Source organism: Mesorhizobium sp. J428 (assembly GCF_024699925.1).
Taxonomy (GTDB): domain Bacteria; phylum Pseudomonadota; class Alphaproteobacteria; order Rhizobiales; family Rhizobiaceae; genus Mesorhizobium_A.
The window spans coordinates 3,014,198-3,070,740 of the sequence record NZ_JAJOMX010000001.1; the positions used below are offsets into that span (position 1 = coordinate 3,014,198).

Genomic DNA, 56,543 nt, shown 5'->3' on the forward strand with positions numbered 1-56,543 from the left:
CGGGAGCCCTGCTGTCGGCGGCTGGATGGTCCGCCGTCAACCTCGTCGTCCTTCCCGTGGTCACGCTGGCCGCGCTCGTCATCCTCGTTGGCCGCCGCTTCGATGCCAAGAGTTCATTGTCCACCTGAGAGAGCATACCCATGATCACCGTTCACGGCCGTCCAAACTCCTCCAACGTCGCCAAGGTGATGTGGACCCTCGCCGAACTCGGCATCGAGCATCGGCGTCTCGATGTCGGCGGTCCGTTCGGCGGCAACAAGGATGCGGCCTACCTCGCCATGAACCCCAACGGCCTCATCCCCTTGTTGATCGACGGACCGTCACGGATCTGGGAATCCAACGCCATCGTCCGCTATCTCGGCGCGACATACGGAGCCGGCACGTTCTGGCCCGGCGATGCGGCTGCGCGGTCGTTGTCGGACCGCTGGATGGATTGGGGAACGATCTATCTTTATCCGAAGGTGATCGCGCTCATGGCGGCGAAGGCGCCGGAAGCGCTCGACAAGGCGATCGCCGACGTAGCCGCTCCCTGCGCCATCCTCGACGGTGCGCTGGCCGATAGCCGCTTTCTTGCCGGCGATGAGCTCACCATCGGCGATATCCCCGTCGCCATCCATCTGGGCCGCCTGTTCCGGCTCGCCGCCGGATATCTGCCCTATCCAAATCTCGAGCGCTATTTCCAGGAATTGAACGTGCGGCCCGCTTATCGGATGCACTGCCTCGAGGCGCTGGCCTGAATTCGGTCTGATTTCGCCAACAATGGAATTGGCTGAATTTCAGTAAGGCTGGCGCTTTGGTTCCCCGCGGCGTTGCCGCTGGGCTGCGCAAGTAGCGTTGCGATCAGAAGCCGCTTCACGGGTGCACCGTTGACCGAGATCGTGACGTTCTGATCTGGAGCACCGTTAGGTGCGCCGGCGAGTAGGGGATGTTTCGCTCCATCTATATGGCCCGGCCGATGGCCACTCCCTCGGTGCATACGCCATGCAGGACCAGATCGTATGATGAGTGACAGGCGATCGGCGACGAAGGCGGCGACGGTGGAATCGTGAAGGTAGAAGCCATCTATGCCGAACCGGGCATGGCATCGCCTGTGTCCTTTTGAGGATTCCACAATGAACCGGCCGGCGTCGTCGGGCGGACGCCAGACGTTCGACGTCCATCGGCTCCATCACGACCTGGCGGGTCACGTCCAAGCGGATCGTGGTGACCCGCCAGGATGCGCCGGACACAATATCGGCCGCATGCGGATATTCGATGATGTCGGCCTCCGCCACAGGCGAAGCATTGCCGTTGCACCCGGCCGGACCGAACGCACTGCCCATGATGACGACTTCCTCCACTAGATCGGCGATCGTCGTCGCCAGATTGGTCAGCCTGTCCATGGCAAGGATCGTCGCCTCGTGCCTGTGCCGCGGGACCTTGTCGGGCTAGGACATGACATAGCGACAATTTTACCCTGTAACCTAGTCGATGACATCGACATGGCAGTGCTGTCTCCGACAGACGCATGAGGCCGACCATCTGGCCGTGGGGATTGCTCACGCAGTGTGCCGTCGGCGTAGATTTGACACAGCCACTCCCGCGGCTGCGGCGCGGCACTGACGATCGCATTCCCGGCTGCATGCCGACGGCGCAAAGGCGCGACGTCCGGCGGCTTCGGCAGATCATCCGAGTCCCCTTGCAACATCGAGATCCGGCTGCCGCCGCAACAGGCAGCCCACTCGCCTGCCTTCAAACCAAGCAAAACCGTCTTGACAGACGCCACTCCGCAAGGCTGTATTATATATAGCAATAGCGTTGCTGTATATGGGAAAAAATGAGCTCACTCGAAAATGCTCTCAAGATCGTGTCGTTGCTGGATCGCACCCGGCCGGTGTTGCGCGTCGGCGAGGTCTGCCGTGAGATCGGCATCCCGAAGAGCTCGGTGTCGCGGCTGATGAAGACGCTCGGCGACTACGGGATTCTCGAGCGCGAGGCGGGGGAGGGGGTCGGCTACGTCGCGGGACCGCGCTCGCTCCTGCTTGCCGATCTCTACTCGGCGCAGCATTCGCTGAAGGATCAGGTCGAGGTCGCGTTGGAGCGGCTCACCGAGGAGTTCGGCTTTGCCGGCTACGTCTCGGTCATCAACGGGGCCGACATCATCATCCTGTCGGTCCGCCACGGCTCCTATCCGCTGCGGCTGGTACGCGAGATTGGCCAGCCGATGCCCGCCTTCACCACGTCGGTCGGGAGGGCGCTGATGTCCTATCTGGAGGACGGCGAGATCATCCGGCTTGCCCGCGTCTATATGGGCGACCGCTATTCGGACGAGGAGATCCTCGCCCGCGTCGAGATGGGCATGGAAATACGGCGTCGCCTGGGGGCAGAGCGCCATCATCCCGGGCATCGCCGCGCTGGCGGCCGCCGTCTGGGACCAGCGCCGCGGCGATGGTATCGGGCTGTCCATCTCCTATCCCACCGCCGCCGTCGACCGGGCCCTGCGCATGCGCATGTTCGAACGTCTGCGCGAGGAGGCGGCCGCCATCGGGCGCCGGGCACGAGATCCGATCTGGGAGGCGCGCTCCGTCGTGGAAGCACCAGTGCCTGACTTCGAGGCCCAAGAACTCGTCGAGTGAGTTTCGGCTGAAATCCTGAACACAACAAGGGGAACCAATGATGACCAGTAACGACCGCTTCTCAATATCCCGCCGTTCGCTGCTGAAGGCCGGCGGCGCGCTTGCAGGTGCCGCGGCATTCGGTGGCCTCGGCGCCTCCGGGGCCCATGCCGCCGGCGGCCTGAACATCCTCATGGCCGGCGGCTCCTGGAAGGAATGGGTCGACCAGACCTTCGTCGCGCCCTTCGCCCAGGCGAACGACGTCGACGTGGCCTGGAAGCTCGGCCTTGGCCAGGAGCCGCTGGTGATGGCGCAGAAGGCGCGCCCGCAATGGGACCTGATCCATACCGGACAGATGCGCGCCGGCCAGCTCGGCGCCATGGGGCTCTACAAGCCGCTGAGCGAGGAGAGCCTACCGAACCTCAAGCAGATCCATCCGTCGTTCCGCTATGAATTCCTCGCCGGAAAGTGCCACACGCCGTACGGGCTCTGCGTCAACACCAAGCGCATCACGCGCCCGATCACGTCTTGGAATGATCTCTGGGATCCGGAATTCAAGGGACGCGTCGCCTTCCCCGCCTGGGGCTGGATCGGCGACGAGGTGTTCTATTCGCTGAACCAGGCATTCGGCGGCACCTCCGAAGACATCGGTCCCGGCATCGAGAAGCTGAAGACGCTCTTTACCGATAATGGCGCGATCGTCGCGAACAATGTCGAGCACACCCGCCAGCTGATCGACTCCGAAGAAATCTGGCTCGTCCCCTTCTTCGGCGGCCGTATCGCGCAGGCAGCCGCAGCGGGCACGCCGGTTGAGTTCGTCATTCCGGAAGAGGGTGGTCTGTCCTGGGTCTGGAACATGGCGATCATCGCCAACCGTCCGGAGCAGTTCACGGCGAATGCTGAGGCGCTCATCAACGAAACCTATGACGCGGAGAAGCAGATCGCCTTCGCCAAGCTGACCGGCTACCCGCCGACTAACATGGAAGCGATGAAGAACCTGCCGCCGCAGCTGAAGAAGATCGAGCTGTCGGACGCGCAGGTCGAGCTCCTCGGCAAGCTGCAGAGCAAGGTCGATCCGATGGTCATTTTCGCCTATCGCGACCAGTACGCCGAGCGCTGGAATAAGGAAGTCATTGGCGCCTGACGCCGCTGACGGCGCCGCCTCTGCAAGGGGCGGCGCCCGTTCAATCCAGATCAGACATGAACGGCTGTCCGCCCGCGCCGCTGCGCGCCGGACTCCACGTGAAGGACTTTGCCTTGGATCACGCCCTCAAACTGGAGAAGATCGTCAAGCGCTATGCGACGGCGACTGCTCTCGGCCCTGTCGATATCGACGTGCAGAAGGGCGAACTGTTGACGCTGCTCGGGCCGTCGGGATGCGGCAAGACGACGACCCTTCACATCATCGCCGGGCTCACGACACCGACCGAGGGTCGTCTGGTGCTGGGCGGTAGCGACATCACTAACCTCGCGCCTCCTTACCGCGATATTGGCCTGGTCTTCCAGAACTACGCCCTCTTCCCGCACCGCACGATCGCCCAGAACGTCGCCTTCGGGCTCAGGATGCGGAAGGTGTCCAAAGCGGAGATCACCGACAGGGTCCGGCGTATGCTCGAGGTCGTCGGCCTGCCGAATGTGGAAGAGCGCTACCCGTCGCAGCTCTCGGGCGGGCAGCGGCAGCGCGTGGCACTTGCCCGCGCACTCGTGATCGAGCCTTCTATCCTGCTTCTTGACGAGCCACTGTCCAATCTGGACGCGCTGCTGCGCAAGAAGATGCGGCTGGAACTGCGCGATATCCAGCAGCGTCTCGGCATCACCACCGTCTTCGTCACACACGACCAGGACGAGGCCTTCGAAATGTCCGACCGCGTCGTGCTGATGAACGGCGGGCATGTCGAGCAGGTCGGTTCGCCTGAGACGCTCTACGACAAGCCGCAGACGCGCTTCGCGGCGACCTTCATCGGCGAGGCGAGTCTGATCTCGTGCCGGATCGCAGAGGCGACGGGCGAGGACCTGCTGGTCGAACTAGAAAAGGGCTACAAGGTTCGTGCGAAGTCCGTTCGTGGTGCTCCGGCCGCGGGCTCGGAAGCCCTGCTGATGACGCGTCCGGAACGCGTGTCGCTCGCCGCTCCAAATGCGCCCGAGGCAGTACCCGCCACGATCTCGAAGCGTGTCTTCCAGGGCGAGCGGATTCTGTTCGAGCTGGAGACGCCAGCCGGACACGCGATCCAGTGCTCGGTGCCGAGCCTCGAGAACTACCGGGCGATGCAGCCCGGTGAAAAGGTCGGCGCGATCCTGCGCGAATGCCGTGTGATCCCGGGAGCCTGACATGACCCGCGAACACGGCAAGGGCGGGGATGTGTTCGGCTACGGCGCTGATGGCGCCGATCGGCATCCTCTACATGTTCTTCCTGATCATCCCGATCGGCTTCTTCCTGTCGCTCAGCTTCCTGACTTACTCGGTCGCGGACATGAGCGTCGCGCAGCCGACGCTCGAGAACTACGGCCGCCTCGTCCTCGACGGTTACTATCGCGGCATCATCTTCGACACGATCAGGGTCTCTCTGACCGTCACGGTGATCACGCTCCTCCTCGGCTATGTGCTCGCGCTGTTTCTTTCGAGGATGAAGAGCGCCTGGCGCGGGATCATGATGTTCCTGATCATTGCCCCGCTGATGACCGGCGTGATCGTGCGCACCTACGGCTGGATCGTCCTGCTCGGCACCGACGGGCTGGTGAACATGCTGCTTGTGGGAAGCGGCGTCGTCGAGCGGCCGCTTCAGATGCTGAACAACGAGCGCACGGCAATCGTGGCGCTCGTCCACATCATGCTGCCCTACATGGTCTTTCCGATCTTCTCGTCGCTGGTGGCGCAAGATCCGCATCTGGTGCCGGCCGCCGGAACGCTTGGTGCCAGGCCGCTGCGTACCTTCCTCGAGATCACCCTGCCGCTCAGCAGGCCGGGCATCGTCATGGCCTCGGTCATTGTCTTCACGATGACGTCGGGCTCGATCGTGACCGTCGATCTGCTCGCCGGGCGCGACCTGACGATCATGGGGCAGGTGATCTACCAGCTCATCATGTCGACCTTCAACTGGCCGCTGGCGGCCGCGGTCGCGGCACTGCTTGTGCTCTGCCAATTCGCCCTGATCTCCTATTATTTCCGGAAGACGCGCCGTGGATACTGAGAGCAACACGAGCGCCGCAGTGGCGCGCCCCGGGCAGCCGATCACGGCGCCTCCCGTCGACCTGACTGCTTTCAGCCGGTTGATGTTCGGACTGCTGGTGACGGCGATCTACGTCTTCCTGCTGGCACCAATCCTGATCGTGATCTTCACCTCGTTCAGCCCGGACATGCGCAACACCTACAGCCTTTCGCAGGCTTCGCTGCACTGGTACCGCGAGTTCCTGAACAGTTCGAGCTTCATGAGTTCGTTCAAGTTCAGCCTTGTTCTGGCCGTGCTGGCGTCGATCTTCTCCACGGTCATCGGGCTTCTGACCTCGTACGCACTGGTCCGGTTCTTGGGTAAGGCGCGGACGATCGGGCAGTCGATCGCGATGCTGCCGATGATGATCCCGCACATCCTCATCAGCCTCTCGCTGCTTCTGCTTCTGACGCAGCTGCCGATCCCTGAAATGGCGGTGCTGGTGATCGGCCATGTGCTGATCTGCCTGCCTTTCACCATTGCCGGTATCACGGCGAGCCTTGAGGGCGTCGATCCGGACGTGGAGGCTGCGGCCTACACGCTCGGCGCCAGCAGGCTTCGCGTGCTCTGGGAGGTGACCGTGCCGCTGGTGGCGCCGGGCGTGCTGTCGTCGGCGATCTTTGCGCTGATCATCTCCTTCGGCGACGTACATCGCCCTGTTCATCTCCGGACCTGGCGCAACGACACTGCCGGTCGAGATCTTCTCCTATGTCCAGTGGGAGAGCTCGCCGATCGTCGCGGCGATCACCACCGTCCAGATCATCATGATCATCCTGTTCGGCCTCTTCATCGAGCGGCTCGTCGGATTGCGCTCCGTCATGCGCATCTGACCTGCAGCCAAAGCCAGACTGTTTTTCAAGGAAAGGAACTGACCCATGCAGACAATAGAGGTTGGCACCGCGCGTGCGGACGGCCCCGGCCGTTTCGACGGCGCCCTCAAGGTCGCGGAGAATCCGGACGGCACGGCGGTCGAGATTCCCGTGATCATCGTTCGCGGCGCCAAGGATGGCCCGGTGCTGTGGATGCATGCCTGCGTCCATGGCGACGAATATTGCGGCACGTTCAACGTGCAGTCCTTCGCTCGGTCCCTCGTGCCTTCGGAGATGAGCGGCACGGTGATCGCGCTGCCGATCCTGAACATCACGGCCTTCCGTGCCTATCACCGCATGAGCCCGTTCGAGGGCTTCAACAACGGTGACATGAACCGATGCTTCCCCGGCAATCCGAACGGCGGCTTCACCGAGCAGATGGCCTATGTCATCTACGAGAACCTCAAGAAGCACGCGACGCATCTGGTCGATTTCCACACGGCCTATACCCGCGACACGCGCTGGGCGCTCTATGCAGACCATGGCGGCGAGGTGAGCCGCGTTGGACGCCAGATGGCGGAAGCCTTCGGCTATGCGCACACGCTGCCGACGCCTGCCGGCACGCTGGTCGGGTCGTCGATGATGACGGCCGGCGGGGATGGCATCCCTGCCTATATCATCGAGGCGGGCGGGCTCGGCTCCTCATTCGACATGGAGATTGTCGCCGACGTCACCGAGCGCCTGCGCAATCTCGCGCGCTCGATCGGCATCCTGCCGGGCGAGGTCACCGACTACGGCCCACTGACCACTTTCTCGAATTTCCACTGGGCGAACGCGCCCCGCGGCGGCCTGTTCCGGCCCTGCGTGAAGGGCGGCGACTTGGTGAAGGAAGGCGACGTGGTCGGCACCTATTACAACCTGCATGGCGATGCGAGCGGGGACGTGACCGCGCCGGCATCCGGCGTCGTGCTTGCCTACCATCCCGGCCCGATCATTCCCCAGGGCGACGTGCTGGTTCATATCGGCCTCAATCCCCAGACTGCGTGAGACGGAACATGACCAAGGAAATCATAGTCGGAACTGCCCGCTCTACCGCGCCGGGCGTCACCAAGGGCAACCTGAAGATCGGCGAGACGCCGGCTGGGCGTTCGATCGACGCGCCGGTCGTGATCGTGCAGGGCGAGAAGGAGGGGCCGGTCGTCTGGATGCACGCCTGTGTCCACGGCAACGAATATTGCGGCACCTTCATCATCCACGAGTTCCTGAACTCGCTGGACCCGAAGACGCTTAAAGGAACTGTGGTCGCGATCCCGGTGCTGAACGTCACCGCCTTCGAAAAGAAGCTGCGCATGAGCCCGTTCGAGGGCTTCAACGGCGGCGACATGAACCGCCAGTTCCCGGGCAACCCGGGCGGCACCCTCACCCAGCAGATGGCCTACGCACTCTATGAGCCGCTGAAGACCTATGCCGACGTGCTGATCGACTTCCATACCGCGCTTACGCCGGATGTTCGCTGGGCGCTGTTCCCGAAGAACGGCAAGGCGGCGGCAACGTCTGAAAAGGTCGCCAAGGCATTCGGCTACCGCGACACTCTGCCGGTGCCGGACGAACTGCTGGCCGGCTCGGCCATGATGACGGCCGCCAAGGACGGTATCGCAAGCTACATCGTCGAGTGCGGCGGCAAGCTGCGCTCCTTTACCGACGAGTCGGTGACGGATGCCGTGGAGCGGCTGACCAACGTTCTGCGCGCATTGGAGATGCTGGAAGGCGACGTCGTCGACTACGGCAAGATGAACTACTTCTCGAGCTTCGAATGGGTCACGGCGAAGCAGGGCGGGCTGTTCGAGCGCTTCGTCAAGTGCGGCGACACGGTCGAGGAGGGCACCGAGATCGGCCGCTACTTCGACATGCACGGCAACGAGCGCGGCAAGGCGCTGGCCCCGAAGGCTGGCATCGTGCTCGCGATCCATTCAGGGCCGATCATGGCCTCGGGCGAGACGCTGATCCATATCGGCCTCGACCCCAAGGAAGTCCGCGCCTGACCATGGGCACAATGGAAGCCGCCGTGCAGGCGGCTTCCTTTCCTCTGCGCGATACCGAGATCGGAAGAACGATGGGCTCGACCAATCGCGCCACAACCGGCCGCGTGCTGGTGATGGTTGCCGTGTTCATGATGGCTGCCGGCAAGGTGGCCTACGGCACCTTGCTGACCGCCGTGCCGTCACAGGTCTATGTGCTGTTCTGCTTCGGCGTGATGCCGCTCCTCTTCTGGCCGCGCTACGGCCGGCGTGTCGGGACCGTGGCCTGGCGCCACGTCCTGATGCTCAACCTTAGCACCGCCTTGTGCTTCCTGTTCTTCTTCTACGCGCTCAAGCTGATCGAACCGGCCGTCGCCGGCGCGGTGCAGTTCGGCGTCGGACCGGGCCTGTCGATCCTGATCCTTTTCCTCGTGTCAGGGATCATTCCGGGCCGTGCCCGCGTCATCGTCTGCCTCGGCCTTCTCGCCGGCTGCTCGATCCTGGCGGTATCCGCGGTGCAGGGCTCCGGCTTCGCGGTCGGAACGTCCGGCGGCTGGACGGGGCTGGTCGCGATCCTGCTCTCGGCGATGGGATCGGTGCTGATCACCTTCGCCTCCAAGGCGCTCAGCGACCGCGGCTGGCCGTCGGGCGCGATCCTGGCGCATCGCTGCTACCTCATCGTCCCGATCGCCGTCGTGCTGACCGTGCTCGACGACAAGACCTGGCTTGTCGACTGGACACCCAGGCTTATGCTGATCCTTGCCGCGGTCGGCCTCCTGGGAACGGTCATCCCGATGGTGTTCCTGCAGATGGGCATCGAGCGGTCCGATCCGCACACGGTCCTGGTGATGATGGCTGCCATGCCGATCTTTACCTTTGCGCTGGAGGGCTTCTCACCCCTCTACGTCTGGTCGCCGCTGACCGCCGCCGGCCTGTGCGTGATCGCGTTGTTCATCGCTTTCGATGCAATCTCCGCTCGGCGCCACACCGCAGTCAGGCTGACTTCTGCCAAAGAGGTTTAGGCCCGAAGGATCAGGCCAACGGTCTGTGGTGTAACTCGGGGCGCCTCCTACTCCGCGAGCGGTCATGCATTCGCAACCGAGCGAATGATCTGCTGCCGCGTGGGAATCTCTCAAGAATCACCAATAACGCACTGCGCCGGGAACTTAAGCTTAGCACACATCAGGTCCGATCGCGAAACGAGGCGGTGCGGGCATGACATCTGCTCATGGGCGAAGTGGTCTGGTCGATGCGGTTCTCCGAGGTCTTCTCCTATAGCCACATGCTGATCTCGGGGCTGATCGTCAGCATATGGGTGTGCATCGTCTCGGCCGGAATCGGTTTTGCCCTCGCGCTTGTGTGCGCAGAAGCCAGGTCTTCAAGCCGTCTCATGATCCGCGCGCCCGTCGTTTGGTATGTCGAAACCATCCGGAATACGCCGTTCATCGTGCAATTGTTCTTCATCTACTTCGGGATTGCGGCACTGGGTCTGAGACTCAATCCCAGCGCGGCCGCGATTGCCGCCTTGTCGCTCAATATTGGAGCTTACTTCACCGAGATCGTTCGCGGCGGGCTTGAGAACTCGAGAAGGGGAATTTCGGAGGCTGCCCGAGCACAGGGCATGACGCCCCTTCAGGTTTACTGGCGCATTCTGCTGCCTCCCGCCCTTGCCAAGGTTGACCGCCTGCTCGTCGGCCAATTCGTGCTCGTCTTCCTTGGCTCGGCCGTGATTTCGCAAATAGCCGTCGAAGATCTCACCTATGCCGGCCAGTTCATCCAGACGCGGACTTTCCGCGCGTTCGAGAGCTATCTGGTCATCACGGTCATGTACGCTGCGGCCGGCATCGCTTTCGCCACGGTCTACGCCCTGATCCGCCCGTTCCTCTTTCCCTGGGAGAGGGATGTGCGCAGATGAGCGGTTCGTTCAGCAATCTGGCGATTGTTCAGACACTTATCGGAAAAGTCCCGTGGACATTGGCGCTCTCGTTCATCGCTTTCGTCGGCGGAGCGACCGTCGCGTCCCTGTTCACCGTGATCTCTGTTCTTGGCGGAAGGTATGTCTGGGGCATCGTGTCATTTATCACGGTGATCATCCAGAGCACGCCGCTGCTTATGGTAATCTTCCTGTGCTTCTTTGGACTTCCGCTCCTCGGCATCGACGTCTCGCCCTGGCTCGCATCCTCCCTTGCGCTGATCGCCTTTTCGGGGGCTTTCCTGACCGAGATCTGGCGATCGGCGGTACCGCGCAGTACCGGTCGGTCAATGGGAGGCATCTGAGGCGTCCGGTCTCTCGCGGCTGCAGGCGCTCTGGCACATCGTGCTTCCGCAGTCTGTCCAGATCGCGATACCGCCGACGGTCGGTTTCAGCGTTCAGATTGTCAAAGCCACTGCGCTGACGTCGATCGTCGGCTTCGTCGAAGTGACGCGGGCCGGTTACGTACTGAACAACGTCACCTTCAAGCCGTTCTTCATCTTCTTCGTCGTCGGCCTGATCTACATGGCCATCAACCTGCCGCTTTCCATCGCGGCCAGAAAACTGGAGCGACGCTTCACGCCGAAATGACCAAGAAGACAATGCGAACTTCGCAATAATTCCGTCAACAACAATGGGGAACAAAAATGCTGAAGCGACTCTCTTCTTTCTTTGTTTCGATCGCCGCAACCTTGCTTGTAATGCAGAGCGGCGCGCATTCCGGAACGCTCGACGAAATTCTCCAGCGAGGCACCGTCCGCATTGCGGTCATGCAGGACTTTGCGCCTTTCGGAGCTCTCAATGCGAAACTGGAACCGGAAGGCTATGACATCGATGTCGCCAAACGCATCGCCGAAAACCTGGGCGTGAAGCTCGAACTGGTCGTCACGACAGGTGCAAATCGCATTCCTTATCTTCAGACCGACAAGGCTGACATCGTCGTTGCGGCGCTCGGTGCAAATCCGGAACGGGCCAAGTCGATCTGGTTCTCCAGTGCCTACGCTCCCTTCTATTCGGGGGTATTTTCCTCCAGTAAGGTCGACATAAAAAGTTACGCGGATCTCGCCGGCAAGACGGTGGGCGTGACGCGAGGCAATCTCGAGGACCTGGAGATTTCGCGGCTCGCTCCCCCCGAAGCAAACATTATGCGTTTCGAGGACAATGCAACGACAACGTCGGCATGGCTCACGGGCCAGGTCGAAGTGCTGGTGAGCGGAAACACCGCAGCCGCGGTCATCGCCGCAAACAATCCCGGACTCGATATCGAAAGCAAGATCGTTATCAAGAACTCGCCCGCTTTCCTGGGCGTCACGCGCGGCAACGAGGATCTGCTTCGTTGGCTGAACGTCTTCATCCTCCACCAGCGACTGGCGGGCGGTCTCGATGAGCTCTCCGAAAAGTGGTTTGGCGAGCCGCTGCCGGCAACGTTGCCTTCCCTTTGACCAACGGCCGGGGGACGTCGCATTCAGCGCCGCCCCTCGGTCTGGCCAGACCCTTCTAGAAGGTGGAAAACACGATGAGCCACGTGCCGGCTGTGGAATTTCGACGGGTATCAAAGCGATATGGCTCGTACGAGGTCCTCAAGAACATCGACCTCTCCATCGGGATCGGCGAGCGGGTCGTCATATGCGGTCCGTCGGGATCCGGAAAGTCGACGCTGATCCGATGCATCAACCAGCTTGAGACGCATCACGCCGGTGAAATTCTTGTCCACGGCCAGAGGGTCGATGGGGCCCCCTCGGATATAAGGCGGGTGCGTCAGATGGTTGGAATGGTATTCCAACAGTTCAACCTTTACCCGCATCTGACGGCTCTCGAAAACTGCACGATTGCTCCGATCCTGGTTCGCCGTATCCCGAAGAAGGAGGCGCAGGAGATCGCGATGCGGCATCTCGATCGCGTAAGGATTGCCGATCAGGCAGGTAAGTATCCGCATCAGCTCTCCGGCGGGCAACAGCAGCGCGTCGCGATAGCGCGCGCCCTTTGCATGGAGAGCAAGGTCATGCTCTTCGACGAGCCGACATCCGCTCTCGACCCTGAAATGATCGCCGAGGTCCTCGACGTGATGGTCCGTCTCGCCGAATCGGGTCTGACCATGATCTGCGTCACCCATGAGATGGGATTTGCGCGTCAAGTTGCAGATCGCATTGCGTTCATGGACAAGGGGCAAATCGTCGAGGTGGCGTCCCCTACGACGTTCTTCACCGATCAGAGCAACGAGCGGACGCGGGCCTTTCTCTCGCAGATTCTGCACTGAACGCCGGCAGCAATTCGTTTGAACCGAACGCGGCACGGATGATACAAGAAACCTGGACGACTTTTGCGGGCAGCGCGTCTGGAGGAACGCATTGCCTGAAGCCTATGGAGGGCTTGCGGGCGTGCCTCGAATAGACACACGCAACAGCGCGCGCTACTGGCGCGATCCCCGGATCCATGGCTTGAGCTGCCTGGCCGCCGATTTTACGACGCACGAATATGCCCCGCACAGCCACGATGCCCTGGTCATCGCGGTCACCGAGACGGGTGGCTCGGAGTTCAGAAGCCGCGGGCGCATTGAGGAAGCCAAGACGTCGGTGCTGCTCGCGTTCAATCCCGACGAACCGCACTCCGGGAGAATGGGCCGAAGCGACCGTTGGCGCTATCGCAGCCTTTATCTCTCGGCGCCGGCGCTAGACGTTCTCAAGCAGGAGATCGGCCTCGAACAGACTCCGTATTTCATGGAGAATGTCTTCACCGACGCCGATCTGATCGCCGATTTCATGCGGCTTCATCGCGCCCTGGATTCGCAAGGGGACGAGCTCGAGCAGCATGAGCTGTTGGTAGGCAGCCTCGGCGAACTGTTCCGGCGCCACGGGTCCGGAAAGGCACATCTGTCGGCTCGGTTCGCCGACCGAACCAAGGTTCGCACCCTCAAGGAACTGATGCATGACCGGCACGATGAGGAGCTCACGCTCGCCGATCTGAGCCAGGAAGTCGGGCTGACGCCGTTCCAACTGATCGCTCTTTTCAAGAGAACCACGGGACTGACACCGCATGCCTTTCTCACGCAGCTCCGTCTCAACATCGCGGTAAACGCTCTCGAATCCGGTGTTCCGATTGCGGAGGCCGCGCTGAGCGCAGGCTTCTATGACCAGAGTGCGCTCACCAGGCACTTCAAACGCTGCTTTGGGATCACACCTCTTCAGTGGATCAGGGCGGCCATGATCGATCCTAACGTACGCGCAATTTAAGCCAATAAACGAAGCGTTCCGGCTTCTAGTCTGACTTCCGATGCGGTCCGTCACGGGCGAGCTCAGCTTCGGAAGAACGACATGGCTAACTATTTTTGTCTCGATCATCCCGAAACCTATTCTCACCGGACTCAGGTAATTGACGCAAAGCCGGGCAGCGTACTGCTGGCGGAAACGCCGTTTTATCCGGGCGGCGGCGGCCAACTGCCCGATCGCGGCATCATCGAATGGTCGCAAGGCGCGGTAGCCGTATCGGGATTTGAAATCCAGGACGGACGCATCTGGCATCTGCTGGAGGAGACCGTTGAGCTTCCCGGCACCGAGGTCATGGCGCAAGTCGACCCCGGTTTCAGGCGTCTCATGCGCCAGCTGCACACCGATCTGCACGTCGTGAACGCACTAGTCTACCGCGACTTCGATGGAGCGCTTGTGACTGGCGTGCAAATGTCGGGCGACGGCACTGCACGTATCGACTTCGACCTGGTGGATGCGGACAATGACCGGCTACGAGCCATAGAGTCAGAAATAAACGACGTGATCCGCAAGGATCTTCCGGTGCGCCAGTCGCATGTTCCGCAGGACGTGGCGTTCCACGAACCGGGGCTTATTCGCTCACGATCGGTAGCGCCGCCGCCGTCGCCGGACGGCCTCGTGCGCATAGTGGAAATCGTTGGACTGGACCGCCAGGCCTGCGGCGGCACGCATCTCACTTCCACTGGCGAGTCGCCTCCGGTTCGCATTCTCAAGATCGAGAACAAGGGCCGTCACAACCGCCGCCTCCGGATCGGACTTGCCGGGCTGGCCCCAGAAGCCGCACGATGAACGCGCTGGCATATCTTTGGTCGCGGCCCCTTCTTCTCCTGCCGCTTCCCCCGTTGTTCTGGGCCGGCAACCTCGTGCTCGGGCGGGCTCTCGCCAACGACTATCCACCTGTCTCGCTCGCCGTCGGCAGGTGGGTTATCGCCATTGCCGTTCTCGCCCCATTCGTGTCCAAGGCAGTATGGCGACAGCGCGGCCTGCTGCGCCAGAATTGGCTTCTGATCCTGTTATGTGGGGCTTTCGGGATCGCCGGCTACAACGCCCTCGGCTACGTCGCCCTTCAGACCGTACCGGCCGCGAGCGTCGCCTTTCTGAACTCGTCTCTTCCCTTGATGGTGCCGCTTGCCGCGTTCGCCCTTGGCGTGGAACGGGTTCGGAGGATGACCATCTTGGGCATCCTGATATCGTTCGTCGGCGTCGCATGGATCGTGGCGCGCGGCAATCCGGCGGATCTGGCCCATATCGGCTTTGCTGCCGGAGAGCCTCTGGTCCTCGTCGCCGTTGCCAATTACGCGGTCTATTCCGTTCTCGTCAGGCGCAAACCGGGCGAACTCGAAGCACTGGTTTTCCTGGCCAGTACGATGGTCGCGGGCCTGGGCGTGCTTCTTCCTTTCTGGGCCTGGGAGCTGGCAGCCGGAGCCAGAATCCCCTTTGATGCCGCTTCGGTCGGTGCGGTCATATACATCGGCGTTTTCGCCTCCCTCTTTGCGTTCATCCTTTGGAATCGCTGCGTCGCGACGTTGGGACCGAGCGTGACGGGCGCGTCGTTTCACCTCGTGGCTTTGTTCACCGCGATCCTCGCCTTCCTCGTCCTCGGTGAACCCGTGGCCGGATTTCACCTGATTGGCGCGGCGTTGATCCTTTGCGGCTTCTTTGTCGCAACGCGACGTTGGCCGGCCCCTTCAACACCCTAGTAGCGCATGCAGGAGTTCTTTCATGACCGTGTTTTCAGCGGGTGACTTTGCCGAGCACGAGCAGGTCGTATTCGTCGCCGACGAGCCATCCGGACTTCGCGCCATCATCGCAATCCACGATACGACCCTCGGCCCGGCACTCGGCGGTTGCCGCATGTATCCCTACGCTTCGGAGGCCGAAGCGCTGCGAGACGTCCTTCGCCTGTCGCGTGGCATGACCTTCAAGGCAGCTGCGGCGAATCTGGACCTGGGAGGTGGCAAGGCGGTGATCATCGGCGATCCGAGGACCCAGAAGACGCCCGCGCTGCTTCAGGCGATGGGCATCGCCGTGGAACGCCTGGGAGGACGATACATCACCGCTGAAGACGTCGGCACTACAGTCGAGGATTTCGGGGAACTTTACAAAAAGACGAGGCATGTCGTCGGCCTCCCGGTTGAACTGGGCGGTACCGGCGATCCGTCACCCACAACGGCTCGAGGGGTCTATTATGGGCTGGTGGCTGCCGCGCGTCATCGTTGGGGCGGGGATCGGCTGGCCGGCAAGACGGTGGCGGTGCAGGGGCTCGGCAATGTCGGCTGGCATTTATGCGAACTGCTCCATGCGGCGGGGGCGAAGCTCGTCGTCAGCGATGTCGATGACAAGCGGGTGTCCAGGGCCGCTACCGCATTTGGCGCTTCCAGCGTCCCGCCGGAAGAAATCTACGGAGCAAAGGCGGATATCTTCGCGCCCTGCGCCATGGGAGCGATCCTGAACGACGAGACGCTGCCTTTGCTGCGGGTCGAGATTGTCGGAGGTGCTGCCAACAATCAGCTCGCCCTGGATCACCATGGCGAGGCGCTGAGGGCGAGGGGAATTCTCTATGCACCAGATTTCGTTATCAACGCGGGCGGAATGATAAGGGTCGCCTCGGAGCGAGAGGGATTTGATGAGGCGCTCGTCGATCGGAATGTGAAGGGAATAGGCGAAAGCCTGCTCGCGATATTCCAGCGTTCCGAAAGCGAAGCCATTCAGACGAATGCCGCTGCAATGCTCCTTGCTCGGGAACGCCTGTCTACGGCAGCCACCGACAGACTTTGAAAGACTGTTCCAGCTGTCAGCGAGAGTAATTTCGGCATGGGCGACACGCGCGCGATCCTGGAGCAACTGATTTCCTTCGACACCACGTCGCGCAACTCGAATCTCGCGCTCGTGGACTGGGTTGTTGACCGGTTCCAGCGCCTCGGCGCGCGCGTTCGCCTGACATTCGATGACGAGAGAACGAAAGCCAACATCCTCGCGAGCCTTGGCCCGGCAGAGGTTCCAGGCGTTGTGCTGTCGGGACATACGGATGTTGTTCCCGTCGATGATCAGCAATGGTCGTCCGATCCATTCGTTCTTCGTGAAGACAACGGCCGCCTCTATGGTCGGGGCACTACGGATATGAAGGGCTTCCTGGCCTGTTGCATGGCGGCGGCTGCTCAAATCGCCACCAGGAAACTACATCGGCCAGTCCATTTCGCCTTCTCCTATGATGAAGAGGTCGGGTGTCTGGGTGTATCTCGACTGGTTCAGGATTTGCTGGCCGCAGAGTGCAAGCCGGCGTTTGCGATCGTCGGTGAACCGACCGCGATGCGAATAGGAAATGGACACCGAGGCTTCTTTGGCTACGAAACTCGATTTCGAGGCAAGGCGGCCCACTCAAGCGATCCCTCCGAAGGAACCAGTGCAATTTATCCTGCCGCGGCATTTGCAACGTTCATCCAGATGCTCGCTGCCGCAAAGAGCCTGAGCCAAGGCGCGACCTTCAATGTGGGTCGGATCCAAGGAGGCTCTGCAATGAACATCGTGCCAAGCAGATGTGATGTTGTCTGGGAATTTCGGCCTAAGGACGAGTCCACAACGCAGGAGGTGCTGGCAGCGGTCGAGACATATTTGCAGACGCAAACCGAACCGCTGACGACAACGCTTCTCGCTCGCGTACCGCCTCTTATGAAAAACGCCGACGCCATGGCCTTTACGGCTGAGTTGGGCGGGCAACTTCCGGCCCATGACCTTCCGTTCGGCACGGAAGGTGGGTTTTTCGACGAAGCGGGGATTGCAACCGTCGTCTGCGGGCCGGGGACGATCGCCCAGGCGCACCAGCCGGACGAGTGGATAGCCGCCGAACAACTTGCCGAATGTGACCGGTTCTTGCAGCGTATCGCTAAGTGGTCCGAGACGCCGCTGACCCAATGAAGACGTTGGTCCAGACGACTTGCACGCCTTACTTTAAGTGGCGTCGTCGCATCCAGTTCCCTTGAAGCGCACGCCAGGCTGCCTAGCCGCCCTCGGCGACGAGCACAATTCGCCCCTTGACCTGACCTTTGTCCAAGCTCTGGATCGCGTCGTTTATCGAGCTCCTCGGCAGCACAGAAACAGGAATAGCCGGCAGCAGTCCTTCACGCGCCATGCGTACCACGTCGCGCAGGTCGCCGAGCGTGCCGGTGATGCTTCCCCGAACCGTGAGCGAGGCACCCGTCAAGAGCGGCAGAGGTACATTCAGCTCGCCACCATAGAGTCCCACCTGGACCATTCGCCCGCCCTTCCCGAGAAGATCGAAGGCGAGCGCGGCGGTTTCTGAACTGTTGACGAAATCGAGCACGTTGTCGATCTTTCCCCCAAGCGCCTCGACGAGACTTGCTGACGTCGTGCCCTCGGGTGTCGCGATGAACCGCGCCGCGCCGGCGGCAACAGCGTCGGTGGCACGGCTTGCGTCACGATCCAGCGCGACAACATTGCGATGGCCGAGGGCGTGCAACACCGAGATGGCGGTCAAGCCCACTCCACCTGTACCGATCGTGACGATCGTCTCGGTCGGATCGAAGGGCTCGATCTTGCGGATGGCGCAACGAACCGTCAGTCCCGCGCACGCAAGAGGAGCTGCCTGCTCGGGCGCCAGGTCCCCTAGGGGCACAGCATAGCGTTCATGCGGAACCGCTACCCTTTCGGCAAAGCCGCCGTGGTTTCCGAAGCCCAGGCTGCGCGTGGGCTCGCGGCACATGTTGTCTTCTCCCGCCAAGCAGGCCTTGCATTTGCCGCAGCCGAACCAGGGGTAGACGATAACCTTCTCGCCAAGGCTGCGCCCTGTCACCGCGGAGCCCATCCCCACGATCTCGCCGACGATCTCATGGCCCATCGCGATGGGGTTCTCGGGGCGCGGACGGTGAATGACGCCGCGGCTGCCCATGTTCGATATGCCGTGCCAGCGGTGCAGATCCGAATGGCACAGACCGCAATGGCTGACCTTGATGACCAGCCCTTCCGTGCCGGGATCGGGGTCAGGCACCTCTTCGCATTGCAGAGCAGCGCCGTGATCGCGGTTGAGCCAGGCTTTCATAATTCAGTGTCCTTGCGGAAAGAAGGGAGAAGGATGCGGCGGGTCAGGCGGACCAGCCGCCGACCGCCTTCACCTCCAGGAAGTCTTTCAGTCCCCAGACACCTGCCTCGCGGCCGTTACCCGACTGCTTCATGCCGCCGAAGGGGGCGCCGAGACCGCGAGGATTGCCGTTCAACTCAACCATCCCCGAGCGCAACGCGCTGGCGACGCGATGGGCACGGTCGTGATCCGTCGTCTGGACATAGTTGGTCAGGCCGTAGGGGGTGTCGTTGGCGATCGCGATCGCCTCTTCCTCGGTGTCAAAGGGGATGATCGTCAGGACGGGACCGAATATCTCTTCCCGCGCGATCGTCATCGTGTTGTCCGCGTCGGCGAACACGGTGGGCCGCACGTAGAAGCCCTTGTCGATGTTGTCGGGCAGGCCGGGGCCGCCCGCAACGAGGCGTGCACCTTCGGCGATTCCGGTCCGAATGAGGCCCTGGATCCTGTTCCACTGGGCGCGATTCACGACGGGACCCAAATGCGGACCCTCGGACGAGGGCGGACCCACCGTCAGGCTACCGGCGACTTCTGCTGCGACCCGGACCGCCTCCGGATACGCCTCACGCTGCACCAGCATCCGGCTCGGAGCCGTGCAGGTCTGGCCGGTGTTGTTCATCATCTGGCGGACACCCCGCTCAACCGCGCCCGGTTCGGCATCGGCGAAGATCAGGTTGGCACCCTTGCCGCCCAACTCGAGGTGGACGCGCTTCAGCGTGTCCGCGGCAGTTTTCGAGATCGCGATGCCAGCACGGGTCGAGCCGGTAAAGCTGACCATGTCGATGTCAGGATGGCTGCTGAGCATCGTTCCCGCTCCCGCGCCGTCACCGTTGACGAGGTTGAAGACGCCCCTAGGAAATCCTGCCGCGTCGATGCACTCGGCCCAGACCAGCGCGCTGAGGGGGCTCTCCTCCGACGGCTTCAGCACCATCGTGCAGCCCGCAATCAAGGCGGCGATCGTCTTCAGCGAAATCTGGTTCAACGGCCAGTTCCACGGGGTGATCAGCGCACAGACACCGGCCGCCTCATGGATGATCCGGGTCTTGGTATCGTCCGGGGAAAGCGGCGCCTCGAAAGCAAAGTCGCGCGCGGCCGCGAGAAATCCCTTGATGTGTTTTACCGCCAGAGGGGCTTGAGCCCTGCGTGCAAGATCGATCGGCGCGCCCATCTCGAGTGAGACGGCCTGTGCCACGTCCTCGATCCGCGCCTGATAGGCTGCAAGAAACCGCTCGACCGCCGCAATCCGCTCGTGCGGGGGCGTGGCCATCCATGCAGGCAGCGCGGCCTTGGCGGCAGCCACGGCCCGGTCGACATCGGCACGACCGGCCATCGAAACGACTGCGCACGGCATTTCGGTAGAAGGATCGATCACCTGGACGTCGCGGCCCTCGACAGGGTCGACCCAGACGCCATCGATATAGAATTGGCGACGCTCAATCATGTTAACTCTTGAAGATGCTAGGGAGGGAAATTAGCAGTCAGGCGCGGTTCTCGACGAAGAGACGGATGCCGACGAGCCGGTTGATGATGTAGACCATGGCCAGCGTCAGTCCCATGAGGAGGGTCGATACGGCGGCAATCGCAGGGCTGGCGGAGGCCTGGATATCTGAGAGAATCTTGACCGGAAGGGTGGTGATATCGACCCCGATCAGGAACACCGAAACCGTTACTTCATCGAACGACACGATGAAGCTGAAGAGAAATGCGCTGACGAGCGCCGGCCGGATCATGGGCAGCGTTATCTTGCGAAAGACGGTGATCGGATCGGCTCCCAGTGTCGCCGCTGCCTCCTCGATCGAAAGGTCGTGCTGGCGCAGACCGTTCACGATGGGTGCGTAGACGAACGGCATGACCAGGATCAGGTGTGCGACAGCAAGTCCCGGGAAGCTGCCGCGCAGGCCGAGGACAAGAATGAGGGAGAATAGGGCCATGGCCAGTGCTGCGTGCGGCAGCAGCAGCGGCAACTGGATCAGGAACTCCAGCAGATTCTTGCCGGGAACCTTGCGACGCGTGGTGACGAGGGCTGCGAGGAAGCACACAAAGGTGGTTGCCGTGGCCGCCACCGTGGCCAGTGCGACGCTGACCAGGAACGCGCGGCCCCAGGCCCACGACGTCAGCACCTCCGCATACCACCGCAACGACAGGCCTTGCGGCGGGAACTCGAGATATCCTCGCGGCGTCACGGAGGCGAGGACCACCACAAGGATCGGCGCCAGGATGAAGGCGAACGCCGCGACGGCGAAGGCGGTGAGCACGGCTTGTCCGGGTTTCATCGAGTGTCCTCAGGTCCGCCGGCTCGGCAATTTGCGCGTGGCCCAGCGATCGACCAGCTGGAAGGGAATGACGGCGATCGCCGCGGAGCCAGTCAGAAGGATCGCCGCGGCCGATGCGGCGGGGAAGTTGTAGTAGACCAGCATCTGGTTGTAGATCATCGTCCCCAGCATGTTCTGCTGCTGCCCGCCGAGCAGAAGCGGTGTGACGATGGCGCCCAGCGACAGCAGATAGACGATGCTGGCCGCGGTGGCGACGCCGGGAAGCGACAGCGGCAGTACCACCCGAAGGAACACTTTCAGCGGTGAGGCCCCGAGCACCATGGCTGCTTCGAGCAGGGTCTTCTCGATCTTCACATAGACCGCGAGGATTGCCAGGACCGCGAAGGGGATGAAGATGTGGACGAGACCCACGATCACGCCCCCATCGTTGAACATGAGTGGCAGAGGCCTGTCGATAATCCCGGCTGATTTGAGCGCGGTGTTGACCAGGCCGCGGGGCCCCAGGATCACCACCCAGCCGGCACGTGCGCACCACGATCGACACCATCAATGGCATCAGGATCAGCACCAGGTAGATCACCTTCGGGCGCAGTGCCATGAACACTGCGAGGGGATACGCGATGAGGAGGCAGATCGCCGTCACTTCGAGCGCAATGCGATGGGTATACCAGAAGACCCGCATGGCCTCGGGTCGGCCGAGGAAGTCTGCGACGTTGGCGACGGAGGATCCCTCGGCTCCGGTAAAGGCTTGCTGCACAAGCGTGCCCACACCGGTCAGCAGGCCGATCAGCAAGCCGATGCATGGCATCAGCAGCAGCAGGGACGCCCTACCAAAGCTCATGAGGAATCCTCGCGTTGTTCCTGTCGCTTAGCCGAGGGCCGCTTCGATCTTCTTGATGAGATCTTCGCGCGTGGACTCGATGTAGGCCCAGTCAGGATTGTAGGTCTTGGCGACAATGTCCTCGCGCGAATATCCGAGGCGCTGCACCAGGAGGTCCTCGTCGATCTTCGCAGTGGTATTCAGCGGGATGTAGCCGGAAGCCGCGAAATTTCGCTCTTGCGGAGCCGCAGTGCCTGCAAATCGCGCGAATTCGAGAGCGGCCTCCATATGCGGGGCGTTCTTCGGGATCACAAACACGTAGGGGATCATCAGCGCCCCTTCCTGCGGGATGTTGACCTCGACGTTGGTGGCGCCTTCCTCCTTCAGCGTCCAGACCTGGCTGGAATAATAGGCGGAAGCCACGGCATCACCGCGCTGGAGCAACTGCTGGTTCTGCGCCATTGAGGTGTAGGCCGTCAGCGCGTTGTCGGAGACAGCTTTATGCTGCTGGATTCCTGCCTCCAGCTGTTTCTGGTCGCCGGTGAGCATGTAGGAATACCACGGCACGTCATAGAGCGAGGCGAAGACCGGCTTGGTCAGCGTCACCTGTCCCTTCCACTTCGGGTCGGCCAGCGCCTTCCACGAGACGAAGTCCTCCTTCTTCGAGAAATCGGTGTTGTAGCAGAGCCCGTAGAAGATGAACTGGATGGGGATGCCCGAGATGTGTTCGTCATCCAGCATCGGCAGCATGTTCTTCGGCACGTCCTTGAGCGCCGGGAAGTCTGCGAGCTTCAGCGTCTCGGTCACGCCCATCTTGTTGAGCTTCATCGCCCCGGAATAGGAATGATAGGACGAGTTGTAGATCGGCGCCGACGCGTTCGACATGACGGCCGTCTCGGTTGACGGCACCTCGACGATCTTAAACGGGATACCGGTTTCCTGGGTGAAAAGCTCGCCGTAGGCCTTGCGGAAGGCGTTGGCGACACCGCCACCGAAGTTACACTGAATGATCTCGCCCTTGCCCTGGGCATAAGTCTGCCGAGTGATCACGAAGGGCGCCGCAAGCGCGGCGGCACCGGTGGCAATCAGATGACGGCGGTTCAGTAACAGCTTATTGGTCATGACAGGCCCCCATTGGTTGTTGTTGTGGCTGGTAATCGCGATCAGGCGGCGGGCAGAGCAACACAGCCCCCGTCCTGAAAGGTGATCTGCACGGCTTCTCCCGGGGCAAAACCGGGCTCCTGCGGGTCGTGCGGGGTGCGAACCTTGACGTCGCGCCCCGCCGCGGAAACAAGGTAGCGCGTTCCGCTGCCTACGAACGACGATCGGTGACGGTCCCCAGCAGACCGCCGGCAGGGCCGGGCCTGCCGAGGCGCAGGTAATCCGGACGAACCATCACGTCGACCCTGTCGCCAATCTGGAAGCCGGTCCCCCGGGCACTGACGACCTGCGCCACCTCATCGATGCTCACCTGGGTCATTTCGCCGCTTGTTTCGCGGACGCGGCCGGGAAAGACGTTGGTTTCGCCGACGAAGTTCGCGACGAAAAGCGAGGCGGGCGTGTCGTAGACATCCTGAGGCGAGCCCAACTGCTCGATCAGGCCGTGGTTTACGACGGCGATACGGTCGGACATGCTCATCGCCTCTTCCTGATCGTGCGTCACAAAGATGAATGTGGTGCCAACCTGCTTCTGGATGCGCTTGAGTTCATCCTGCATCTGCTGGCGAAGCTTGAGGTCGAGAGCGGACAGCGGCTCGTCCAGCAGAAGGACGGCGGGCTCTGTGACCAGGGAACGGGCCAGCGCGACGCGCTGCTTCTGTCCGCCCGACAACTGGTGGATCAGTCGCTCCTCGTAGCCGGCGAGCCCGACCATCGCGAGCGCATCCGCGGCCTTGCGCCGTGCGGTCGCGCGATCTTCCTTCCGAAGCAGAAGGCCGAACATCACGTTCTCGCTGACGTCCATGTGCGGGAACAGCGCGAGGTTTTGCATCACCATGCCGATCGGCCGCCGATAGGTAGGCACCCGCGTCACGTCGCGGCCGTCGATCAGGATTCTGCCTGCCGTCGGATCCTCGAATCCAGCGACCATCCGCAGGATAGTCGTCTTGCCGCAGCCCGAGGGCCCAAGCAGCGTCAGGAATTCTCCCCCTCGAATATGCAGATCGACGCCTCGAACGGCCTCGACATTGCCATATCGTTTGACGGCGGCTTGTACCTGGACTTCACCCACGGACATTCGGAGGCCAGCTTTCTCGCTTTCTGAGCTTGTCCAGGCAGCGTAACCGCAGCCATCTGTTAGTCAAGGTCAAATATTTTGTTGTGGGAATAATTTTAAATGCGATAAAGTTTTGTGGCTGACTGCGGAGCCCGCCGCGTCTGGGGTGCCTATCCCGGCGCGTTCATTTCATTGGAATAAAGAACTTAAGTCCTATACAGGTTGTGCCGCCGGGTTGACCGCAAGGTGCCCATCGACAAAGCCTTGCATCCGTCGGTCATCTGTGGCGGGCAAGCGCACGAAATGAGTCGACGACTTCACGATCGACCGATTTCCGTAGGAGTTCAGGTGCTGGCCTGCGCGCTTTCCGTTTGCGAGCGCTGCGTGGCCGGTGAAGAGGTTTGGGAGACGACATGGAAAAGGTTGGCGAAAACTTGGGACTGCGCGACCGGCAGCGGCTGCGTCGACACCGGGCGATTGTTTTTGCCGCCGCCGATCTCTTCACCGCGAAGGGCTTCGCGGAAACGACCATGGAGGATATCGCGGGCCTCGCCGAAGTATCGCCTCCCACGATCTACAATTATTTCCGATCGAAGAGCGACATTCTTCTCGGGCTTCTTGAGATCAGCAAGGAGATGATGGACGAGGCCCTCGACCGCATCATCGAAGATCCGAAAGGCGATCCGATTGACGTCATATGCGAGTTCGTTCGCATCGATCTGCAGGACGGCTTCGATTATCGGCAAAAGAACGTTTGGCGCATGATCTCGGCCGCCGCGCTCGAGGCGCAGGACGAACGGCGCGCCGCCTATATCGAGGCGCAATCGATCTTCACGCGCAAGCTCGAGCGGCTCATTCGGCAGATGCAATTGCGCGGCCACGTCGACACCGATGTCGATCCGCGCACGGCCGCGCAACTCCTGAATGCCATCACTCGCGACTGCTTCCGCCTCTACCTGATCGTCGAGGACATGAGCATCGAGGAAATGCACTCACGGCTGCGCCAGCAAGTCCAACTTGTCTGGCGCGGTCTCCTGCGCGGCTAGGTTCGGATCAGCCGCGCCGGTTGCGGAACCACTGCTTCGCTTTCGCCAAGGCAAGCGATGGGTTAACGCCCATCGGCCAGGCAGGCTGGAACGCGATCGGCCGGATCGGGCTGACAGGAAATGCCGGCACATGCGCTGCGCCGGTCAGCGTCGAGGCAAGCACGCGCGCCATCTCTTGTCCCATCACCGTAGCCATGGCGACGCCGCGACCGTTGTAGCCGAGACAGGCGAAGCCCCTTGCCCCTATCTGGTGCACGTGAGGGTAGTGGTCCGCGGTCAATGCGAGCCGCCCGTTCCAGCCGTATTCCCAGCCGACCGCCCCTATCCCGGGCCATAGATATTCCGCGTAAGCGGCCAGGGAGGGAAATGCACCGGGACCGCTCCGGTCCGCCATCGCGCCGCGACCGCCGAAGATCAGCCTTCCTTCGCTATCGACCCGATAGTAGGTGGTGATTGCGCCCGTCTCGAAGACAGATTCTCCGCCCGCTGCGATGCGTGAGCGCATTGCCGGCGGCAAAGGCTTCGACGCTATGATGGCGCTGTAGACTGGAAGCACCGAGCGGGCGAGCTTCGGCACCAAAGTTCCGGAGTAACCGTTGGTGGCGACCAGGACCGCCTTGGCAGAAACGCCGCCTTGCGGTGTCGTCAGCAGCCAGCGACCGCCGGTATCCTCGGCCCCGAGAACGGGCGTATCGCCGTATATTCGCGCTCCGGCCCGCTCGGCAGCGGCAGCAAGCCCAAGAACATATTTCAGCGGGTTGAGCTGGCCGCCCTTCGGATCGCGAAGCCCCCCGGTATACCGTGTGCTTCCCGTCATGGCAGCGGCTTCGTCGCGCGAGACCATCTGGTAGTCGAAGCCTTCTGCCTGCGCGCTGCGCGCGAGAGCATGCAGATCGGCCAGCGTACCCTGATCGACCGCCGCGCGAAGCGTTCCGCCCCGGCGGATATCGCAGGCGATGCCTTGCTCTTCAACAAGCTCGAACACCAGGTCTGCGGCATTCTGCGACATCCGCATCGCACGTTCGCCGAGGTCTTTGCGCACTTGGCCGGGCGCATATTTCAGCCCCGGATTAAGCTGGCCGCCGTTGCGGCCGGACGCACCCCACCCCGGCGCATTGGCCTCAAGCACCGCGCAGTCAATGCCCACCTTGGCCAGAGCCAGGGCGGCCGACAAGCCTGTGAAACCCGCGCCGACAACAGCCACGTCGATCTTCAGATCGTCGCGCAAAGCAACGCGCGCTGGCGGTGTCGACACGAGCTGATCGACATAGAGGCTGTCTGGATAGGCCTGCCCGCCTCGCGTCCTTACGCGATCGATCAACATGACTAGACCATGTGGCTGGCGAGGAAGTCGCAGATGAACTTATGCTCTGCCGCTGCCTGAGCCCCTGTGAAGCGCGCGCGCATGAACCCGTGTATCATCCCCCGCGCAGTTCGCACGGTGACGTCGTTGCCGGCAAGAGCCAGTTTTGCGGCATATGCCCGCCCGGCATCGCGGATCGGGTCGTATTCCGCCATGTGCACCAATGTCGGCGGAAGGCCCGTCAGATCGTCGGCCAACACAGGGAAGGCGACAGGATCGTCGAGCCACGGGCCGTCCGGAAACAAGAGCTCGCCGAATTCTGTGGTGCGAGCTGCGGTGAGGCCGAAACCCGTCGCGAAATCCACCATCGAGCCAGCGTTGGGGATCGGTCCCGCATTGGCGTAGATCACTGCCTGGGCGCGGATCTTCGGACCTCCCTCGATCTTTGCCTTCTGGCTAAGAGAGGCGGCGAAACGCCCGCCTGCACTGTCGCCTCCGATGACAAGGCGGTCGGGATCGATGCCGATCGCAGCGCCTTGTTCAGCTGCCCAGACCAATACCGACCAGCAATCGTTGAAGCCGGCCGGCCAGGGATGTTCTGGCGTCAAGCGATAATCAACGCTGATTACGGTCGCACCGGTTTCCACGGCGAAACCCCATGCTATCGAATCCGAACTGTCGAGATCGCCCAGCATGTAGCCGCCACCGTGCAGGTAGATCATGCAGGGCGTTACCGCAGCTGGCGTCTTCGGGCGATATATACGAACCGGCACATCCCTCTCCATGCCAGGCACGGATGTGTCGGTCACGTCGAGCGTGTCCGGATGAGGCTGAGCCAGTCGGGCCGCATAGGCATTCCAGCTATCGCGCTGGGCCTGCACACTCTGACCCGGCGGCGTCGGGCGTCGCGCGTCCACCAGAACCATCATGTCGGGATGAAGTGGGAATCTCCGATCGTCGTCACCGGCCATGCGATTTCTCCTGTATGCGCATCCGCAGCGAAGGCAATAACTCGCCTAAAATTTTTTATCCTGATTAATTTAAATATGGTAACATAATTTTTAGTTTGCCTACAAGGCGCTTCACCTGCCATTTCCGCGATTTCAGATCGTCTCCAGTCGGAAGGAATCCCCGCGCGTCGATGGGCCTTGGGACGCCCGGAACTCTGCGCTCTATCGAGAATAATCGCCATCTGATGTCACGTTGGCTCGCGCCGCCTCGTCTTGTTCGTGAAGCATCCAAAAGGAGCCACGAACATGAAGATCGTCATCATCGGAGGAACCGGCCTGATCGGTTCGAAGACCGTCACAAAGCTGCGCGAGCGCGGTCATGAGGCAATCGCTGCCGCGCCCTCGACGGGGGTGGACACCATCACGGGTGCGGGGTTGGACGCGGCCCTGGAAGGGACTTCGATTGTCATCGACCTCGCCAACTCGCCTTCCTTCGAGGACGCGGCAGCAATGGAGTTCTTCCAGACCTCGGGTCGCAACCTGCTTGCTGCCGAGAAGAGGGCAGGTGTCGTTCATCACGTAGCCCTTTCGGTCGTCGGCACAGCGAAGCTGCAGGCCAGCGGCTATTTCCGCGCCAAGCAGGCACAGGAAGAGTTGATCGAAGCCTCTGGCATCCCCTACACCATTATTCACTCGACGCAGTTCTTCGAGTTCATGGGCGCCATCGCGCGCGCGGCAACTCAGGGCAATGAGGTTCGGCTGTCGCCGGCGCTGATCCAGCCGATCATCTCCGACGATGTGGCCGAAGCCGTGGCCGACATCGCGCTGGGTGAACCCGTGAACGGGCTGGTAGAGATTGCCGGCCCGGATCGTGAGCCGCTGGACCGCATGGTCGCGCGCTTTCTCGCAGCGGCGCACGACCCGCGCGTCGTCATCACCGACCCTGCATCGACCTATTTCGGCGTCGTGCTCGACGAGACCTCGCTCGTGCCGGCTGGCCCGGCCAAGCTCGCGACAACCACGTTCGATGCGTTCCTCGGCCGCGGAGAATTGCGGACATGAGCCGGTTGAAGCTCTACTATGCGCCGGGTGCCTGCAGCTTGGCCGACCACATTGCGCTGCGCGAGGCGGGGGCATCATTCGACCTCGAGCGCGTCGACATCCGCACGCACACGACCGAACACGGCGTGGACTTCCGGACGATCAGCGCCAAGGGCTACGTCCCCGCGCTGATCCTCGCCGACGGCCAGATGCTGACCGAGAACATCGCCGTCCTCGACTATCTGGCGACGCTTTATCCGCAGCTTGCGCCCGCCGGTCCGCTCGGTCATAGCCGGCTGATCGAAGTGCTCGCCTTCGTGTCGACCGAACTGCATCGCGCCTTCAAGCCCATGTGGCATGGCGGCTCCGAGCGCGAGCTCGCTCGCGCCGCGGAGACGGTGAACGCTCTGCTGGTTCTGTTGTCGGGAGGCATGAAGGGCACATTCCTGTTCGGACAAGAGCCAACGGTCGCCGACTTCTACCTGTTCGTCATGCTGCTCTGGGCCGAGCGCTTCGACGTGGATGTTCCGCAGCCGATGGCCGATCTGCGCGCGCATATGCGTAAACGACACGCCGTCCGGGCTGCAATGACGACCGAAGGCCTAGTCTGACCTCAAAACCTGATACACTTCATATTGGAGATCAACATGACACCACGCATTGTCGACCCTATGTCCAAGGCTGCCGCAGGCATCAAGGGCATGTATGCCGTCGAGGCTGCTATTGCGGCAAACCTGGACAAGACAGTCCTCCACCTGGTCAAGCTGCGCGCCTCTCAGATCAACGGTTGTGCCTTCTGCCTGCACATGCATGCCAGAGCCGCCCGTGCGGACGGCGAGACCGAGATGCGCATCTATCTGCTCGACGCCTGGCGTGAATCCACGCTCTACTCGGCGCGTGAGCGCGCCGCACTTGCCTGGACCGAAGCCTTGACCGATGTCGCACGCACCGGAGCGCCTGACGAGGACTATGCGCTGGTGGAAGCCTCCTTCGACGAAACGGAAAGGGTGCACCTGACGCTGGCCATTGGGGCGATCAACCTGTGGAACAGGCTGCAAGTGGGGCTGCGTGCCGTTCATCCGCCAGAGGGAAGCCATGGACACAGTGTCTGAAGCAGCCCGTCTGTTCGAGGCGCAGCGGCCGCGGCTGCTGCGCCTCGCCTACCGGATGCTGGGTTCGGTCGCCGAGGCACAGGACGTCGTGCAGGACGCCTGGTTGCGCTGGCAGTGCGCGGACGTGTCCGAAGTTCGCAACGTGCCGGCCTTCCTGAACCGCATCGTTACCCGGCTATGCCTCGATGCGATGAAATCGGCCCGCCTCAAACGCGAGACCTATATTGGCAGCTGGCTGCCAGACCCGCTGCCCGAGCCCGACGACGATTTCAGGGCCGACAATCTCACCGTTACGCTCATGCTGGCACTGGAGCGACTGTCGCCGCTCGAACGCGCCGCGTTCCTGCTGCATGATGTCTTTGGCACCCCGATGGACGAGATTGCTGCAACGCTCGACCGCGACGTTGCGGCCGTCCGGCAACTGGCGTCGCGGGCCCGTCGCAATGTGCAATCCGACAAGCCGCGCTATCCGATCGCCCGCGATGATGGAGAACGGATCGCCATGGCATTCCTCAATGCGACCCGAACAGGTGACGTCGAAACCCTCCGCGCCATCCTTGCCGAAGGGGTCAGGATCGTATCGGATGGAGGCGGCAAAGTGCTGGCGTTCCCGAACGCTATCATCGGTCTCGACAAGGCCCTCCGTCTCTATAGCGGCCTTTTCCGAAAGTATGGCGATGTCGAAAGCATAGTTCGACAGATCTGGATCGATGGTCTGCCAGGCTATGTCAGTGTGTACAACGGTACACTTCAAACAACGTCGTTCGAGATCGAAGACGGCCGTATTGCAGCAATTTACAAAGTAAGGAATCCTGACAAACTCGCCCATATGCCTGCGCACGTTGGAACTATACAATAGATACCTCGGAGTATCACGCCCGATGAGAGCGAGTGCGTCGTTCGGGCGACAAGCGCCTAAGGCTGGTCGTTGGCACCTCGCCTCGGACGGCAGGGGCCTTTCAAGGCGCGCCCAATTCCCGGCCGATGGCTTCAAATGCGGCGACGGTGTCGATGGCGCTTTCCTTGTTGAGGGGGATAGCCAGGTCGACAGCTTGACGCCGGCATAGCCGAGCTCGCGGTCGACATAGATGAACTGGCCGTAGATGCCGCGGCAGAGCACCGTGCCGCGCTTGCGGTCGACCTGCCAGAACTTGTTGTGGTAGCCGCCGTCGGGCAGGACGTCAGTATAGATACCTTCGAAGCGTCCACCTTTGCCGAACCGGGTATCCTCGACCCAGGCTTCGGGTATCACCTGCACGCCGCGTGCGCGACCGCCATCGGCGAGCATCTGGGCATAGCGTCCATAGTCGCGCAGCGTCGCGTTGAAACCGCCGTCGGCAAGGGCGAACCCGCCGCGATCAACCGTGTAGGCCGCGTCTTCCTCGACGCCCAGCTTCTGCCACAGCTCGCGGGAGACAAGGTCGGCGAGCGAGAGGCCGCTGACGCGCTCGACCAGAAAGCCGAGCACGTCGGTCTCTATTGAGCGATAGAGGAAGAGGTCGCCGTGCGGGCGCTCCTGCTCTGTAAGCTCCAGAACCAGTTCCCAAATCGTCTTCGGCCAATGGGGCTGCCCGCCACGGCCGCCCCACGCGCAGGCATTGCCGAGCTTCTGCATATGGGAGCCGGGCGTCTCGTAGGTCTCGTCGAATGTCACGCCCGTGGTCATGTCGAGGATGTGCTGCACGCTCGCTGACCGATAGGCAGTCGCTTCAAGTTCCGGCAGGTATTCGGGAAGCTTCGCATCGAGCGCGATGTCGCCCCTCGACACGAGAATACCCGTAACGCTGCCGAGGATCGATTTTGCCATCGACATCGAAAGATGCAGCCGTTCCGGAGCCATGCCGTTCAGGTAGCGCTCGTCGATGATCTCCCCGTGATGGAGAATGAGAAAGCCGTCCGTGAAGCTTTCCTCGATGTAGCTGTCGATCGTCAGGTCTCGTCCCCGGCTTTCGAAGGAAACGCCGCCAACGTCACGGCGGGCCTGAGCGAGTTGCCACACATCTCCGTGCCCACGTCGCACGCCTGCCGTCGGCGTCATCTCGCGCATGTGCTGGAAGGACCAGCGATGGAACGGTGGCAGGTGCCAGCCCGGTTGCGGCAAAAGTTCCCCGCCCGGATTGGAAGGATCGCGCCAGGCTTTGGGACCGGGGACGTTCATCGTTCAAATCTCCGCCGTCTCAACAGGGGCTTGGGTTTCGTCGAACGCGAAGCGCTGGATCGCCGGGGCAGGGGCGCGTCCTTGGGCCAAGCCGGCAACGCCCGGGTCACCGTTGAGATTCAGAACAGGAATTGACCCCATCACATCCCTTGCCCACTATTCCAGACACCGCAGACGCTGACCGGCGAACCGCGATCCCGCCGAGGGACAGGGCGGCCGACGTCCCAAAGTGGAGACAAGTCCGCTAGTATCTGTTGCTCAATCTGTTCGAGACCTGCTTGTATCGCAAGGGAAATCGTCCGTGCGCCGAAGATTTTCTTCCGCCAGTTGCGCGATCTGCGATCGCAATATAAAGCTGGAAGCAAGGTGCGGGAACAGGGAACACTCGCCGATGAAATGTGAAAGTGGGTGCGGCACGCTATGTGTGAGCCGTGTTGTCGACGTGCTCGCTCGTCGAGCAAGCAGGAGGCACGCGTCATGATGCGTTTCGTCGTCGCCCGGCTGATCTCAGCAATCCCTACCCTGTTCATCGTGACAGTCGCGGTCTTCGTGATGGTGCGGCTGATCCCCGGCGATCCGGCCAAGCTGATGCTCGGCGACCTCGCCCAGCCGCATCAGATCGAGCATATGCAGCGCCTCATGGGGCTCGATAAGCCGCTGCCCGTTCAGTATTTCGTCTGGCTGACGAACATCCTGAGCGGCGACTTCGGGTCGTCGATCACGACGGGCCAGGAAGTCTTTCCATTGATGCTGGAGCGCTTCGCTGTCTCCGCCACGATCGTGCTCGTGGCGGTCGGACTGGCCGTGCTGGTGTCGGTCCCGCTCGGCATGCTCGCCGCGTGGCGGCAGAACAGTGCCACCGATCTTGTCGTCGTCGCCATTTCGACGCTGCTGCTGTCGATCCCGAGTTTCTGGCTCGGCCTGATGATCCTGTTGGTGTTTGGGCTGGAACTGAACTGGTTTCCGATCATCGGCTACGTGAGTTTTCGCGACGACTTCGCAGCCGCTGCCATCTTCCTGGTGATGCCGGTTGCAACCCTTACGCTGATCGAGATCGGCTCCATCGTGCGCATGGCGCGTGCCAGCACGATCGAGGTGGCTCGTCTCGAATACATCACCCATGCGCGCGCCAAGGGCCTCTCGGAAAGCGCGGTGATGTGGCGTCATGCATTCAAGAATGCGTTCGCACCGACCTGGACACTGATCGGCCTTATCCTAGGAAGCCTGCTCGGCGGTATCGCCGTGATCGAGACGGTGTTCACGATTCCGGGCCTTGGACGACTGCTGGTCGATGCGATCTATGCCCGCGACTACCCGACGGTGCAGGGCTGCATCCTCTTCGTCGCCTTCATCTACGTCATCGTGAATCTGGTCGTCGACCTGTTCTATCCCGTCTTCGATCCCAGGATTGCGCAATGAGCACGCTCGCACGACGCATAGGCCGCACGGGGATCAACGGCATCATCGGTTCGACCGTCGTGGGCATTCTGCTTGTGGTCGGCGTCATCGGACCCTGGCTGACGCCGCACAATCCGCTCGGGCTGGACCTGTCGGCGCGCCTTGCTGGTTCGTCGGCCAAATACCTGCTCGGCAATGACGAATTTGGAAGGGATATCCTGACGCGCCTGATCTACGGCGCGCGCGCCAGCATCATGATTTCGGTCAGCACGGTCGCCTTTGCCCTCGTCGCGGGGCTGATCTTCGGCGTGCTCTCCGGCTATTTCCGCGGATGGACCGACCGGGTGATCATGACCTTCAATGATGCGATGCTGGCATTTCCCGGTATCCTGCTGGCCCTCGGCATCATCGCCATCTCGGGCGCGAGCCGGAACGCCATCATCCTGGCGCTCGGGCTTGCCTACACGCCCGCGGTGGTGCGCGTGGCCAGGGCGAGCGTGCTGTCGATCCGGGAGCGCGAATATGTCGAAGCGTCGCGCGTCATGGGCAACAGCCAGGTGGCGACCATGCTCCGCCACGTGCTGCCTAACTGCATTGCGCCGATGACGGTGCTCGCGACCTCGATGTTCGGCTGGGTCATCCTGTCCGAAAGCGCCCTGTCCTTCCTTGGGCTGGGAGTGCCTCCACCGGCGCCCACCTGGGGTAATATGCTTGCGACAGGGCGCCCGTACATCACCCAGGCACCACACCTGATCATTCTCCCGGGCATCTGCATTTCACTGACCCTGCTCGGCATCAACATGCTGGGCGATGCGCTGCGCGACTGGCTCGACCCGAAGATGCAGAGGTGATGGCGATGAGCGACACATCCCCGCATGTGATTGCGGTCCAAGATCTCTCCGTGTCGATCGGCAGGGAGGGCGACCGCATCGTCGACGGCCTCGACTTCGCGATCGAGCGCGGCGGAATGCTGGCGCTCGTCGGCGAATCCGGCTCCGGCAAGACCATGGCGGCGCGCGCGATCCTCAACCTGCTGCCGCACCCGCTTGAGATGGTTCCGGACAGCAGCATAAGCCTGAATGGCACCGAACTCGTCGGCGCCACGCCAAGCCTTTTGCGCAGCGTGCGCGGGGCGCAGATCGGCATGATATTCCAGGAACCGATGGTTTCGCTCAATCCGTCTATGACGATCGGACGCCAGATGGCCGAGGGGCTGCGGCTCCATCAAGGACTGAGCGACTCGGAAATCCGCGACCGGTCGCTGGCGATGCTCGAACGCATCCAGATCAAGGATCCGGTGCGCTGCCTGGCCGCCTATCCGCACGAATTCTCGGGTGGCATGCGTCAGCGCATCATGATCGCATCGGTCATGCTGTTGAGGCCGAAGCTGCTGATCGCCGACGAGCCCACCACGGCGCTCGATACACTGGTGCAGCGCGACGTGCTCGACCTGATGGTCGAACTGACACAGGAGAACGAGACGGCGGTGCTGCTGATCAGCCACGATCTCGGCATGGTTTCGCACTACGTGCGCGACGTCGTTGTCATGTTGAAGGGCAAGGCAGTGGAACGCGGGCGCAGTCTCGACGTCCTGAAGGCCCCGCAACACGAATACACCCGCCGTCTGGTCGACGCCTTGCCGCAGCGCCATGCCGGGGGCGCGCGATCGCAGGCGCGTGTCGAGCCGTTGCTCGATGTCCGGGGCGTCGTGGTCGAGTATCCGGGTCGCTCGACGCTGATGCGTCGCGGTGAGCCCAAGCGGGCAGTCGACGGCGTCGATATCTCCGTCGGGCGTGGCGAGACGCTGGCGCTTGTGGGCGCATCTGGTTCGGGAAAGACGACCCTGGGCAGGGCCATTGTCGGACTGACGCCGACCACGTCCGGCGAGATCCGTTTCCGCGGCACCGCAATCGACCTGGCGCGGCGTGCACAGCCAGAGCTACGTTCCGATATCCAGATCATTTTCCAGGATCCGTATTCGTCGCTTGATCCGCGCCAGAGGGTTGGCGACATCGTCGGCGAACCTCTCCGGCTCGACCGCGCATTGTCCAGGAAGGAGCGGGCGGATCGTGTCGACGAAGTGTTCCGCGAGGTCGGTCTCGGTCCCGAGTTCCTGCGCCGGTTTCCACACCAGCTCTCAGGCGGACAGCGCCAACGCGTCGCAATCGCAAGGGCGATCGTGCGGCGGCCGGCCTTCGTCGTCGCCGACGAACCGGTATCTGCGCTGGACATGACTGTGCAGAAACAGATTCTCGAGCTCATACGCGACCTGCAAAGGCGCTATTCGTTCGCCTGCCTGTTCGTCTCGCACGACCTCGGCGCAGTGGAACAGGTCGCGGATCGCGTGGCGGTGATGGAGAACGGCAAAATCGTCGAGATCGGCTTTCGCGATGATATTTTTGACCGGCCCAAGCATGCCTACACACGCCGTCTGCTGGAGGCGGCGATGCTGCTCGATCGAAGCTTCGGCAGGACTGCCCCGGTCGAGGGACAGGAGCCGGCAGCATGACGGACTTGACGGTGGTTTGCCGGTTTCCTACGCCCTCGGGGGCAGGCAGCAACGCAGCGCCATGGATGGGGCAACGCAAATGACCAGCAAGTCGGGACTCGGCCTCACAGCGGTCGACACTGTTCCCGTGCACGAAAAGATCTACCAGGAGATCGTGAGAGCACTGATGTCGGGCAGTTTCGCGCCAGGCCAGAAGCTCACGTCCCGAAAAGTCGCTGCCGAGCTTGGCACGAGCGACATGCCGGTGCGCAGCGCGTTGTCTCGGCTCCATTCGCTCCGAGCGCTCGACGCGTTGCCCAACGGGAGCATGGTTGTGCCGGAGATGACGGCCGACAAGTATCGACAGCTCATGACATTGCGCGCCCTGATCGAGGGCGCCGCCACTGAGTGGGCCTGCGCCAACATCAACGGTAATCATCTGCGCACGATCCGCCGTAACTGTGCCCGAACTCACCGAGGCCGCCGAGGCAGGCGATCTGGAACTCTATCTACGCCGAAACTACGAGTTCAAGTTCTCGATCTACCGGCACTGCGGCAACGACCAGATGATCTTCGTGATCGAAACGCTGTGGATGCAGGTTGGTCCGTTCCTGCGCTCATATGCCGGCATGTTTGAGGGGCATCTGTCCGGGATCCTAGAGATCGATTTTCATCAGGACGTGTTGGCCGCCCTTGAGGAAAAGGATGGTCCGAAAGCGCGCGACGCGATGTCGCGCGATATCCTCGCAGGCGCAGATTACCTGTTGGCGCACGCGCGTTTTCACGAACCTTCGTGACCGCTGCGCCGGCGTGGTCTCGGAGCATAGGGTTCGGAGTGCGACGTCGCGCACTCCCGCCTAGTTTGCCCATATCGCGGTGCGTCGGCGCGCATGCAATCGAACCGCATCGCCGAATGCCGCAAACAGTTTTGTGGACACAGGATCCGTCTCAGAGGCGAACTCGGGATGCCATTGCACGCCGAGTGCAAACCCGAGTGCGCCGTGCACCGAAACCGCCTCAGCAATGCCATCAGCCGCCGTTGCTTCGATAACGATGCCGTTGCCGGCAGTCTCAATCGCCTGCCTGTGCAATGAGTTGACCTCAACGGGGTCGGTGCCGACCAGGTTCGCGAACTGGGAGGCTGGACGCGGCAAAATCTCGTGCCGCGGTGCAAAGCGCGCAGACCGTTCCGAAAGCGATGGCGCACGATGGTCGAGCCGCCCGGCCGTTTCCTGGATCTCGGTCTGCAAGGTGCCGCCGCGTGCGACATTCAACTCCTGCATTCCCCTGCAGATCGCAAGGAGGGGAATCCCTCTCCCGATCGCCATTTGCAGCAGGGGAAAGGTGGTGGCGTCGCGGGCGCGATCGTAAGGACCGGTCGCCTCATCGGCCGTGGCGCCGTAAAGCTCGGGAAAGACATTCGACTTCGAGCCGGTCAGCAAGAGCCCGTCGACAACGTCGAGAATGGAAGCGTGGTCGAGTGCTTCGCCGAGATTGGGCACAAGCAGCGGCGTTAGCCCAGCGGTGCGAAAGACCGCCGCCACATACTGGCGCTGAGTGGCGAACCAGTCGGTGCCATCAAATGCGATCGTGTCGGTGGCGACAGCGACGAGGGGAGACCGCATCAGATCGTCTCCAGGTAGGTTTCATACTCGAACTCGCTGACGCGGGTTGCGAACGTCTCGGCTTCCTGCCGCTTGCACGCCGCCAGTGGACCTCGCAGCTCGGCTGCGAAAGTGCTGGCGATGATGTCTCCGGCTTCGAAAGCATCCACGGCGGAACGCCAGTCTGACGGCAGCCTGGGGAGCCGGGTCATGTCGGCGCTCGGCAGCAGCGGATCCGAGGGCGCTAGTTCGCCTTCGATGCCCGCGAGCGCAGAACCCAGGATGGCAGCGAGCACAAGATAGGGATTGGCGTCCGCGCCGGAAACCCGATGCTCGATCCGCCGCGCCTTGGCGGGGCCGCCGGGTATGCGGATTGCAACCATACGGTTCTCGTAGCCCCACGCGACGGCGGTCGGCGCGTAGGAATTGGGGCGAAGACGACGATAGGAGTTGAAGTGCGGGGCAAAGATCAGCGTGCTTTCGGCCATGCCGGCGAGAAGACCGCCGATCGCAATCAGCATCGTCGACGATCCTCTGGCGGTGCCGTCGTCGAATATGTTGATGCCCTCCTTGTCGAGTAGGCTGAAGTGGACATGCAGGCCGCTGCCGGCCCGGTTCCCGTAAGGTTTGGCCATGAAGCTGGCGATGAAGCCGTGGCGTCGTGCGATGCCGCGGACCGCGCGCTTGAACAGCACCGCGTCGTCGGCAGCCTTGAGCGCGTCTGGAACGTGGTTGAAGTTGATCTCAAACTGGCCGACGCCATTTTCGGCGATGGCCGAGTCAGCTGGAATGCCTTGCGCCCGGCAGGCTGCGTAGACATCGGAGATGAACGCCTCGAAGGCGTCTAGTTCATCCAGCGACAGCGCTGCATCGGAGTTGAGGCGCTTGCCCGTAGCAGGCGAGACGGGGCCGATCGGTTTCCTGGACTGGGCGTCGAAAAGATAGAACTCGAGTTCCGTTGCAACAACCGGCGTAAGTCCGCGCGCCGTGTAGCGCCGCACAACCTCCGCAAGCGCCTGGCGCGGGTCGCCCAGAAAGGGACGCCCGTCGTCGTAGGCGAGTGTGATGGGGATGAGCGCGGTCGGGCGCGGGGTCCAGTCCATCGGTACGATCGACCTACCTGTCCAATGGCAGACGGCGTCGGAATCGCCGTTCCCGTAGACAAGTGGATTGCCGGCGATGTCTTCGCCCCAGATATCCATCGCCGCGAGCGAGTATGCCATGCGCATGCCGCCATCGAATGCCTTCTGGGCCTGATCGACAGCTATGCGTTTGCCTCGCATCACGCCGTTCAAGTCGCAGATTGCGACCCGGACGCTTTCCACTTGCGGGTTAAGCCGGAGCCACTCAAGCGAAGCTTCGCGGACGGTATTGCGCTGCAATCTCGACTCCTGCGGTCAGTGGCGATGGCGGATCCAGGTGGTCCGCAGCGAGGTGTACTTGTCGATGGCGTGGCGCGAGAGATCGCGGCCGGTGCCCGATTGCTTGAAACCACCGAAGGGAACGGCGGGGTTGACCGGGTCGACCACATTGACGGCGACGACCCCGGCCGTGATGCGCTCCGACACGCGGTGCACCCGAGAAAGGTCGTCGGTGAATATGGAGGCGGCGAGGCCGTAGATGCTGTCGTTGGCGAGCCGGATCGCTTCTGCTTCATCCTCAAAGGTCGACGCCGCCAGGACCGGGCCGAAGATCTCTTCCCGCGCGATTGTCGCTGACGGGGGAACGTTGGCGAACACCGTCGGCTCGATGAAACTGCCGGCGCCGTTCACCTCGGCTGTTCTGCCGCCCGCGATAAGGTCCGCCTCATATTTCCCCGCCTCGACATATCGCATGACGTTCGCGGCATGTTTTGCGTCGACCATCGCGCCCAGTCCGGAGGACGGATCAAGCGGATCGCCCGGCCGGTACCGCACGGTGCGCGCCCGGATCAGGTCCATGAACTCGGTCGCGATCGCCTTGTGAACATAGAGCCGTGACGAAGCGGAGCAGACCTGACCCTGATTGTAGAAGATGCCGGAAGCGATCTGGTCGGCGGCATAGGCGAGGTCATTGCAGTCGGGGAACACGATTGCCGGCGATTTGCCGCCACATTCGAGCCAAACCTGCTTCATGTTGGATTCGCCGGAATAGCGCAGGAACAGCTTGCCGACCGCGGTCGAGCCGGTGAAAGCGAGGCAATCGACGTCCATGTGGAGGCCGAGCGCCTTGCCGGCGGTTTCGCCATAGCCGGGAACGACATTGAGCACGCCGGCCGGCAGACCCGCCTCAAGCGCCAGTTCACCGAGGCGAAGCGCCGTGAAAGGCGACTGCTCGGCAGGCTTCAGGACGACGCTGTTTCCGGCGACCAGCGCAGGGATGCATTTCCAGATCGCCATGTTGAACGGAAAGTTCCAGGGCACGACGGCGCCGACGACGCCCAGCGGCACCCGTCGCACGAGACCAACATTGCCGGCGGGCAGCGGCGCGATCTCGTCATAAATCTTGTCGGCCTCCTCTGCGTGCCATTGCAGGATGTTGATCGCATTGGCGATGTCGTTGCCATGGGCGTCACGCACAAGCTTGCCCATGTCCAGCGACTCCAGGGCCGCGAGTTGCGGCAGCTCGGCGCGCAGGAGCTCTGCCAGCCGCAACAGGACGGTCTTACGAGCGGCCGGCGGCTGATCCCGCCATGTGCCGGCCTCGAAGGCCCGTCGAGCCGCCGCCACCGCGAGGTCGATGTCACGGGTGTCACACTCGGCGACGTCCGCCAGAACCTCGCCTGTCGCCGGATTGATTGACGCGAACGTCGAGCCCGACACGGCCGGAACCTTTCGTCCGTCGATGATCGCAAGAGTGGGAAACCGGACAGTCGCGGCAACGTGATGCCAGTAAGCGCGGTCCGTCATTGCAAAACCTTCCGATCATTCCTCGAGTTTCTGGGCATGCCGCTCTGACCACGAGAAAATTTTATCGTTGAAAAACAAAATTCCTCTGGATCGGTATGCGATCCAGCCCTGATACATTGTGCGATCTGCGATCGCAATATAAAGGTCATCGCAATTCTGAAATTGGCGTGCTTGCGTGCGACAAGGAGCAGGTGGGCAATGGGAACTACGCGTTTGAATTCTACACCACGGCCAAGACCGCCTATACCGGTTGAGAGATGAACCAAGCCGCCGCCCTCGTTGCCAGTCTTGCGGTCTACCCTCTGAAGTCGGCGCGCGGCGTTCCGCTGCTGTCGGCGCGGGTTGAGGAGAAGGGGCTCGCCGACGACCGCGCGATGATGGTGGTCGACGGCGAGGGCAAGGCGATCACGGCGCGCGCCGCACCTGCGCTGATGCAGGTTCGGGTCGTGCTCGACGGCGACGAGGTTGTGCTGTTTGCACCGGGGCGCTCGCCCTTCAGCTTTCGCCGCTCCGAATTAGAGCCTGCAAAGGGCCCGGTTGCGGTGTGGGGCAGCGAGGTTTCCGCGCAGGACGGCGGAAGCGCTGTCGCTGCATGGCTGTCGGAGCACCTAGACCGACCGGCGCGCTTGGTTCTGCAGGACGGGCGTCGCCCGCGTATGCTCGATCTCGGCGCGGGCGGCATCGTCAGCCTGGCGGACACGGCTCCGTTGTTGCTGACCAACACTGCATCCCTGGCCGAGATCAACGATCACCTCCACCTGCCCGCGGAGATGGAGCGTTTTCGCCCCAATGTCGTGTTGGAAGGAGCGTCAGCCTTCGAGGAGGACGGATGGGGCAGAATCCGCATCGGCGAAGTCGAGTTCGAGGTGGCAGGCCCCTGCGACCGCTGCGTGATGATCACGCTCGATCCCGAAACAGGCGAGGCGCGGTCCGACAGGGAGCCCTTGGCGCTCCTGGGTAAACAGCGGCGTGGCCCGGATGGGAAGGTCTACTTTGGTCAGTTCCTGATCCCGCGTTCCGAGGGGCGCATTCATGTCGGCGATTGTATCGAGGTAGCTTTCCGGCAAGCCGTCGCTCGTGGTTTCCCCGGGCACGGCGAGCAAGATCCTGCGGCTGCCTGCCTTGTCAGGCGAGGCGAATGCAAGCAGTGGAGAGCGCCTGTTCACCTGCGTCGGCATGACCGACGAAGCGCACGACCTGCGCACATTCCGCTTCAGCGTCCAGCCGCCATTCGTTTATGCGCCGGGCCAGTTCATCACGCTGATGCCTGAGATCGATGGCACGAAGGTGCGTCGAAACTACACAATCTCTTCGTCTCCATCGCGGCCGCTTCAGATCGCGATCACGGTCAAGAAGGCGGCGGACGGCTTCGTCTCGCGCTGGCTGCATGATTGCCTTCGCATCGGAGATCAGCTTGCGGCGCGTGGACCCAATGGCCGCTTCCAGCTTGGCGCGGCGGGCGACAATGACAGGCTGCTGTTGCTCTCGGCGGGCAGCGGGGTCACGCCGATGATCTCGATACTTCGCTTTATTGCCGATACGGACATGGGTCGTGATGTTGTTTTCCATCACAGCGCGCGGTCCGTGCGCGACATGCCCTACCTGAGTGAACTTGCACTGCTCAAGCGCCAACTCGGCGAGCGGCTAAAGGTCTCGTGGAACCTGACCGGCGGAGAAACTGCGGACGACGCGATCGCCGCCGCATCTAACCATGTCATTCACGCCGGTCGCCTGGATGCGACGATATTGCGGGATATCTGTCCGGACCTCTCCGAGCGCACGGTATTCTGCTGCGGCCCCGCAGGCTTCCGCGCCACCGCGCGCTCGCTTTGCGAGGCCTGGCAGCCAGCGCCGCCGCGTGCCTTCCTCGAGGAGAGTTTCGGCGCCGATGGAGATGGGCAGGAACTGCCACCGATCGGCAGCTACAGCGTGACGTTTCGCAGATCGGGCAAGCTGGTGGCCGGCGGCGGCACGACGACCATACTCGCTGCCGCGAGGGAGGCGGGCATCGAGCTGCGATCCGACTGCGAGGCCGGCATCTGCGGCACGTGTCGTTGCACGGTGAGTGAGGGCGACTGGCGTATTGCGGCCAACCCCGCCGATCGTGAGTGCTCGGTGCTCTCCGACGAGGAGAAGTCGGCAGGCGTCGTTCTAGCCTGCTCCACCTCGCCGATCGGGGCGGTCACGGTCGATCTCTGAAAACGGCTGTTCAGCTGGCGAAGCGGCGTTCCGCGCGGTCGCGTTCGCGAGCCTCCATGTCGCGTTGGGCGGGATCGCCGTAACCACCGCCGCCCGGTGTCTCTACTGCGATCACATCCCCGCGTCGGACCTCGCCGACACCCTTCTCGAACGGGACGATGCGGTGCGAAAAGACGAAGCCGCCGCCCGCGCCACTGCCGCCGCCGGCAAGACCCCACGGCCGCGACTGCATGCGCGATCCGCCGATGAAAACGCGGCAGTCTGCCTCTGCGCGGTAGACGCGTCGAATGCCCATGCCTCCGCGCTGGCGGCCCCTGCCACCCGAACCGTCAATGAGTTCGTAGCGCAGCAGCGTGAGGGGATATTCGGTCTCCAGCGCCTCGACCGGAAGATTGGACGTGTTGGTCATGTACATGCACCCCGTCGAGGCCGTCCTTGTCGTGGCGCGCGCCGTTGCCACCGCCGATCGTCTCCAGATAGACCCAGCTGCCCGTCAGGGTGCCGGCCGGCAAAGGTGATGTCATAGCAGCATCCGTTGCTTGCTGCCGTCACCCGCTCCGGGACAGCCTGGGCAAGCGCGCCGTGGATCAGATCAACCACGCGCTGACAGGCGGCAATGCGATTGTCGACGGCCGCGGGGTGCGCGCAATTGAGGATCGAGCCTTCCTTGGCGGTTACCGTGATCGGCCGGTAAAGACCCGCGTTCGGCGGGATGGTCGGATCGACGACGGACTTTATCGCGTAATACACGGTGGCAAGCAGCGCTGTGCGGCAGACATTGAGCGCGCCGCGCACCTGCGGCGGGCTGTCGATGTCGACGGAAAGCGCATCGCCCTCGACTTGTATCGTCGCCGTGAATTGCCACTGTTCGGCGAATGCTTCGCAATCGAACCAGTCCGAGAAGCGATAGGTGCCGTCAGGGATCGTTGCGATGCCCGCACGCATGCGACGCTCGGCATAATCCTGCAGTGCCTGCCCGGCCGCCCGCACCATCTCGACGCCATATTTCGCGCAGAGCGCCCGCATCCGCTCCACGCCAAGCCGATTTGCCGCCATCTGTGCGCGGAGGTCGGAGATGCGTTCGTCTGGAACCTGGCAGTTGAGAAGAAACAGCGCCTGGATGTCTTCCTGAAGCACGCCAGCCCGAACGAGGCGGATCGGCGGCATGCGAATGCCTTCCTGGTAGATGTTGTCGTGGCCGCGATCGACGAAGTCGGCGTGATGCGCGGTGTTGATCGCCCAAGCGACGACGTTGCCGTCGATGAAGATCGGCTCTGCGAGAACGATGTCGGGCAGGTGGGTTCCGCCGCCTTCATAGGCGTCATTGCCCATGAAGACGTCGCCCGGAGAAAGCGACGACATATCGTGGTGGGCAAGGATCCATGGGATGAAGCCGATGAAGGAGCCGAGATGCATCGGCACGTGCTCTGCCTGGCACAATGTCTGGCCGCGGCTGTCGAAGAGGGCCGTCGAACAGTCGCGCCGTTCCTTGATGTTGGTCGAGTGGCTGGCGCGCACGAGGGCCTCGCCCATCTCTTCGACGATGGAGTTGAATGCGTTGCCGATTACCTCGATTGTAATCGCGTTCGGTGCCGCTGCTGTCGTCGTGCCGGTTGTCATCGGTTCAGACCTCGATTTCGATCATGATGTTGAGATGCGCATCCACTCGCGCTATCGCGCCTGCCGGGACGACGGTGGTCGTATCCATCTGATCGATGATGGCGGGGCCGGCGATCTCGTTGCCGGGACGCAGCTTCTGGCGGTCGTAGACATGGTTCCGGCGAAAGCCCTTGGTGATCGCGCACCACACGTCGCGCTCTCCCATCACCGCAGCCGAAGCATCGCTGCCGACAAGCGGGTAAGCGGGCAGCTGCGCCTTGCCCACGATGCCTGAAGCCTCCAGCCGGTGCGTGACGAGTTGCACCAGTCCATCCTCGGCGACGAAGCCGTAGAGTCGGTTGTGTTCGGCGGCGAAGCGCTCGCCGATGATGTTCAGCGTGTCGGCATCGATCTCGCCTGCCGGCACTTGGACGGCAAGCTCGTAGTTCTGGCCGGCATAACGCGCCTCGACGACACGGCGTATTTGCCGGCGTTCCGGCATTATACCTTCGTCGTCGAACCAGCGGGTCGCCTGTTGCTCCAGGTCTCCGAAGATTGATGCAAGCGCGGCGGGATCGGTGTCGTCCAGAAGTGCGATACGGGTCAGCGCATAGTCCGTGCGCAGATCGGTCATCAGCAGGCCCATGGCACACAGGATGCCCGGCGTCAGCGGCACAAGCACGCGTCGCATCTCCAGTTCCCGGGCCAGCCGGGCCGCGTGGAGAGGTCCGGCGCCGCCGAAAGCCACCATCGCGTAGTCGCGCGGATCATGGCCACGCTGCACGCTGATGACGCGGATCGCCTTGGCCATGCTGGCGGTGACGATATCGAGAATGCCGTCCGCGGTCTCTTCCAGTCCAAGACCGACCTGCCGCGCGATCGGGGCGATCGCCTGTTCGGCCAGGGGGCGATGGACCTTCATGCGCCCGCGCAGCAGATATTCGGGGTTCAGTGTCTGAAGATAGATGTTGGCGTCGGTGACGGTTGGTTCGCTGTTGCCATGACCGTAGCAGGCAGGTCCTGGAAACGCGCCGGCGCTGCGGGGGCCGACCTTGATCAGGCCGCCGCTGTCGACATGGACGATTGAGCCGCCGCCGGCACCGACCGTGTGTATGTCGAGCATGGGCGCCTTGATCGGGTAGCTGTGGACCACTGCGTCGCCGACGACACGGCAGGCGCCCTTCGACAGGAGCGCGACGTCCGTACTCGTGCCGCCCATGTCGAAGGTAATCATGTCGGCGATACCCGTCATTCTGCCGAGCGCCTGCGCGGCAACGACGCCGGTGCTCGGGCCCGAAAGAACGGTGCGTACAGGCATGTCGGCCGCTGTCGAGAAGCCTATCACGCCGCCGTTGGACTGTGTCAGGTTAGGCCTTACCTCCAGCCCACCTTCCCGGAGCCTCGCATCGAGCCGACGGACATAGCCTTTCATCACCGGTCCGAGATAGGCGTTCACAACCGTTGTCGACATGCGCTCGTATTCACGGAACTCCGGCGCTACTCGGTGCGAGACACTCAGGAACACACCCGGGAGTTCCTCGCGAAGTATCGCCTCTGCCTGTCGCTCGTGTGTCGCGTCGACGAAGCTGTAGAGGAAGGAAATCGCGACCGCTTCCACTCCAGCCGCCGCCAGTTCACGCGCGGCAAGCCGCAGCGCATCCTCGTCGAGCGCGGTCTCGACCGAACCGTCCGGGCGCAGTCGTCCGGGCACGCCGAAACGCACGTCCCTGCGGGCGAGCGGCATCGGCTTGTCGGCGCGGATGTCATAGAGATCCGGGCGCTTCTGCCGGCCGATCTCAAGGAGATCAGGGAAGCCATCCGTCGTGACAAGTCCCGTGGGCACGCCGCGCAGCTGTATCAGCGCATTGGTCGAGACCGTTGTACCGTGACCGAAATATGCGATCTCCGCCGCGGTCGCCCCGCAGCGCTCCAGGGCTTCGAAAGCGCCGCTGCTGATCGCGACGGATGGATCGGCCGGCGTTGAAGGTACCTTCCAGACCTCAAGGCGTCCGTTCTCTTCTTCGAAGAGACAGATGTCAGTGAACGTACCTCCGGAATCAACCCCGATGCGCCAGGCCAATTTGGATGCTCTCCCATTCCCGGAAGCCGCTCTTTTTTGCTCGGTGAGCGGCAGTTTCAATTGGGAACGAACCGTAATTCAGCACGCCGACTTAGTCGCATGAAAATTATCGATTTCAATGAATTGACTAATCTTATGGGCGCGAAATCTGTCGGAATGCGGAGTCCGAGTGAAGCACAATTGCGCGATCTGCGATCGCAATATATACGTGGATTGGCCATGTCATCTGATTGGCCTTCGTCGCTGGAGATTTCACATGAACCGTCCCGTCGGCCGAGAGTTCGACAACGCGCTGCTGGTTGAGGCCGATCGCAATTCCTTCCTGCACCCGTTCACTCAGATCACCGACCATAGGGCGAACGGCGCCCTGGTCATGGCCTCGGCAAAAGGGTGCCGGATCACTGATGCGACGGGGCGCGAGTTCATCGATGCGGCAGCCGGACTCTGGTGCGTCAATGTCGGTTACGGGCGTGAAGAAATCAGCGAGGCGATCGCGGCGCAGTCACGGCTTCTGCCGTATTTTCACACGTTCAATGGGGTGGGGAACGAGCCCGGCATAAGGTTGGCGGAGAAGCTGCTTTCTTTGGCCCCGGCGGGCATGAAGCGCGTCTTCTACGGCTCGTCCGGATCGGATGCGAACGACACCGCCGTCAAGCTGCTGTGGCATTACAATATCTGCCGCGGCAAGCCCAACAAGCGCAAGATCATCTCCCGCAACTACGCCTATCACGGTGTCTCCGTCGCATCGGGAAGCCTGAGCGGGATTCCGATGGTGCACGAGCATTTCGGCCTGCCACTCGACTTCGTGCGTCACGTCTCCCGGCCTGACCTTTATCGCGACGCGCCAGAGCGGCAATGCCATACCGAAGAGGCCTACTCCGCGTGGCTTGCCGATGAGCTCGACCGAATGATCGTGGCCGAGGGGCCGGATACGGTTGCCGGCTTTGTCGCCGAACCGGTGATGGGTACCGGCGGCGTCCTGCCGCCTCCGCGTGGATATTTCGAGGCTCTTCAGCAGGTTCTCGACCGTCACGACGTTCATTTGATCTCGGACGAGGTCATTACCGGCTATGGGCGCACCGGCACCTGGTTTGCGTCGGAGCCGAGCGGCATGCGCCCCGATATCGTCCTCACCGCGAAAGGTGTCACCAGCGGTTACCTGCCGCTTTCCGCGGTCTTCGTCGGCGAGAAGGTCTGGTCCGCCATCGAGGATGCGTCGCGAGACGGCCGTGTCTTCGCACATGGCTTCACCTACTCCGGTCATCCCACCTGCGCGGCTGCGGCGCTTGCCAATATCGACATCATCGAGCGAGAGGGCTTGGTGGACCGCGTGGCGGACATCGCGCCGATCTTTCGTGACGTGATCACGGCCGCTGTCGGCGATCTACCGCTCGTCGGTGACATCCGCACCGCCGGATTTATGATGGGAGTGGAACTGGTGGCGGATCGCACCAGCAAGGCGCGGCTTCCCGCCGGCGCCAAGCCCGCCGGGCGCGTGGCGCTGGCGGCGCGCCGCCATGGCGTGCTGGTTCGGGGCTTGCCGAACTCCGACATCATTGCGCTTTCTCCTCCGTTCATTGTCACCGAGGAGGAATTGGGCATCATTGCTTCCGGCCTGAAACGCGCTATCGAGGAGGTCACGCAGGAACTCAGGTCTGAAGGAGCGATGTGAGCAAATGACGCAATCGATCGTCTATCGCGGCAGGGGTATTCGCACTGTCGCAGTGATCGGATGCGGCCTGATCGGTGCGATGTGGGCTGCCTACTTCCTGCATCGCGGGCTGAACGTTCGCGCGTGGGATCCTGCCCAGGACGGCGAACAGCGGCTTAAGGCACTGGTCAACGAGGGGCTGAAGGACCTTCGCATGCTGGGTGGCGAGCTTGGCAAGCAGGGTGAGCTGACGTGGTGCAATTCCTGGGCCGAGGCGATTGTCGAGGCGGACTACGTGCAGGAGAACGCGCCCGAGAAGATTGCGCTCAAGCAGGAACTGCTCGCCAGGATCGATGCCGGATTGCCGGCTGATGTGGTGATCGGGTCCAGCACCTCGTCGTTTCCGGCAAGTGCGCTACAGGCGCAATGCGCCAGCCCCCAGCGCGTCATCGTTGCGCATCCGTTCAATCCGCCGCATCTGGTGCCGCTGGTCGAACTTGTCGGCGGGGAGCGAGGCGCGCCGGCTGCGATCGACGCTGCCTATTCATTCTTCGAGGGCATCGGCAAGACGCCGGTGCGGGTGGCGCGCGAGGCTGTCGGGCACCTTGCCAACCGGCTCAATGCCGCGCTCTGGCGCGAGGCGGTGAACATCGTCGCGGAGGGCATCGCCTCCGTCGAGGACGTCGATCGAGCGGTGCGGCACGGTCCCGGCCTGCGATGGGCGATCGATGGCCCACACATGCTTTTTCACCTCGGTGGCGGCGAGGGTGGTTTGCGCGCCTATATCGAACACCTCGGTCCCGCGCAGGAAGCCCGTTGGGCCTCGCTCGGCACTCCGCGGCTCGATGAGGAGACGAAGCGCAAGCTGATCGAAGGCATGGACCGTGAAGTGGCCGGCCGCTCCATGGAAGAGCTCAAGACGAGGCGCGATCGCCTGCTGATCGGACTGCTGCGTCTCATGGCGGAGGACGAAGCGAGCGAGGGACGGCAATGAGCACGCTGCCGCTCGTCATGGTCGCGCCCACCGGCGCGCGGCGCACCAAGGCTGATCACCCTGAACTGCCGATGACGGTCAGCGAGATCGTCGATGCTGCCGAGGCCTGCTGGAAGGCGGGTGCTGGAGCGATCCATGCGCATGTGCGCGATGCCGGCGGCGGTCATCTGCTCGATGCAGGCGCTTATCGCGAACTGATCGAGGTTCTCGCGGAGCGCGTGCCGCAGATGGCCGTACAAATCTCGACAGAAGCCGTTGGCATCTACAGCGCGGACGAGCAGATGCGGCTGGTGCGGACTCTTAACCCTCCCGCCATTTCAGCGGCCATTCGAGAACTGATCCCGGTCGGCGCGGATGAGGGCGCAGCCCGTGAATTCTATGCCATGTGCGGCGATGAAGGCATCGACGTGCAGCATATCCTCTACGATGTGGCCGATATCGAACGTCTTTCGGATCTGATCGCGCGGGACGTGGTGACACCAGGCCGGCCCCCGGTGATTTATGTGCTCGGTCGCTACTCCGTGAATCAGGAAAGCAGTCCTGACGACCTCGCTCCATTCCTGGAGGCGGCAGGCCGGCTGCTGGATGCGCCGGATTGGATGATCTGCGCGTTCGGTCGCCGAGAGAGCGATTGTCTGGAGGCTGCGATGCGTGCCGGAGGCAAGGTGCGCGTCGGGTTCGAAAACAGCCTCTGGAATGCCGACGGGTCGATTGCCGCCTCGAACGCAGCGCGCGTGGCAGAGGTTGCAGAGCGCGCCAGGCTGCTCGGTCTGAGATGAAATAGCCATGAGCAGCAGTGCATATCGGATATTCGACGCCCATCTGGTCGAGCGCCATCTCCTGACGCCCAACATGGCACGTCTTGTGTTCGGTGGTCCCGATCTGTCCGCGATGACAACGCTCGCGCCAGACCAGCGCATCAAGTTGTTCTTTCCGCACGAGGATGGCGCGCCGCCGGCGATACCCAACCGGCCGGACTGGTATCAGCTCTACAAGTCCGCGCCGCCGAGCGAGCGTGCGCCGATGCGGACCTATACAATCCGTGCGGTTGATGCCGCGGCACAGCGGCTGACCGTCGACTTCGTCGTCCACGGCGATAATGGCCCGGCCTCTCGCTGGGCTATGGCTGCTTCGTTGGGGGACAGTCTGCAGATATCGGCGCCGAACGGTGGCTATGACGGGGCGATTGGCGGCTTCGATTGGGAACCGCCAGACGGGCTAACTGACCTTCTTATCATAGGCGACGAAACAGCGTTGCCGGCAATCGCCGGCATTCTCGAGCAGATCGCGACATGGTCGGTAAAGCCCCGGGCGCAGGTTTCGGTCGAGGTGCCGCTGGCGGCCGACGCGCAGCGCATGCCGAGTTGGGACGGCCTCGACCTGCGTTGGATGGCGCGGGAGCCCGCTGGCCATGCCTATGGCTCGCTGATGATCGAGGCCGCGCTTGGTGCAGAGGTCCCAGCCAGCGCGGGCGCCGCCTCACCCGGCAATCTGGCGGCCGTGAACGTCGACAAGGACATTCTTTGGGACAGGGCGGAGCAGACAAGCGGTGGATTCTACGGCTGGGTCGCGGGCGAGACCGCCGCGGTCAGTCGGATCCGCACTCACTTCGTGTCGGAGCGCGCGATAGATCGCCGCCGCCTGACGATGATGGGCTACTGGCGCCACGGCAAGCCACATGCGTGACGGCTATTTCAATCCGTCGGCACCGGCCTTTGCCATTACATCCTCGCCGCGCACGCGGCGGGCCGAGCTCCTGCGCCTGTGTGCCCGCATCGGCTATTCACCGCCTGACGTTTCTTCCTGAACCCATCGTGACAACAGGAAGGAAGAGAAAATGACCTGTCAGAACTTTACGCGCGAAGCGCTGCAGACGATCGATTCGGCGCACCACCTGCATCCGTTCACCGACCACAAGCAATTGCGTGCCACGGGTGCACGGATGGTTGTGCGGGCCGACGGACCCTTCGTCTACGACGTCGACGGCAACGAGATCCTCGACGGCATGGCCGGCTTGTGGTGCGTCAATGTCGGCTACGGCCGCGAAGAACTGGCGCGCGCCGCCTATGAGCAAATGAAGGAGTTGCCGTTCTACAATTCCTTCTTCCGCTGCACGACGCCGACGCCGGTACTGTTGTCCGGCAAGCTGGCCGAACTCGCCCCTGCGAACGTCAATCAGGTATTCTACGGCTCCTCGGGATCGGAAGCCAACGACACTGCGCTGCGCCTTGTGCGACACTACTGGACCCTGGAGGGCAAGCCCTCGAAGCGGATCGTCATCTCGCGCAAATCAGCCTATCACGGTTCGTCGGTCGCCGGGGCGTCCCTCAGCGGCATGGAGCACATGCATGGCCAGCTCTATGGTGCCGTGCCTGGCATCGTGCATGTGATGCCGCCCTATGCGTTCGAGCTGGCGCTGCCAGGCGAAAGCGACCACGATTTCGGGTTGCGTGCTGCGCGAGCTGTGGAGACGGCGATCCTTGAAGCGGGGGCGGAAAACGTCGCTGCCTTCATCGGCGAGCCGGTCCTCGGCGCCGGGGGCGTCAAGATCCCACCGGCCAGCTATTGGCCCGAGATTCAGCGGATCTGCGCGAAATACGACGTGCTGCTGATGATCGATGAAGTCATCACCGGCTATGGCCGCACCGGCGAGTGGTTTGCGTGCCAGACCTTCGAGATAAAGCCTGACACGATCACGACCGCCAAGGCGCTCACCTCCGGCTACCAGCCGCTGTCGGCCTTGCTTGTCGGCGACCGCATTGCGGAGACTTTGATCAACAAGGGCGGCGAGTTCTATCACGGCTATACCTATTCGGGGCATCCCGTGGCCTGCGCCGTCGCTCTCAAGAACCTGGAGATCATCGAGCGTGAAGGCCTGATCGACCGCGTCCGCGACGACACGGGTCCCTATCTCGCCGCCGCGCTTGCAGAGCGTATCGGCGGACATCCGCTGGTCGGTGAAACGCGCTCGATCGGATTGATGGCGGCGATCGAAATCGTCAAGGACAAGACCGACCGAAGCCGTTTCAAGCCGGACGGCGCGGGAGATAAGGTACGCGACTGGTCGATAGCCAACGGGCTCATGGTTCGCGCTGTAGGCGACACGATCATCATGTCGCCGCCGCTGGTCTGGACCCGCGAGCATGTCGACATGGCATGCGAGCGCCTGGCGAATGCGCTGGATCGCGCGGAGGCAGAGTTGCGACGGGCGGCCTGACTGGAGCAGATCAGCTCGCAGCGGCGGGCCGGGGCGATGCTCCGGCCCGTCTGCGTTCAGCCGGCAAGCTCGTTTCGGATGGCGTGCATTGCGGCGAGAAGTTCGAGCGACAGGTCCGCCGAGGAGAAGTCCGGCCATGTCGAGAGCTTGACGATCACCAGTTCCGCCTCCGGGTCGGCGTAGATCGACTGACCGAAGATGCCGCGCGCCCATAGGCAGCGACGCTCGCTGTCTTCGATCCAGAACTGGTTGGAATAGGCACCGTCCGGCAGCACGCTGCGATAGATGCCCTGGAAGAGAGACCGGTCACCGGTGCGGCTGGCTTCGATCCAGGACGACGGAACGATCTGCCGCCCGTTGCACGCACCCTCCTCGACAAGCAGCAGGCCGAAGCGGCCGAAATCCCGCAGCGTGGCGCAGAGGCCCCCATCCGCAAGGGCAGCGCCAGCGTCGTCCACGGTAATGTAGGCATCTTCCTCAGCCCCCATCGGCTGCCAGATCTTTTCACTGACAAGCTCGGCGAGCGATTGTCCAGCGACCCGCTCGACGAGGAAGCCGAGCACGTCGGTTTCGATGGAGCGATAGCGAAACAGTTCGCCATGTTCCCGCTCCTTTTCATCGAGCGTGAGGATAAGCTGCCACATGGTTCGCGGCCAGTCCTGCCTCGTGTAGACCTTCCAGCCACAGGCCTGGTCGATCTTCTGCATATGCGAGCCAGGCGTCGTATAGGACTCGTCGAAGACCGTTCCGCTGGTCATGTCGAGGAGATGTTTGACCGTTGCGCCGCGATAGGCGGTGGCCTCGAGTTCCGGCAAGTAGCGCGTCGCAGGCGCGGCGACATCGATCGCTCCCTCGCCGGCCAGGATGCCGACCAGCGTCCCTACCACAGATTTGGTGACCGACATGGCAAGGTGGGTGCCGTGCGGCTTCATCCCGTTGCGGTAGTCTTCCATGACTATCCGCCCGCGATGCAGGACAAGGAAGCCGTCGGTGAAGGAGGCGTCGAGATATTGCCCGACGGTGCGACGTTGCCCGGCGAAATCGTAGCCGACACCCGCTAGGTCGGTCGTTGCCGAAGGCAGGATTCGCGCGCCGTAGTTGCCCCGCCAGATCTGCGCCGTCGCAGTCATTTCGCGGATGTGCTGGAACGTCCAGCGATGATGAGGCGGGAGATCCCATTCGGTTCGCGGGATAATGGGCGCCCCCGGATTTCTCGGGTCACGGGGGTTGTCAACGGCGACCGACATGCTGTCTCCTCAAGGCCTGGTTCGGTATGAATCCGGGCGGCAGCTCGGATCTTCAAATTCAGTTTAGTCGCCGGCTCGGCGTTCCGAGAATCCGACTTAATCGTTCATTGCCAGCACGTTCAATCCAATAACCGAACACTTTCATCTTAGCATATTGCGCGATCTGCGATCGCACTATATCGATATGCGGGTGGGATTTCGAGAGGGCAAGAATGAACGCTGCTACACAGTTTCGACGCGCTGATATCGACCTGAACAATTGGCGCATGCGACCTTATTCCGCCTGGGCATTCCAGCACGTAGCGGAGTTCGTGCCGTCCGCCCAGATCGAAGGTGTGCGGAGGCAGGAGGCGCCAGTTGTCGAACTCGGCGGCTTCGCGGATCTGCAGGTCGCAAACGTTGCGGGAGAAGAGCGCCGGCTTCCTGACTTCCTTGCTGAAAGCCACAGCGATGCGCTTGTCGTGATGCGCGAGGGCAAGGTGGTCGCGGAATGGTATGCACCCCACACAACACCCTTCCGCCCGCATCTCGTCTTTTCCATCTCAAAGTCATTTACCGGTCTTCTGGCTGGAATCCTGGAGGAGGAAGGCAAGCTGTCGTTCGACCAGATGGTCACCGATTTCGTGCCTGAAGCGGCCGGTTCGGCCTATGACGACCTGACCCTCTATGACCTGTTCAACATGACCGTGGCGGTGGAATTCGAGGAAAGCTACCTCGACGCGACCGGAGACTTCGACCGGTATCGTCGCGCAATGCTCTGGAAACCGGAGCGGGCAGACGAGGCTACACTGACGCTTCGCGAACTGTTCTGCCGGCTGCCTCGCGCCGCGCACGGACATGGTACGCGCCACGCCTATCGTTCGCCCAATGCCGATATGGCCGGCATCGTCGTCGAAATCGCCTCGGGCAAGCGCTACGCGGATCTGCTGAGCGAACGGATCTGGAAGCCAATGGGCGCGCACACGGATGGTTTCATCACCGTCGACCGCGCGGGCAATCCTCGTTCCTCCGGCGGCATTTCCGTCACGGCGCGCGACCTGGCGCGGCTTGGCGACCTGGTGAGGGTCGGTGGGGACGATGTCCTGCCGAACGGATTCGTCGAGCGGCTGTGGGCAGGCGGCAACCGAGAGGTCTGGGCGAGCGGCGACCAGCGCCTGCTTTATCCCGGCGGAAGCTACCTGGCCTACTGGTACGAAACCGGCACGGGCGCTCTGGCCGCGATGGGCATCCATGGCCAGTGCCTCTGGATCGACAGAGCTTCGCAGACGGTGGTCGTGCGTCAGTCTTCGGAGCCTATGCCGATCGATGACAAGCTCGACCAGCGTGTCATCGCAATGATGAAGGCCATCTGCTCTGCCTGAAACTCGACGCCGGTAGGTTAGGAACGCCGGCGACGCCGGCAAGGAAATCGCCCATGAACCTGAGGTTCATCGAGACGTTTCTTTGGGTGGCTCGCCTGGGTTCGTTCAGCGCGGCCGCCGAGCGGCTCGGCGCCACGCAGGCTGCGGTCTCCCACCGGGTCGCGACGCTCGAAGACGAACTCGGCGTTACGCTCTTCGATCGAGATCCCCGTGCCGTCACGCTGACGCCCATAGGCCGGCAGGCGGTGCCAAGGGCCGAAGAGATAATGCTCGCGGTCGGCGCGTTCCGTCTGGCGATTGCCGATCCGGGCAGGCTCGAGGGAACGATCAGCATCGGGACAAACGACGTCATATCGCACACCATGCTGCCGCGGATCATCGGCAGGGTACGCGAGCGTTTTCCGGGTATCACGCTCGATCTGCAGATCGAGACCAGCGCCAACATCGCGCGTGGCTTGGTCGAGCGCCGGATCGACGTCGCAATCGCAATGGGGCCGATCGAGGCAAGCCGGGTGGTCAATCTGGATTTCGGCTCGTTCGAGTCAGTCTGGGTGGCCAGTCCCTCGCTGGGTCTGTCCGGGCGTGGAACGCTGGGGCTTGCAGACCTGCTGCCACGCTCGCTGATGACCTTTTCGCGTGAAAGTCCGCCGCACCTGATGCTGCTTCGCCAACTCGCGGATGCCGGCCTCGCGGCAAGTCCGATCTCGAACGTCAATTCGCTGATCACGATGATGGCGCTGACAGTCGACGGCTTCGGCGTCGCGGCCCTGCCTCGGCTTGTGGTCGAGCAGCATCTGGCCGCCGGCACGCTCGAGGCGCTCGATGTGCAGCCGGCGTTCCCGGCGCTGGTCCATCATCTCAGCTATGTCGAACAGAACGACAGTCCCGTCGTCCGCGCCATCGCCTCGATCGCATTCGAGGCAGCAGCGGAAGCTATCCGTCCCGGCGTGTTCGAGCGGAAAGGCACAAGTGATGGCCGATAGATTTTTCTGTTTCGGAGTTCGCTACTTTTCTCGTTTGAGGGCCGGCTCGCGCACGACCAGACTGCCACTGTTCCAGGCAGGAGGCAGAGCGTGAAAGTCGGTATCGTTCAGATGAATTCGCAGAGGGACAAGTCGGAAAATCTCGCACAGGCCGAGAGACTGATCACGACGCTGATGGCGCGCGACGAACCCGATCTCGTGGTGCTCCCAGAATACTTTGCCTCGATCGGTGGCGACCGCGAATTCATCCGTTCGACGGGCGAGGTGTTTCCCGAGGGGCAGGGCTACAGGCAGATTTCGCGGCTCGCACGCGAGTTCGAAACCACGATCCATTGCGGCTCGATGGTCGAGAGGGCGGACGGAGCCTACTACAATACCAGCGTGGTGTTCGGCCCGGACGGCCTCGAACTCGCCCGCTATCGCAAGATGCATCTGTTCGACATCGACTCTCCCGATGGCACGGCCTATCGCGAGTCCGAGACGATTGCGCGTGGCGAGGACATCGTCACCTTCAATGTCGGCGCGGTAACGGTGGGTTGCGCAATCTGCTACGATATCCGCTTCCCAGAACTGTTCCGCGCTTTGCGCGACCGGGGCGCCGATGTCATCGTCGTGCCGGCGGCGTTCGCCCTGATGACGGGCAAGGACCACTGGGAAGTGCTCCTGCGCGCTCGCGCGATAGAGACACAGACCTACATCGTCGCTCCTGGCCAGACGCTGTCCCATGACGACGGCAAGTTCTGGTGCTGGGGACACTCGATGATCGTCGATCCATGGGGACATGTCGTCGCCCAGTGTTCGGACGGTGTCGGCTCGGCCTGCGCCACGCTGGACCTCGACCTCATATCGAACGTTCGCGAACGGATCCCGGTCGCGGCTCATCATGTCTTGGGAGCCTTATCCTGAAACCAAATCCGAGCGGTCTCCGCGCGCTCGATGCGGACAACAAGATAGCGGAA

The 56,543-nt window shown here is 62.6% G+C and carries 51 protein-coding genes and 6 pseudogenes (1 of these 57 cut by a window edge); 40 read left to right on the forward strand and 17 right to left on the reverse strand.

The window, feature by feature from the left end; all coding sequences use genetic code 11:
* Together LRS09_RS15235 and LRS09_RS15240 are read left to right on the forward strand one after the other, a co-directional pair.
* Positions 1–128: the final stretch of an MFS transporter gene (locus tag LRS09_RS15235; RefSeq protein WP_257807634.1), read on the forward strand. It extends 1,072 nt beyond the left edge of the window; only the last 128 of its 1,200 coding nucleotides appear in the window; its start codon lies off the left edge, out of view; the stop codon is at positions 126–128.
* A 12-nt stretch (positions 129–140) separates the two neighbouring features.
* A complete protein-coding gene (locus LRS09_RS15240) occupies positions 141–737 on the forward strand; it encodes a glutathione S-transferase family protein (protein ID WP_257807635.1) in 597 nt (198 codons plus the stop codon).
* Positions 738–902: 165 nt separating this feature from the next.
* On the opposite strand, the pseudogene LRS09_RS30320 reads toward LRS09_RS15240, so the two are convergent.
* Positions 903–1,400 (reverse strand): annotated as a pseudogene (locus LRS09_RS30320) (nucleoside hydrolase); the annotation flags it as partial.
* Between the two features lie 416 nt (positions 1,401–1,816).
* Here LRS09_RS30320 and LRS09_RS15245 point away from each other — a divergent pair.
* The 18 genes and pseudogenes from LRS09_RS15245 (at position 1,817) to argE (ending at position 17,777) form a co-directional block, all read left to right on the forward strand.
* The gene (locus LRS09_RS15245) at positions 1,817–2,587 is read left to right on the forward strand and encodes an IclR family transcriptional regulator (protein ID WP_257807637.1); all 771 of its coding nucleotides are present in this window, start codon (positions 1,817–1,819) and stop codon (positions 2,585–2,587) included.
* A 68-nt stretch (positions 2,588–2,655) separates the two neighbouring features.
* Positions 2,656–3,738, forward strand: coding sequence for a PotD/PotF family extracellular solute-binding protein (locus LRS09_RS15250; protein ID WP_257807639.1), 1,083 nt, complete (start codon positions 2,656–2,658; stop codon positions 3,736–3,738).
* A 113-nt stretch (positions 3,739–3,851) separates the two neighbouring features.
* Entirely contained in the window at positions 3,852–4,922 is a 1,071-nt protein-coding gene (locus LRS09_RS15255) for an ABC transporter ATP-binding protein (protein ID WP_257807640.1), read from the forward strand.
* Between the two features lie 29 nt (positions 4,923–4,951).
* Entirely contained in the window at positions 4,952–5,782 is an 831-nt protein-coding gene (locus tag LRS09_RS15260; RefSeq protein WP_257807641.1) for an ABC transporter permease, read from the forward strand.
* 238 nt (positions 5,783–6,020) lie between these two features.
* Positions 6,021–6,434 (forward strand): annotated as a pseudogene (locus LRS09_RS15265) (ABC transporter permease); the annotation flags it as partial.
* A 388-nt stretch (positions 6,435–6,822) separates the two neighbouring features.
* Positions 6,823–7,656 (forward strand): succinylglutamate desuccinylase/aspartoacylase family protein, encoded by an 834-nt coding sequence (locus tag LRS09_RS15270; RefSeq protein WP_257810202.1) that lies wholly within the window; start codon positions 6,823–6,825, stop codon positions 7,654–7,656.
* Positions 7,657–7,664: 8 nt separating this feature from the next.
* Positions 7,665–8,651 (forward strand): succinylglutamate desuccinylase/aspartoacylase family protein, encoded by a 987-nt coding sequence (locus LRS09_RS15275; RefSeq protein WP_257807642.1) that lies wholly within the window; start codon positions 7,665–7,667, stop codon positions 8,649–8,651.
* A gap of 23 nt (positions 8,652–8,674) precedes the next feature.
* Complete coding sequence (locus LRS09_RS15280; protein ID WP_257807643.1) at positions 8,675–9,649, forward strand: DMT family transporter; 975 nt, start codon at positions 8,675–8,677, stop codon at positions 9,647–9,649.
* 206 nt (positions 9,650–9,855) lie between these two features.
* Positions 9,856–10,542, forward strand: coding sequence for an amino acid ABC transporter permease (locus LRS09_RS15285; protein WP_257807645.1), 687 nt, complete (start codon positions 9,856–9,858; stop codon positions 10,540–10,542).
* Positions 10,539–10,904, forward strand: a complete 366-nt coding sequence (locus LRS09_RS15290) for an ABC transporter permease subunit (protein ID WP_257807647.1) — start codon at positions 10,539–10,541, stop codon at positions 10,902–10,904. Before LRS09_RS15285 ends, LRS09_RS15290 begins: the two co-directional genes overlap by 4 nt.
* Before the next feature lie 19 nt (positions 10,905–10,923).
* A complete protein-coding gene (locus LRS09_RS15295; protein ID WP_257810203.1) occupies positions 10,924–11,190 on the forward strand; it encodes an ABC transporter permease subunit in 267 nt (88 codons plus the stop codon).
* Between the two features lie 56 nt (positions 11,191–11,246).
* Positions 11,247–12,041 (forward strand): transporter substrate-binding domain-containing protein, encoded by a 795-nt coding sequence (locus tag LRS09_RS15300; RefSeq protein WP_257807648.1) that lies wholly within the window; start codon positions 11,247–11,249, stop codon positions 12,039–12,041.
* Positions 12,042–12,115: 74 nt separating this feature from the next.
* Positions 12,116–12,856: an amino acid ABC transporter ATP-binding protein gene (locus tag LRS09_RS15305; RefSeq protein ID WP_257807649.1), complete on the forward strand. Its 741-nt coding sequence runs from the start codon at positions 12,116–12,118 to the stop codon at positions 12,854–12,856.
* Positions 12,857–12,947: 91 nt separating this feature from the next.
* Complete coding sequence (locus tag LRS09_RS15310; RefSeq protein WP_257807650.1) at positions 12,948–13,829, forward strand: AraC family transcriptional regulator; 882 nt, start codon at positions 12,948–12,950, stop codon at positions 13,827–13,829.
* Between the two features lie 81 nt (positions 13,830–13,910).
* Entirely contained in the window at positions 13,911–14,651 is a 741-nt protein-coding gene (locus tag LRS09_RS15315) for an alanyl-tRNA editing protein (protein WP_257807651.1), read from the forward strand.
* Complete coding sequence (locus LRS09_RS15320; RefSeq protein WP_257807653.1) at positions 14,648–15,562, forward strand: DMT family transporter; 915 nt, start codon at positions 14,648–14,650, stop codon at positions 15,560–15,562. The genes LRS09_RS15315 and LRS09_RS15320 overlap by 4 nt, the downstream gene beginning before the upstream one ends.
* 22 nt (positions 15,563–15,584) lie before the next feature.
* The gene (locus LRS09_RS15325) at positions 15,585–16,640 is read left to right on the forward strand and encodes a Glu/Leu/Phe/Val dehydrogenase (protein WP_257807654.1); all 1,056 of its coding nucleotides are present in this window, start codon (positions 15,585–15,587) and stop codon (positions 16,638–16,640) included.
* Between the two features lie 36 nt (positions 16,641–16,676).
* Positions 16,677–17,777, forward strand: coding sequence for an acetylornithine deacetylase (gene argE / locus LRS09_RS15330; RefSeq protein ID WP_257807656.1), 1,101 nt, complete (start codon positions 16,677–16,679; stop codon positions 17,775–17,777).
* 82 nt (positions 17,778–17,859) lie between these two features.
* Here the strand turns inward: argE and LRS09_RS15335 are convergent, their stop codons facing one another.
* From LRS09_RS15335 to LRS09_RS15360, 7 genes and pseudogenes are all read right to left on the reverse strand, one after another.
* Positions 17,860–18,918: an alcohol dehydrogenase catalytic domain-containing protein gene (locus tag LRS09_RS15335; protein WP_257807658.1), complete on the reverse strand. Its 1,059-nt coding sequence runs from the start codon at positions 18,916–18,918 to the stop codon at positions 17,860–17,862.
* Positions 18,919–18,961: 43 nt separating this feature from the next.
* A complete protein-coding gene (locus LRS09_RS15340; RefSeq protein ID WP_257807659.1) occupies positions 18,962–20,398 on the reverse strand; it encodes an aldehyde dehydrogenase family protein in 1,437 nt (478 codons plus the stop codon).
* Positions 20,399–20,435: 37 nt separating this feature from the next.
* Positions 20,436–21,230, reverse strand: coding sequence for an ABC transporter permease (locus tag LRS09_RS15345; protein WP_257807660.1), 795 nt, complete (start codon positions 21,228–21,230; stop codon positions 20,436–20,438).
* A gap of 9 nt (positions 21,231–21,239) precedes the next feature.
* Complete coding sequence (locus tag LRS09_RS15350) at positions 21,240–21,740, reverse strand: ABC transporter permease (RefSeq protein WP_257807661.1); 501 nt, start codon at positions 21,738–21,740, stop codon at positions 21,240–21,242.
* A 358-nt stretch (positions 21,741–22,098) separates the two neighbouring features.
* Positions 22,099–23,172, reverse strand: coding sequence for an extracellular solute-binding protein (locus LRS09_RS15355; RefSeq protein WP_257807663.1), 1,074 nt, complete (start codon positions 23,170–23,172; stop codon positions 22,099–22,101).
* 41 nt (positions 23,173–23,213) lie between these two features.
* Positions 23,214–23,315, reverse strand: a pseudogene (locus LRS09_RS30325) (hypothetical protein); the annotation flags it as partial.
* Between the two features lie 47 nt (positions 23,316–23,362).
* Complete coding sequence (locus LRS09_RS15360) at positions 23,363–24,286, reverse strand: ABC transporter ATP-binding protein (protein ID WP_257807665.1); 924 nt, start codon at positions 24,284–24,286, stop codon at positions 23,363–23,365.
* 509 nt (positions 24,287–24,795) lie between these two features.
* On the opposite strand from LRS09_RS15360, the gene LRS09_RS30330 reads away from it, so the two are divergent.
* Positions 24,796–25,311: a TetR/AcrR family transcriptional regulator gene (locus LRS09_RS30330; RefSeq protein WP_374684917.1), complete on the forward strand. Its 516-nt coding sequence runs from the start codon at positions 24,796–24,798 to the stop codon at positions 25,309–25,311.
* Positions 25,312–25,318: 7 nt separating this feature from the next.
* Here LRS09_RS30330 and LRS09_RS15370 read toward each other — a convergent pair whose 3' ends face one another.
* Both LRS09_RS15370 and LRS09_RS15375 read right to left on the reverse strand, forming a co-directional pair.
* Positions 25,319–26,635: an FAD-binding oxidoreductase gene (locus tag LRS09_RS15370; protein WP_257807668.1), complete on the reverse strand. Its 1,317-nt coding sequence runs from the start codon at positions 26,633–26,635 to the stop codon at positions 25,319–25,321.
* A gap of 2 nt (positions 26,636–26,637) precedes the next feature.
* On the reverse strand, positions 26,638–27,585 hold the full coding sequence (locus tag LRS09_RS15375; RefSeq protein ID WP_257807669.1) for an alpha/beta hydrolase: 948 nt from the start codon (positions 27,583–27,585) through the stop codon (positions 26,638–26,640).
* A 285-nt stretch (positions 27,586–27,870) separates the two neighbouring features.
* Here LRS09_RS15375 and LRS09_RS15380 point away from each other — a divergent pair, with 285 nt between their 5' ends.
* The 4 genes from LRS09_RS15380 to sigJ are packed head-to-tail and all read left to right on the forward strand — an operon-like array spanning position 27,871 to position 30,576.
* Entirely contained in the window at positions 27,871–28,626 is a 756-nt protein-coding gene (locus LRS09_RS15380; RefSeq protein WP_257807671.1) for an SDR family oxidoreductase, read from the forward strand.
* Positions 28,623–29,216, forward strand: coding sequence for a glutathione binding-like protein (locus tag LRS09_RS15385; protein ID WP_257807672.1), 594 nt, complete (start codon positions 28,623–28,625; stop codon positions 29,214–29,216). The genes LRS09_RS15380 and LRS09_RS15385 overlap by 4 nt, the downstream gene beginning before the upstream one ends.
* Positions 29,217–29,252: 36 nt before the next feature.
* Positions 29,253–29,717, forward strand: coding sequence for a carboxymuconolactone decarboxylase family protein (locus LRS09_RS15390; protein ID WP_257807673.1), 465 nt, complete (start codon positions 29,253–29,255; stop codon positions 29,715–29,717).
* A gap of 55 nt (positions 29,718–29,772) precedes the next feature.
* The gene (gene sigJ, locus LRS09_RS15395) at positions 29,773–30,576 is read left to right on the forward strand and encodes an RNA polymerase sigma factor SigJ (protein WP_308240355.1); all 804 of its coding nucleotides are present in this window, start codon (positions 29,773–29,775) and stop codon (positions 30,574–30,576) included.
* Positions 30,577–30,759: 183 nt separating this feature from the next.
* Here sigJ and LRS09_RS15400 read toward each other — a convergent pair.
* Positions 30,760–31,875 (reverse strand): annotated as a pseudogene (locus LRS09_RS15400) (serine hydrolase domain-containing protein); the annotation flags it as partial.
* Positions 31,876–32,352: 477 nt separating this feature from the next.
* Here LRS09_RS15400 and LRS09_RS15405 point away from each other — a divergent pair.
* The 5 genes and pseudogenes from LRS09_RS15405 to LRS09_RS15425 all read left to right on the forward strand — a co-directional run bounded on the left by LRS09_RS15405 (position 32,353) and on the right by LRS09_RS15425 (position 36,558).
* Entirely contained in the window at positions 32,353–33,294 is a 942-nt protein-coding gene (locus LRS09_RS15405) for an ABC transporter permease (RefSeq protein WP_257807675.1), read from the forward strand.
* Between the two features lie 17 nt (positions 33,295–33,311).
* Positions 33,312–34,124: an ABC transporter permease gene (locus tag LRS09_RS15410; protein WP_374684918.1), complete on the forward strand. Its 813-nt coding sequence runs from the start codon at positions 33,312–33,314 to the stop codon at positions 34,122–34,124.
* 5 nt (positions 34,125–34,129) lie between these two features.
* Complete coding sequence (locus LRS09_RS15415) at positions 34,130–35,782, forward strand: ABC transporter ATP-binding protein (RefSeq protein ID WP_374684847.1); 1,653 nt, start codon at positions 34,130–34,132, stop codon at positions 35,780–35,782.
* A 166-nt stretch (positions 35,783–35,948) separates the two neighbouring features.
* A pseudogene (locus LRS09_RS15420) lies at positions 35,949–36,038 on the forward strand (GntR family transcriptional regulator); the annotation flags it as partial.
* A gap of 184 nt (positions 36,039–36,222) precedes the next feature.
* The gene (locus LRS09_RS15425; protein WP_257807678.1) at positions 36,223–36,558 is read left to right on the forward strand and encodes an FCD domain-containing protein; all 336 of its coding nucleotides are present in this window, start codon (positions 36,223–36,225) and stop codon (positions 36,556–36,558) included.
* A 60-nt stretch (positions 36,559–36,618) separates the two neighbouring features.
* Here the strand turns inward: LRS09_RS15425 and LRS09_RS15430 are convergent, their stop codons facing one another.
* The 3 genes from LRS09_RS15430 to LRS09_RS15440 form a co-directional block, all read right to left on the reverse strand.
* Positions 36,619–37,386, reverse strand: a complete 768-nt coding sequence (locus LRS09_RS15430; protein WP_257807679.1) for a gamma-glutamyl-gamma-aminobutyrate hydrolase family protein — start codon at positions 37,384–37,386, stop codon at positions 36,619–36,621.
* Complete coding sequence (locus tag LRS09_RS15435) at positions 37,386–38,588, reverse strand: glutamine synthetase family protein (RefSeq protein WP_257807680.1); 1,203 nt, start codon at positions 38,586–38,588, stop codon at positions 37,386–37,388. Before LRS09_RS15435 ends, LRS09_RS15430 begins: the two co-directional genes overlap by 1 nt.
* Before the next feature lie 174 nt (positions 38,589–38,762).
* The gene (locus LRS09_RS15440) at positions 38,763–40,253 is read right to left on the reverse strand and encodes an aldehyde dehydrogenase (RefSeq protein WP_257807682.1); all 1,491 of its coding nucleotides are present in this window, start codon (positions 40,251–40,253) and stop codon (positions 38,763–38,765) included.
* A gap of 257 nt (positions 40,254–40,510) precedes the next feature.
* Here LRS09_RS15440 and LRS09_RS15445 point away from each other — a divergent pair, with 257 nt between their 5' ends.
* Together LRS09_RS15445 and LRS09_RS15450 are read left to right on the forward strand one after the other, a co-directional pair.
* Complete coding sequence (locus tag LRS09_RS15445; protein ID WP_257807683.1) at positions 40,511–41,524, forward strand: MOSC domain-containing protein; 1,014 nt, start codon at positions 40,511–40,513, stop codon at positions 41,522–41,524.
* A complete protein-coding gene (locus LRS09_RS15450) occupies positions 41,430–42,452 on the forward strand; it encodes a hybrid-cluster NAD(P)-dependent oxidoreductase (protein WP_257807684.1) in 1,023 nt (340 codons plus the stop codon). Before LRS09_RS15445 ends, LRS09_RS15450 begins: the two co-directional genes overlap by 95 nt.
* A 10-nt stretch (positions 42,453–42,462) precedes the next feature.
* On the opposite strand, the pseudogene LRS09_RS15460 reads toward LRS09_RS15450, so the two are convergent.
* Together LRS09_RS15460 and LRS09_RS15465 are read right to left on the reverse strand one after the other, a co-directional pair.
* Positions 42,463–44,072 (reverse strand): annotated as a pseudogene (locus LRS09_RS15460) (hydantoinase B/oxoprolinase family protein).
* A gap of 4 nt (positions 44,073–44,076) precedes the next feature.
* On the reverse strand, positions 44,077–46,191 hold the full coding sequence (locus LRS09_RS15465; protein WP_308240306.1) for a hydantoinase/oxoprolinase family protein: 2,115 nt from the start codon (positions 46,189–46,191) through the stop codon (positions 44,077–44,079).
* Positions 46,192–46,387: 196 nt separating this feature from the next.
* Here LRS09_RS15465 and LRS09_RS15470 point away from each other — a divergent pair, with 196 nt between their 5' ends.
* From LRS09_RS15470 to LRS09_RS15490, 5 genes are all read left to right on the forward strand, one after another.
* Positions 46,388–47,803 carry an aspartate aminotransferase family protein gene (locus LRS09_RS15470; RefSeq protein WP_257807689.1) on the forward strand — a complete coding sequence of 472 codons (1,416 nt, stop codon included), beginning with the start codon at positions 46,388–46,390 and terminating at the stop codon, positions 47,801–47,803.
* A gap of 4 nt (positions 47,804–47,807) precedes the next feature.
* Entirely contained in the window at positions 47,808–48,776 is a 969-nt protein-coding gene (locus tag LRS09_RS15475) for a 3-hydroxyacyl-CoA dehydrogenase NAD-binding domain-containing protein (protein WP_257807690.1), read from the forward strand.
* Positions 48,773–49,555: a 3-keto-5-aminohexanoate cleavage protein gene (locus LRS09_RS15480; RefSeq protein ID WP_257807691.1), complete on the forward strand. Its 783-nt coding sequence runs from the start codon at positions 48,773–48,775 to the stop codon at positions 49,553–49,555. Before LRS09_RS15475 ends, LRS09_RS15480 begins: the two co-directional genes overlap by 4 nt.
* Positions 49,556–49,562: 7 nt before the next feature.
* Positions 49,563–50,462: a siderophore-interacting protein gene (locus LRS09_RS15485; RefSeq protein ID WP_257807692.1), complete on the forward strand. Its 900-nt coding sequence runs from the start codon at positions 49,563–49,565 to the stop codon at positions 50,460–50,462.
* A 151-nt stretch (positions 50,463–50,613) separates the two neighbouring features.
* Positions 50,614–51,993: an aspartate aminotransferase family protein gene (locus LRS09_RS15490; protein ID WP_257807693.1), complete on the forward strand. Its 1,380-nt coding sequence runs from the start codon at positions 50,614–50,616 to the stop codon at positions 51,991–51,993.
* Positions 51,994–52,049: 56 nt separating this feature from the next.
* Here LRS09_RS15490 and LRS09_RS15495 read toward each other — a convergent pair whose 3' ends face one another.
* Positions 52,050–53,240, reverse strand: a complete 1,191-nt coding sequence (locus LRS09_RS15495) for a serine hydrolase (RefSeq protein ID WP_257807694.1) — start codon at positions 53,238–53,240, stop codon at positions 52,050–52,052.
* Positions 53,241–53,452: 212 nt separating this feature from the next.
* On the opposite strand from LRS09_RS15495, the gene LRS09_RS15500 reads away from it, so the two are divergent.
* From LRS09_RS15500 to LRS09_RS15510, 3 genes are all read left to right on the forward strand, one after another.
* Positions 53,453–54,601 carry a serine hydrolase gene (locus LRS09_RS15500; protein ID WP_257807695.1) on the forward strand — a complete coding sequence of 383 codons (1,149 nt, stop codon included), beginning with the start codon at positions 53,453–53,455 and terminating at the stop codon, positions 54,599–54,601.
* A gap of 53 nt (positions 54,602–54,654) precedes the next feature.
* Entirely contained in the window at positions 54,655–55,584 is a 930-nt protein-coding gene (locus tag LRS09_RS15505; protein ID WP_257807696.1) for a LysR family transcriptional regulator, read from the forward strand.
* Positions 55,585–55,674: 90 nt separating this feature from the next.
* Positions 55,675–56,490 carry a carbon-nitrogen hydrolase family protein gene (locus tag LRS09_RS15510; RefSeq protein ID WP_257807697.1) on the forward strand — a complete coding sequence of 272 codons (816 nt, stop codon included), beginning with the start codon at positions 55,675–55,677 and terminating at the stop codon, positions 56,488–56,490.
* The last annotated feature ends 53 nt before the right edge of the window (positions 56,491–56,543 follow it).

What these genes read in the sequence shown, in the direction of transcription:
- LRS09_RS15240 (WP_257807635.1), top strand. Translation starts at nt 141, where the DNA reads ATGATCACCGTTCACGGCCGTCCAAACTCCTCCAACGTCGCCAAGGTG.
- LRS09_RS15245 (WP_257807637.1), top strand. Translation starts at nt 1,817, where the DNA reads ATGAGCTCACTCGAAAATGCTCTCAAGATCGTGTCGTTGCTGGATCGC.
- LRS09_RS15250 (WP_257807639.1), top strand. Translation starts at nt 2,656, where the DNA reads ATGACCAGTAACGACCGCTTCTCAATATCCCGCCGTTCGCTGCTGAAG.
- LRS09_RS15260 (WP_257807641.1), top strand. Translation starts at nt 4,952, where the DNA reads ATGTGTTCGGCTACGGCGCTGATGGCGCCGATCGGCATCCTCTACATG.
- LRS09_RS15270 (WP_257810202.1), top strand. Translation starts at nt 6,823, where the DNA reads ATGCATGCCTGCGTCCATGGCGACGAATATTGCGGCACGTTCAACGTG.
- LRS09_RS15275 (WP_257807642.1), top strand. Translation starts at nt 7,665, where the DNA reads ATGACCAAGGAAATCATAGTCGGAACTGCCCGCTCTACCGCGCCGGGC.
- LRS09_RS15285 (WP_257807645.1), top strand. Translation starts at nt 9,856, where the DNA reads ATGGGCGAAGTGGTCTGGTCGATGCGGTTCTCCGAGGTCTTCTCCTAT.
- LRS09_RS15290 (WP_257807647.1), top strand. Translation starts at nt 10,539, where the DNA reads ATGAGCGGTTCGTTCAGCAATCTGGCGATTGTTCAGACACTTATCGGA.
- LRS09_RS15300 (WP_257807648.1), top strand. Translation starts at nt 11,247, where the DNA reads ATGCTGAAGCGACTCTCTTCTTTCTTTGTTTCGATCGCCGCAACCTTG.
- LRS09_RS15305 (WP_257807649.1), top strand. Translation starts at nt 12,116, where the DNA reads ATGAGCCACGTGCCGGCTGTGGAATTTCGACGGGTATCAAAGCGATAT.
- LRS09_RS15315 (WP_257807651.1), top strand. Translation starts at nt 13,911, where the DNA reads ATGGCTAACTATTTTTGTCTCGATCATCCCGAAACCTATTCTCACCGG.
- LRS09_RS15320 (WP_257807653.1), top strand. Translation starts at nt 14,648, where the DNA reads ATGAACGCGCTGGCATATCTTTGGTCGCGGCCCCTTCTTCTCCTGCCG.
- LRS09_RS15325 (WP_257807654.1), top strand. Translation starts at nt 15,585, where the DNA reads ATGACCGTGTTTTCAGCGGGTGACTTTGCCGAGCACGAGCAGGTCGTA.
- argE (WP_257807656.1), top strand. Translation starts at nt 16,677, where the DNA reads ATGGGCGACACGCGCGCGATCCTGGAGCAACTGATTTCCTTCGACACC.
- LRS09_RS15335 (WP_257807658.1), bottom strand. Translation starts at nt 18,918, where the DNA reads ATGAAAGCCTGGCTCAACCGCGATCACGGCGCTGCTCTGCAATGCGAA.
- LRS09_RS15340 (WP_257807659.1), bottom strand. Translation starts at nt 20,398, where the DNA reads ATGATTGAGCGTCGCCAATTCTATATCGATGGCGTCTGGGTCGACCCT.
- LRS09_RS15345 (WP_257807660.1), bottom strand. Translation starts at nt 21,230, where the DNA reads ATGAAACCCGGACAAGCCGTGCTCACCGCCTTCGCCGTCGCGGCGTTC.
- LRS09_RS15355 (WP_257807663.1), bottom strand. Translation starts at nt 23,172, where the DNA reads ATGACCAATAAGCTGTTACTGAACCGCCGTCATCTGATTGCCACCGGT.
- LRS09_RS15360 (WP_257807665.1), bottom strand. Translation starts at nt 24,286, where the DNA reads ATGTCCGTGGGTGAAGTCCAGGTACAAGCCGCCGTCAAACGATATGGC.
- LRS09_RS30330 (WP_374684917.1), top strand. Translation starts at nt 24,796, where the DNA reads ATGGAGGATATCGCGGGCCTCGCCGAAGTATCGCCTCCCACGATCTAC.
- LRS09_RS15370 (WP_257807668.1), bottom strand. Translation starts at nt 26,635, where the DNA reads ATGTTGATCGATCGCGTAAGGACGCGAGGCGGGCAGGCCTATCCAGAC.
- LRS09_RS15375 (WP_257807669.1), bottom strand. Translation starts at nt 27,585, where the DNA reads ATGGCCGGTGACGACGATCGGAGATTCCCACTTCATCCCGACATGATG.
- LRS09_RS15380 (WP_257807671.1), top strand. Translation starts at nt 27,871, where the DNA reads ATGAAGATCGTCATCATCGGAGGAACCGGCCTGATCGGTTCGAAGACC.
- LRS09_RS15385 (WP_257807672.1), top strand. Translation starts at nt 28,623, where the DNA reads ATGAGCCGGTTGAAGCTCTACTATGCGCCGGGTGCCTGCAGCTTGGCC.
- LRS09_RS15390 (WP_257807673.1), top strand. Translation starts at nt 29,253, where the DNA reads ATGACACCACGCATTGTCGACCCTATGTCCAAGGCTGCCGCAGGCATC.
- sigJ (WP_308240355.1), top strand. Translation starts at nt 29,773, where the DNA reads ATGCTGGGTTCGGTCGCCGAGGCACAGGACGTCGTGCAGGACGCCTGG.
- LRS09_RS15405 (WP_257807675.1), top strand. Translation starts at nt 32,353, where the DNA reads ATGATGCGTTTCGTCGTCGCCCGGCTGATCTCAGCAATCCCTACCCTG.
- LRS09_RS15415 (WP_374684847.1), top strand. Translation starts at nt 34,130, where the DNA reads ATGAGCGACACATCCCCGCATGTGATTGCGGTCCAAGATCTCTCCGTG.
- LRS09_RS15430 (WP_257807679.1), bottom strand. Translation starts at nt 37,386, where the DNA reads ATGCGGTCTCCCCTCGTCGCTGTCGCCACCGACACGATCGCATTTGAT.
- LRS09_RS15435 (WP_257807680.1), bottom strand. Translation starts at nt 38,588, where the DNA reads ATGGCATACTCGCTCGCGGCGATGGATATCTGGGGCGAAGACATCGCC.
- LRS09_RS15440 (WP_257807682.1), bottom strand. Translation starts at nt 40,253, where the DNA reads ATGACGGACCGCGCTTACTGGCATCACGTTGCCGCGACTGTCCGGTTT.
- LRS09_RS15445 (WP_257807683.1), top strand. Translation starts at nt 40,511, where the DNA reads ATGAACCAAGCCGCCGCCCTCGTTGCCAGTCTTGCGGTCTACCCTCTG.
- LRS09_RS15450 (WP_257807684.1), top strand. Translation starts at nt 41,430, where the DNA reads ATGACCGACGAAGCGCACGACCTGCGCACATTCCGCTTCAGCGTCCAG.
- LRS09_RS15470 (WP_257807689.1), top strand. Translation starts at nt 46,388, where the DNA reads ATGAACCGTCCCGTCGGCCGAGAGTTCGACAACGCGCTGCTGGTTGAG.
- LRS09_RS15475 (WP_257807690.1), top strand. Translation starts at nt 47,808, where the DNA reads ATGACGCAATCGATCGTCTATCGCGGCAGGGGTATTCGCACTGTCGCA.
- LRS09_RS15480 (WP_257807691.1), top strand. Translation starts at nt 48,773, where the DNA reads ATGAGCACGCTGCCGCTCGTCATGGTCGCGCCCACCGGCGCGCGGCGC.
- LRS09_RS15485 (WP_257807692.1), top strand. Translation starts at nt 49,563, where the DNA reads ATGAGCAGCAGTGCATATCGGATATTCGACGCCCATCTGGTCGAGCGC.
- LRS09_RS15490 (WP_257807693.1), top strand. Translation starts at nt 50,614, where the DNA reads ATGACCTGTCAGAACTTTACGCGCGAAGCGCTGCAGACGATCGATTCG.
- LRS09_RS15495 (WP_257807694.1), bottom strand. Translation starts at nt 53,240, where the DNA reads ATGTCGGTCGCCGTTGACAACCCCCGTGACCCGAGAAATCCGGGGGCG.
- LRS09_RS15500 (WP_257807695.1), top strand. Translation starts at nt 53,453, where the DNA reads ATGAACGCTGCTACACAGTTTCGACGCGCTGATATCGACCTGAACAAT.
- LRS09_RS15505 (WP_257807696.1), top strand. Translation starts at nt 54,655, where the DNA reads ATGAACCTGAGGTTCATCGAGACGTTTCTTTGGGTGGCTCGCCTGGGT.